At 63.8% G+C, this 57,202-nt stretch carries 53 protein-coding genes (2 of these 53 cut by a window edge); 28 read left to right on the forward strand and 25 right to left on the reverse strand.

The genetic code is table 11. The features are described 5' to 3' along the window. The 5 genes from AC5O5R_RS25050 to AC5O5R_RS25070 form a co-directional block, all read right to left on the reverse strand. Positions 1 to 1,885 carry the beginning of a hybrid sensor histidine kinase/response regulator gene (locus AC5O5R_RS25050; protein ID WP_372242436.1) on the reverse strand. Its footprint begins 3,107 nt before the window's first position, so only the first 1,885 of its 4,992 coding nucleotides appear in the window; its start codon is at positions 1,883 to 1,885; the stop codon falls past the left edge of the window. Next, entirely contained in the window at positions 1,882 to 3,885 is a 2,004-nt protein-coding gene (locus AC5O5R_RS25055; RefSeq protein ID WP_372242921.1) for a methyl-accepting chemotaxis protein, read from the reverse strand. The genes AC5O5R_RS25050 and AC5O5R_RS25055 overlap by 4 nt, the downstream gene beginning before the upstream one ends. 68 nt (positions 3,886 to 3,953) lie before the next feature. Then, the gene (locus tag AC5O5R_RS25060) at positions 3,954 to 4,508 is read right to left on the reverse strand and encodes a chemotaxis protein CheW (protein ID WP_172232112.1); all 555 of its coding nucleotides are present in this window, start codon (positions 4,506 to 4,508) and stop codon (positions 3,954 to 3,956) included. Continuing rightward, positions 4,505 to 4,870 carry a twitching motility response regulator PilH gene (pilH, locus tag AC5O5R_RS25065; protein ID WP_172232115.1) on the reverse strand — a complete coding sequence of 122 codons (366 nt, stop codon included), beginning with the start codon at positions 4,868 to 4,870 and terminating at the stop codon, positions 4,505 to 4,507. Before pilH ends, AC5O5R_RS25060 begins: the two co-directional genes overlap by 4 nt. 48 nt (positions 4,871 to 4,918) lie before the next feature. Beyond that, complete coding sequence (locus AC5O5R_RS25070) at positions 4,919 to 5,320, reverse strand: response regulator (RefSeq protein ID WP_172232118.1); 402 nt, start codon at positions 5,318 to 5,320, stop codon at positions 4,919 to 4,921. 242 nt (positions 5,321 to 5,562) lie between these two features. Between AC5O5R_RS25070 and gshB the strand changes: the two genes are divergently transcribed. The 14 genes from gshB (at position 5,563) to AC5O5R_RS25140 (ending at position 19,500) form a co-directional block, all read left to right on the forward strand. Further along, the gene (gene gshB, locus AC5O5R_RS25075; RefSeq protein WP_172232121.1) at positions 5,563 to 6,516 is read left to right on the forward strand and encodes a glutathione synthase; all 954 of its coding nucleotides are present in this window, start codon (positions 5,563 to 5,565) and stop codon (positions 6,514 to 6,516) included. Between the two features lie 91 nt (positions 6,517 to 6,607). After that, positions 6,608 to 7,513 (forward strand): energy transducer TonB, encoded by a 906-nt coding sequence (locus AC5O5R_RS25080; RefSeq protein ID WP_172287915.1) that lies wholly within the window; start codon positions 6,608 to 6,610, stop codon positions 7,511 to 7,513. A gap of 171 nt (positions 7,514 to 7,684) precedes the next feature. After that, positions 7,685 to 8,254: a YqgE/AlgH family protein gene (locus AC5O5R_RS25085; RefSeq protein ID WP_172229793.1), complete on the forward strand. Its 570-nt coding sequence runs from the start codon at positions 7,685 to 7,687 to the stop codon at positions 8,252 to 8,254. Beyond that, a complete protein-coding gene (gene ruvX, locus AC5O5R_RS25090; protein ID WP_172229796.1) occupies positions 8,254 to 8,691 on the forward strand; it encodes a Holliday junction resolvase RuvX in 438 nt (145 codons plus the stop codon). The genes AC5O5R_RS25085 and ruvX overlap by 1 nt, the downstream gene beginning before the upstream one ends. Positions 8,692 to 8,741: 50 nt before the next feature. Further along, positions 8,742 to 9,260: a bifunctional pyr operon transcriptional regulator/uracil phosphoribosyltransferase PyrR gene (gene pyrR / locus AC5O5R_RS25095; protein WP_172229799.1), complete on the forward strand. Its 519-nt coding sequence runs from the start codon at positions 8,742 to 8,744 to the stop codon at positions 9,258 to 9,260. A gap of 12 nt (positions 9,261 to 9,272) precedes the next feature. Then, positions 9,273 to 10,277, forward strand: coding sequence for an aspartate carbamoyltransferase catalytic subunit (locus tag AC5O5R_RS25100; protein WP_008099987.1), 1,005 nt, complete (start codon positions 9,273 to 9,275; stop codon positions 10,275 to 10,277). Further along, positions 10,274 to 11,545, forward strand: coding sequence for a dihydroorotase (locus AC5O5R_RS25105; RefSeq protein ID WP_172229802.1), 1,272 nt, complete (start codon positions 10,274 to 10,276; stop codon positions 11,543 to 11,545). The genes AC5O5R_RS25100 and AC5O5R_RS25105 overlap by 4 nt, the downstream gene beginning before the upstream one ends. 212 nt (positions 11,546 to 11,757) lie before the next feature. After that, a complete protein-coding gene (gene hslV / locus AC5O5R_RS25110; protein ID WP_003249309.1) occupies positions 11,758 to 12,288 on the forward strand; it encodes an ATP-dependent protease subunit HslV in 531 nt (176 codons plus the stop codon). Positions 12,289 to 12,361: 73 nt separating this feature from the next. Further along, on the forward strand, positions 12,362 to 13,705 hold the full coding sequence (gene hslU, locus AC5O5R_RS25115; protein ID WP_172229805.1) for an ATP-dependent protease ATPase subunit HslU: 1,344 nt from the start codon (positions 12,362 to 12,364) through the stop codon (positions 13,703 to 13,705). 186 nt (positions 13,706 to 13,891) lie between these two features. Beyond that, positions 13,892 to 14,269 (forward strand): gamma-butyrobetaine hydroxylase family protein, encoded by a 378-nt coding sequence (locus AC5O5R_RS25120; protein ID WP_172229808.1) that lies wholly within the window; start codon positions 13,892 to 13,894, stop codon positions 14,267 to 14,269. A gap of 269 nt (positions 14,270 to 14,538) precedes the next feature. Beyond that, positions 14,539 to 16,218, forward strand: coding sequence for a class II poly(R)-hydroxyalkanoic acid synthase (phaC, locus tag AC5O5R_RS25125; protein WP_172220110.1), 1,680 nt, complete (start codon positions 14,539 to 14,541; stop codon positions 16,216 to 16,218). Positions 16,219 to 16,280: 62 nt separating this feature from the next. Then, positions 16,281 to 17,132: a poly(3-hydroxyalkanoate) depolymerase gene (phaZ, locus tag AC5O5R_RS25130; protein ID WP_172220113.1), complete on the forward strand. Its 852-nt coding sequence runs from the start codon at positions 16,281 to 16,283 to the stop codon at positions 17,130 to 17,132. A 57-nt stretch (positions 17,133 to 17,189) separates the two neighbouring features. Then, entirely contained in the window at positions 17,190 to 18,872 is a 1,683-nt protein-coding gene (gene phaC / locus AC5O5R_RS25135) for a class II poly(R)-hydroxyalkanoic acid synthase (protein WP_172220115.1), read from the forward strand. Between the two features lie 13 nt (positions 18,873 to 18,885). Continuing rightward, entirely contained in the window at positions 18,886 to 19,500 is a 615-nt protein-coding gene (locus tag AC5O5R_RS25140) for a TetR/AcrR family transcriptional regulator (protein WP_172220118.1), read from the forward strand. A 142-nt stretch (positions 19,501 to 19,642) separates the two neighbouring features. Here AC5O5R_RS25140 and AC5O5R_RS25145 read toward each other — a convergent pair whose 3' ends face one another. Both AC5O5R_RS25145 and AC5O5R_RS25150 read right to left on the reverse strand, forming a co-directional pair. Further along, complete coding sequence (locus AC5O5R_RS25145) at positions 19,643 to 20,419, reverse strand: phasin family protein (RefSeq protein ID WP_172220123.1); 777 nt, start codon at positions 20,417 to 20,419, stop codon at positions 19,643 to 19,645. Positions 20,420 to 20,429: 10 nt separating this feature from the next. Beyond that, positions 20,430 to 20,849 carry a phasin family protein gene (locus AC5O5R_RS25150; protein WP_172220126.1) on the reverse strand — a complete coding sequence of 140 codons (420 nt, stop codon included), beginning with the start codon at positions 20,847 to 20,849 and terminating at the stop codon, positions 20,430 to 20,432. Between the two features lie 40 nt (positions 20,850 to 20,889). On the opposite strand from AC5O5R_RS25150, the gene AC5O5R_RS25155 reads away from it, so the two are divergent. Continuing rightward, complete coding sequence (locus tag AC5O5R_RS25155; protein ID WP_494514814.1) at positions 20,890 to 25,818, forward strand: hypothetical protein; 4,929 nt, start codon at positions 20,890 to 20,892, stop codon at positions 25,816 to 25,818. A 48-nt stretch (positions 25,819 to 25,866) separates the two neighbouring features. Here AC5O5R_RS25155 and AC5O5R_RS25160 read toward each other — a convergent pair whose 3' ends face one another. Next, the gene (locus AC5O5R_RS25160; protein WP_033701930.1) at positions 25,867 to 26,142 is read right to left on the reverse strand and encodes a polyhydroxyalkanoic acid system family protein; all 276 of its coding nucleotides are present in this window, start codon (positions 26,140 to 26,142) and stop codon (positions 25,867 to 25,869) included. A 124-nt stretch (positions 26,143 to 26,266) separates the two neighbouring features. Here AC5O5R_RS25160 and ubiE point away from each other — a divergent pair, with 124 nt between their 5' ends. The 12 genes from ubiE (at position 26,267) to AC5O5R_RS25220 (ending at position 36,302) form a co-directional block, all read left to right on the forward strand. Beyond that, on the forward strand, positions 26,267 to 27,037 hold the full coding sequence (ubiE, locus tag AC5O5R_RS25165; RefSeq protein WP_172220132.1) for a bifunctional demethylmenaquinone methyltransferase/2-methoxy-6-polyprenyl-1,4-benzoquinol methylase UbiE: 771 nt from the start codon (positions 26,267 to 26,269) through the stop codon (positions 27,035 to 27,037). Then, positions 27,037 to 27,660 carry a ubiquinone biosynthesis accessory factor UbiJ gene (locus AC5O5R_RS25170; RefSeq protein ID WP_172220135.1) on the forward strand — a complete coding sequence of 208 codons (624 nt, stop codon included), beginning with the start codon at positions 27,037 to 27,039 and terminating at the stop codon, positions 27,658 to 27,660. The genes ubiE and AC5O5R_RS25170 overlap by 1 nt, the downstream gene beginning before the upstream one ends. Then, positions 27,657 to 29,276, forward strand: a complete 1,620-nt coding sequence (ubiB, locus tag AC5O5R_RS25175) for a ubiquinone biosynthesis regulatory protein kinase UbiB (protein ID WP_172220138.1) — start codon at positions 27,657 to 27,659, stop codon at positions 29,274 to 29,276. The genes AC5O5R_RS25170 and ubiB overlap by 4 nt, the downstream gene beginning before the upstream one ends. A 72-nt stretch (positions 29,277 to 29,348) precedes the next feature. Then, on the forward strand, positions 29,349 to 29,741 hold the full coding sequence (gene hisI / locus AC5O5R_RS25180) for a phosphoribosyl-AMP cyclohydrolase (protein WP_172220141.1): 393 nt from the start codon (positions 29,349 to 29,351) through the stop codon (positions 29,739 to 29,741). A 1-nt stretch (position 29,742) separates the two neighbouring features. Beyond that, positions 29,743 to 30,078 (forward strand): phosphoribosyl-ATP diphosphatase, encoded by a 336-nt coding sequence (locus AC5O5R_RS25185; protein ID WP_172220144.1) that lies wholly within the window; start codon positions 29,743 to 29,745, stop codon positions 30,076 to 30,078. A gap of 166 nt (positions 30,079 to 30,244) precedes the next feature. Further along, positions 30,245 to 30,517 carry a twin-arginine translocase TatA/TatE family subunit gene (locus tag AC5O5R_RS25190; protein WP_172220147.1) on the forward strand — a complete coding sequence of 91 codons (273 nt, stop codon included), beginning with the start codon at positions 30,245 to 30,247 and terminating at the stop codon, positions 30,515 to 30,517. Between the two features lie 2 nt (positions 30,518 to 30,519). Beyond that, positions 30,520 to 30,897: a Sec-independent protein translocase protein TatB gene (gene tatB, locus AC5O5R_RS25195; protein WP_172220150.1), complete on the forward strand. Its 378-nt coding sequence runs from the start codon at positions 30,520 to 30,522 to the stop codon at positions 30,895 to 30,897. Next, a complete protein-coding gene (gene tatC, locus AC5O5R_RS25200) occupies positions 30,894 to 31,682 on the forward strand; it encodes a twin-arginine translocase subunit TatC (RefSeq protein ID WP_172220153.1) in 789 nt (262 codons plus the stop codon). The genes tatB and tatC overlap by 4 nt, the downstream gene beginning before the upstream one ends. Continuing rightward, positions 31,679 to 32,386, forward strand: a complete 708-nt coding sequence (locus AC5O5R_RS25205) for a 16S rRNA (uracil(1498)-N(3))-methyltransferase (protein ID WP_172220156.1) — start codon at positions 31,679 to 31,681, stop codon at positions 32,384 to 32,386. Before tatC ends, AC5O5R_RS25205 begins: the two co-directional genes overlap by 4 nt. 101 nt (positions 32,387 to 32,487) lie before the next feature. Then, positions 32,488 to 34,068, forward strand: coding sequence for a methyl-accepting chemotaxis protein (locus AC5O5R_RS25210; RefSeq protein ID WP_172220177.1), 1,581 nt, complete (start codon positions 32,488 to 32,490; stop codon positions 34,066 to 34,068). A gap of 290 nt (positions 34,069 to 34,358) precedes the next feature. Then, positions 34,359 to 35,480, forward strand: a complete 1,122-nt coding sequence (locus AC5O5R_RS25215) for a methyl-accepting chemotaxis protein (protein ID WP_494514815.1) — start codon at positions 34,359 to 34,361, stop codon at positions 35,478 to 35,480. A 117-nt stretch (positions 35,481 to 35,597) separates the two neighbouring features. After that, positions 35,598 to 36,302, forward strand: a complete 705-nt coding sequence (locus AC5O5R_RS25220; protein ID WP_494515481.1) for a methyl-accepting chemotaxis protein — start codon at positions 35,598 to 35,600, stop codon at positions 36,300 to 36,302. 177 nt (positions 36,303 to 36,479) lie between these two features. On the opposite strand, the gene AC5O5R_RS25225 is transcribed toward AC5O5R_RS25220, so the two are convergent. The 14 genes from AC5O5R_RS25225 to hutC form a co-directional block, all read right to left on the reverse strand. Beyond that, positions 36,480 to 37,214, reverse strand: coding sequence for an amino acid ABC transporter ATP-binding protein (locus AC5O5R_RS25225; protein ID WP_172220217.1), 735 nt, complete (start codon positions 37,212 to 37,214; stop codon positions 36,480 to 36,482). Further along, positions 37,207 to 38,169 (reverse strand): amino acid ABC transporter permease, encoded by a 963-nt coding sequence (locus tag AC5O5R_RS25230; RefSeq protein ID WP_172220199.1) that lies wholly within the window; start codon positions 38,167 to 38,169, stop codon positions 37,207 to 37,209. Before AC5O5R_RS25230 ends, AC5O5R_RS25225 begins: the two co-directional genes overlap by 8 nt. A gap of 78 nt (positions 38,170 to 38,247) precedes the next feature. Beyond that, complete coding sequence (locus AC5O5R_RS25235; RefSeq protein WP_172220220.1) at positions 38,248 to 39,045, reverse strand: transporter substrate-binding domain-containing protein; 798 nt, start codon at positions 39,043 to 39,045, stop codon at positions 38,248 to 38,250. Positions 39,046 to 39,279: 234 nt separating this feature from the next. Beyond that, positions 39,280 to 41,853, reverse strand: a complete 2,574-nt coding sequence (mdoH, locus tag AC5O5R_RS25240; protein WP_172220202.1) for a glucans biosynthesis glucosyltransferase MdoH — start codon at positions 41,851 to 41,853, stop codon at positions 39,280 to 39,282. Next, positions 41,846 to 43,585 carry a glucan biosynthesis protein G gene (locus tag AC5O5R_RS25245; protein WP_372242409.1) on the reverse strand — a complete coding sequence of 580 codons (1,740 nt, stop codon included), beginning with the start codon at positions 43,583 to 43,585 and terminating at the stop codon, positions 41,846 to 41,848. Before AC5O5R_RS25245 ends, mdoH begins: the two co-directional genes overlap by 8 nt. A gap of 262 nt (positions 43,586 to 43,847) precedes the next feature. After that, positions 43,848 to 44,285, reverse strand: coding sequence for a D-aminoacyl-tRNA deacylase (dtd, locus tag AC5O5R_RS25250; protein ID WP_172220205.1), 438 nt, complete (start codon positions 44,283 to 44,285; stop codon positions 43,848 to 43,850). After that, the gene (gene pip, locus AC5O5R_RS25255; RefSeq protein WP_016489576.1) at positions 44,282 to 45,253 is read right to left on the reverse strand and encodes a prolyl aminopeptidase; all 972 of its coding nucleotides are present in this window, start codon (positions 45,251 to 45,253) and stop codon (positions 44,282 to 44,284) included. The genes dtd and pip overlap by 4 nt, the downstream gene beginning before the upstream one ends. Before the next feature lie 175 nt (positions 45,254 to 45,428). Continuing rightward, complete coding sequence (gene hutG, locus AC5O5R_RS25260; RefSeq protein ID WP_172220211.1) at positions 45,429 to 46,232, reverse strand: N-formylglutamate deformylase; 804 nt, start codon at positions 46,230 to 46,232, stop codon at positions 45,429 to 45,431. A gap of 10 nt (positions 46,233 to 46,242) precedes the next feature. After that, the gene (hutI, locus tag AC5O5R_RS25265; protein WP_172220214.1) at positions 46,243 to 47,448 is read right to left on the reverse strand and encodes an imidazolonepropionase; all 1,206 of its coding nucleotides are present in this window, start codon (positions 47,446 to 47,448) and stop codon (positions 46,243 to 46,245) included. Between the two features lie 15 nt (positions 47,449 to 47,463). Next, positions 47,464 to 48,867 (reverse strand): amino acid permease, encoded by a 1,404-nt coding sequence (locus tag AC5O5R_RS25270; protein ID WP_172232385.1) that lies wholly within the window; start codon positions 48,865 to 48,867, stop codon positions 47,464 to 47,466. A 154-nt stretch (positions 48,868 to 49,021) separates the two neighbouring features. Further along, positions 49,022 to 50,554 carry a histidine ammonia-lyase gene (gene hutH, locus AC5O5R_RS25275; RefSeq protein WP_172232388.1) on the reverse strand — a complete coding sequence of 511 codons (1,533 nt, stop codon included), beginning with the start codon at positions 50,552 to 50,554 and terminating at the stop codon, positions 49,022 to 49,024. A 107-nt stretch (positions 50,555 to 50,661) separates the two neighbouring features. Beyond that, a complete protein-coding gene (gene hutU / locus AC5O5R_RS25280; RefSeq protein WP_172285445.1) occupies positions 50,662 to 52,335 on the reverse strand; it encodes a urocanate hydratase in 1,674 nt (557 codons plus the stop codon). A 267-nt stretch (positions 52,336 to 52,602) separates the two neighbouring features. Further along, on the reverse strand, positions 52,603 to 53,175 hold the full coding sequence (locus tag AC5O5R_RS25285; RefSeq protein ID WP_172231299.1) for a HutD/Ves family protein: 573 nt from the start codon (positions 53,173 to 53,175) through the stop codon (positions 52,603 to 52,605). Then, complete coding sequence (hutC, locus tag AC5O5R_RS25290; RefSeq protein WP_172231302.1) at positions 53,172 to 53,882, reverse strand: histidine utilization transcriptional repressor HutC; 711 nt, start codon at positions 53,880 to 53,882, stop codon at positions 53,172 to 53,174. The genes AC5O5R_RS25285 and hutC overlap by 4 nt, the downstream gene beginning before the upstream one ends. A 144-nt stretch (positions 53,883 to 54,026) precedes the next feature. Here hutC and AC5O5R_RS25295 point away from each other — a divergent pair, with 144 nt between their 5' ends. Beyond that, positions 54,027 to 55,391, forward strand: a complete 1,365-nt coding sequence (locus AC5O5R_RS25295) for a formimidoylglutamate deiminase (protein ID WP_172231296.1) — start codon at positions 54,027 to 54,029, stop codon at positions 55,389 to 55,391. 32 nt (positions 55,392 to 55,423) lie between these two features. Here AC5O5R_RS25295 and AC5O5R_RS25300 read toward each other — a convergent pair whose 3' ends face one another. The 3 genes from AC5O5R_RS25300 to AC5O5R_RS25310 form a co-directional block, all read right to left on the reverse strand. Beyond that, positions 55,424 to 55,996, reverse strand: a complete 573-nt coding sequence (locus tag AC5O5R_RS25300) for a lipocalin family protein (protein WP_172231293.1) — start codon at positions 55,994 to 55,996, stop codon at positions 55,424 to 55,426. Beyond that, the gene (gene bamE / locus AC5O5R_RS25305; protein WP_043200628.1) at positions 55,993 to 56,247 is read right to left on the reverse strand and encodes an outer membrane protein assembly factor BamE domain-containing protein; all 255 of its coding nucleotides are present in this window, start codon (positions 56,245 to 56,247) and stop codon (positions 55,993 to 55,995) included. The genes AC5O5R_RS25300 and bamE overlap by 4 nt, the downstream gene beginning before the upstream one ends. 417 nt (positions 56,248 to 56,664) lie before the next feature. Then, positions 56,665 to 57,202: the 3' portion of an IS110 family RNA-guided transposase gene (locus AC5O5R_RS25310; protein WP_494514816.1), read on the reverse strand. 488 nt of this gene lie beyond the right edge of the window; only the last 538 of its 1,026 coding nucleotides appear in the window; its start codon lies off the right edge, out of view — the gene reads right to left on this strand; the stop codon is at positions 56,665 to 56,667.

The raw sequence follows: 57,202 nt of genomic DNA on the forward strand, positions 1-57,202 counted from the left end.
GCAAGGCGCGCTGCAGGCCGTCGCTGACCAGTGTGTCGTGGCCATCGGCACCTTCCAGGAAAGCGTCAAGGCTGGCCAGGTGGCCTTGTGCCTCAGTGCGGAAGATATCCAGCAGTTGCGGGTCGAGGCCGTCGACATCGGCAGGCGCCGGCGCGTCGTTTTCGGCCAGCGCATGCAGGTGCCCGGCCAGCTGTTCGATCTCGGTCAGTTGCGGCAACTGGCCGACGGCAAAGTCGGCCAGCAGGTCGGGCAGGTGGACGAACACCTGCTGCAAGGCCACCACGCCTTCCGGGCTGAGCAGGCTACGCCCTTCCAGGACCCGGCTCAGCAGGTGTTCGGCGCCCCAGGCCAGTTCGGCCACCGCTTCGGCGTGGACCATGCGCCCACTGCCTTTGAGGGTATGCAGTGCGCGACGCACTTCAGCCAGCGCCTCGCGCTGCTGGTTGTCGGCACGCCAACGCAGCCAGTGCCGCTCGATCTCCGGCAGCAGTTCACCGGCCTCGTCGAGGAACACTTCGCGCAGCTCGTCATCAATGCCATCGCCGCTGCCGTCAGTGTCGCAGTCGGCATCTGGGACGGCACAATGCACGCCCAGCGCCGCCAGGCTGGCACGCGCCATGTCGACAAACGGCTGGCCATCCGCCAGCGGGTCGGCCAGGCGCCATTGCAAGTAGCATTCGGCAGCGCTCAGCGCCTCGGCCAGGTGGGTCAGCTCAGCGGCAGGCGGCTCCTCCTCCAGGTGCTGCAACCAGCGCTGCACATAGTTGGCGCAACCGGCGAACAGCTCGGCCACCGTCGGCAGGGTCAACATCGCCAAGGCCCCACGGATCTGCTGCAGCAGGCCCGGCAAGGGCTGCAGGCGTTGCCGCGGCCAGCCAGACTCCAGGCAATCGCCGATCAGGTCCTTGGCCTGCTGCAGCACGTTCAACGACTCATTGAGTACCAGTTGGCGAATCTCGACCAGGTCCGAGCCCGGCAGGCCGCCCTGGCCGTTTTCTTCCAGCGGGCCAACCATGCCATTGAGCGAGGCTTCGACATACAACAGGGCACCTGCCACGTCCATCAACACCGGGTCGTCCACTGCCCGCTCGCCCAGGACAAGGGCCTGAAGCGCCAGCACCTGGTCGATGATCACCCGCCGTGGTTGCTGGAAACCCAGCACGGCCAAGGTGTCCGCCACATGACGCAGTGGCGCCAGCAAAGCATCGAGCTGTTCGCTGTGCTGGCGGTCACTGCGCACGAACTGGTCGAGGCGCTCCTTGATGCGCATCAGGTCGTCGCACAGCGCGGTCACCACCGAGCGCAGGGCATCGCGACCAGGCCCGGCCTGTAATTGCTCGCGCCAGTTGCCCAGCGACAGGTCGAGGTTGGCCAGATCGTCGGCACCGGCAAAGCGCTGCGCTGCGCCGCTGATCAGGCTGGCCTGGGCGAGCGGTTCGATGCCGCGGCAGGTGCGCAGCTGGTTGAGCAGCGGCAGCATGACCAGAGGCAGGTCATGGCGCGCACCGCGCAGGCGCTCAAGGTACGAAGGCAGTTGCTCCAGGCCGCGGAACAACGCGCCCAGGCAGTCACCACGCGGGCTGACCTGGCCGTCGGCCAGGGCCTTGGCGAACAGTTCAAGTTCCTCGGCCAGCCGCGTTGCGCCGCGCAATTCGAGCATGCGCAGGCAGCCGTGTACCTGATGCAGGTTGTCGACCACGAAGGCGAGCATCGACAGGTCGCCCGGCTCGCCGGCAAAGCGCTCCAGCGCCTGACGCGCCTGGCCCAGGCAATCGAGGATGGCGGCCTTGGTCCAGGCCAGCGCCACGGTGTCGTGGCGCTCGGGGCTTACACTGGCCAACGCAATGGGCATTGCCGGGCGCGGCGTTTCGGTCGAGCTCTTCATTTGGGCTCTGCAGGTGGCGGCAGGGTGAAACCGGACACCGAACGGCGCATCTCGCTGGCCATGCGGGCCAGGTGGCGGATGCTGTCGGCAGTGGCGCCGGAGCCGGCGGAGGTTTGTGCGGTAATCTGCTGGATCACCGCCATGGTGTGGGAAATCTGCCCAGCCGAGGAGGTCTGCAACTGGGCGGCGTCGGAAATGCTGTGGATAAGGTCGGCGAGGTTCTGCGATACCCCCTCGATCTCGGCCAGCGCCACCCCGGCATCCTGGGCCAGGCGAGCGCCACGGACCACTTCGGCGGTGGTCTGCTCCATGGATATCACCGCCTCGTTGGTATCAGCCTGGATGGTGCGCACCAGCGCCTCGATCTGCCGGGTGGCCGACGACGAGCGTTCGGCCAGGCGCTGCACCTCGTCGGCGACCACGGCAAAGCCACGGCCGGCCTCACCGGCCAGCGAGGCCTGGATCGCAGCGTTAAGGGCAAGGATGTTGGTCTGGTCGGCAATGTCGTCGATCAGGCTGACGATATCGCCGATTTCCTGTGAAGACTCGCCCAGGCGCTTGATCCGCTTGGCGGTGTCCTGGATCTGTTCGCGAATGTTGTCCATGCCGTTGATGGTGTTGTGCACCACCTCGTTGCCCTTGTTGGCGATGGCCACCGAGCGCTCGGCTACCTTGGCCGATTCATAGGCATGCGCCGAAACCCGGTCGATCGATTCGACCATGTCGCCGACCGCCTCGGACGCCTCGCTGATCTGCGCGGCCTGGTGCTCGGAGGCCTTGGCCAGCTGGCGTGCGGTGTTCTGCGTGTCCTGCACGGCGGCGGCGACCTGCACGGCGCTGTGGTTGATGGTTGCAACCAGGTCGCGCAGCTGGTCCACGGAGTAGTTGATCGAGTCGGCGATGGCCCCGGTAAAGTCCTCGGTCACCGATACGGTCACGGTCAGGTCGCCATCGGCCAGTTCTTCGATTTCGTCGAGCAGGCGCATGATCGCCTGCTGGTTGCGTTCGTTCTTTTCCGCCGTCTCGCGCAGCTGGCGGTTGGTGGTGCGCACCATCACCAGGCCGATCAGGATGATCGATGCCAACGCCAGCAGGCCCAGCGCGTAGCCGCCAACGGTGTCGAGGGTGCGGCCGCCGGCCAGGTTCTCGAAACCGTTGGCCAGGTGCGAAGCCTCGTCGAGCAGGGTCTGCGACAAGCTGAATATATTCCCCGCCGCCTCGCGCACGCGGAACAGTTCTGGCGAGGTTTCAAGGATTTCGTCCACGGAGCCTGCGACGAACTGGAACAGCTCGGCAATTTCGGCCAGCCGCGCACGCGCGTCTGCGTCCTCCACGCGGGTCACCTGGATTGCCGCGTTGCCGCTGAGCATCCCTTCCAGTACCTGGCCAAAGCGCCCGGCATCGCGGCCAAAGGCGTCGGCCGCCTGGGCCGCGCTGTCGTCGCCCGCCAGCACGGTGTTGACCGAGCCCAGGATGCGCTCGGCCAACAACAGCTGGCGCTGGGCGACGGCTACCTGGTTGGCCGGGGCGCCGCTTTGCAGCAGGATCTCAACCACTTTTTCGTATTCCACCTGCAACTGCGGCACGGTCTCGGCCAGGGTTGCCGCCACCTGGTGCAGCGACAGCACGGTCTGTTCGCTGGCCAGGATGGTGTCGGTGTTCTTGCGCAGGTTTTCCCAGTCGCGGCGCACCGCTTCCATTTCGTCACGCACCGTAGGCGGCGCGGGCGGCAGGCCGGTGGACTTGTCACCTTGGCGCAGGTAGCCCCAACGCCGCTCGAAATCGTTACGCGCATCCGACAGCAGCTTGAAGGCCAGGGCCTTGCCAGTGGCGGCCTCGGTGGCGTTCTTGGCGATGCGCTGCGACAGCACGCGCAATTCGCCGGCATGGCCGATGTACTGCTTGTCGTAGTTGGACTGGGTGTTCAGGTAGGCGAAGTTGGCGAACAGCAGCATGATCGACAGGATCAGGATCAGGAACAGCACGGTGATCTGCGCGATGCTGCGGGTACGTGGGCTGACGGTGGTCGCAGTGACGGGGGTTGCAGGCTTGTTCACGTTCGCAGGTCCTATAACGCCACATCGAGAAAACCCGGCGCCTGGGCCAGGGCGAAGGGGCTGAAGATCGCCCAGTTGCGTTCCCGGGGGAAATGCCCCTGCACGAAGCGTGCAGCAGCACGGATCAACGGCTGGGGTGGCGACAGTTGCAGGCTGTCCAGGGCGAAGTGCTGAAGGCCCAGCACCTCGTCTACCAGCAAGCCGACGAACAGGTCTTCGTGGTCCAGCACCAGCACCCGTCGCTGCTTGCCGGGAGCGACGTGGCCCAGGCCGAAAAAGCTGCTCAGGTCCATCACCGGCAACAGCCGGCCGCGCAGGTTGGCGACCCCGCACACCCACGGCTGCACGCCGGGGACGCGGCTGCTGCGTGGCTCGCGCAGCACCTCGGCCACTTCGCCCATGGGCGCGACGAACCACTGCCCGGCAATGCGAAAGCCGATACCACTCCACTGCTGCAGGCGGTTGTCCTGCGGCGGCTGGTCGGCAACCAGCAGGCGACAGCGGCGGTCGATGTCCAGCAGCAACTCGAACGCGGTCAGCGACGCGCCATGCGGGCGGGTGGTCAAGCCCCCAGCACTTCTTGGAGCTTGGCTATCAGGTCGTCTTCTTCCACCGGCTTGGTCACGAAACCGCGGGCGCCCTGACGCTTGGCCCAGATGCGATCGGTTTCCTGGTCCTTGGTGGTAACGACCAATACGGGAATGTTGCTGGTCTCCGGGTCCTTGCTTAGTTGCCGGGTCGCCTGGAAGCCGTTGAGCACGGGCATGACGATATCCATCAGCACCGCGTCCGGCTTCTCCTGGCGCGCCAGGGCCACACCATCGGCGCCGTTGCTGGCCTTGAGCACCTGATGACCGTGCTTTTCAAGCCATTCGGCCAGTTTGTACATCTCTGTCGGCGAGTCGTCGACAATCAGAACTCGGGCCATGCTGTTTCCCCATCAGGAAAGAAAAGACCGTGCCATGGCGGGGCGCGGTCAGGGTGCGGGTTGTTGAGGTGCGGCAAAACCGGGCACGTGAGCGCGAATCGCCTCGAGCAGCTCTTCCTTGCTGAACGGCTTGGTCAAAAACTGATCAGAGCCGACCACCCGGCCACGGGCCTTGTCGAACAGGCCGTCGCGGGACGACAGCAGGATCACCGGAGTGTCCTTGAAAACGCTGTTGTGCTTGATGACCGCGCAGGTCTGGTAACCGTCCAGGCGCGGCATCAACACATCGACGAAAATGATGCTTGGCCGGTGGTCGACGATCTTGGCCAGGGCATCGAAGCCATCGCTGGCGGTGATCACCTCGCAGCCCGCTTCACCGAGCAACATCTGCGCGGTGCGGCGGATCGTGCGTGAATCGTCGATCACCATCACCTTCAGGGGTTGTTCCATAGACGCCTACCAGTGGGAATTTAGCTGCAAGTGGCAAGCGGCAAGTTTCAGGAGAAGGCCAATCGGCGGGTGACTGCTGTTCTCTTGAGGCTTGTAGCCAAAGGCTTGCAGCTGCATTTTTAGCACACTCCGGGTGCCCGTTCCATCTGCGGCGCCCCTTGACCAGCGGCGTTCGCGGCGCCACCCTGAGCCACTTTTCTTTCGAACCATCGCGGCCACCCGCCGCCAAGAGGAACCACCCCATGAGCGTTCGCCTCGGCATTGTCATGGACCCCATCGCGTCCATCTCCTACAAGAAGGACAGTTCGCTGGCCATGCTGCTGGCCGCCCAGGCGCGCGGCTGGAGCCTGTTCTACATGGAGCAGCGCGACCTGTACCAGGGCGAAGGCAAGGCCCGCGCGCGCATGCGCCCATTGAAAGTGTTCGCCGACCCGGCACGCTGGTTCGAGCTGGGCGAGGAGCAGGACAGCACCCTGGCCGAGCTGGATGTGATCCTGATGCGCAAGGACCCGCCCTTCGACATGGAGTTCGTCTACAGCACCTACCTGCTGGAGCAGGCCGAGAAAGACGGCGTACTGGTGGTCAACCGACCGCAAAGCCTGCGTGACTGCAACGAAAAGCTGTTTGCCACGCTGTTCCCGCAGTGCACCCCGCCTACCCTGGTCAGCCGTCGCCCGGACATCATCCGCGCGTTCGCCGAGCAGCATGGCGATGTGATCCTCAAACCACTGGACGGCATGGGCGGCACCTCGATCTTCCGCCACCGGGCGGGCGACCCCAACCTGTCGGTCATCCTCGAAACCCTGACCGCACTGGGTGCGCAGCAGATCATGGCCCAGGCCTACCTGCCGGCGATCAAGGACGGCGACAAACGTATCCTGATGATCGACGGCGAGCCGGTCGACTACTGCCTGGCGCGCATCCCGGCCAGTGGCGAAACCCGTGGCAACCTGGCTGCCGGTGGCCGTGGCGAAGCGCGCCCGCTCAGCGAGCGTGACCGCTGGATCGCCGCCCAGGTGGGCCCCACCCTGCGTGAAAAGGGCCTGCTGTTCGTGGGCCTGGATGTGATCGGCGACTACCTCACCGAGATCAACGTCACCAGCCCGACCTGCATTCGCGAAATCGACAACGCGTTCAACACCGACATTGGCGGCAAGTTGATGGACGCCATTGATCGACAGCTGCAGGCGCGCTGACCGGCAACGCGCGGCGCACTCCCAGAGTGGGGTATGATGCGGGTCCTGATGACCTGACCCGCAGCCCCGCCCTGCGGTTGCTGGATACCCGATGACGCTGCCCGCTGACATCCCTGCCGACCTGCTGCCGCCCCGAGTTCGCCCGGTGGACAGGCTTGGCTTTACCCTGTTCCTGGCTGCACTGGTGCACCTGGCGCTGATCCTTGGTGTCGGTTTCACCGTGGTCAAGCCGGCAGAAATCCGCCACACCATGGACATCACCCTGGCCACCTTCAAGAGCGAAAAACCGCCCGAGAAGGCCGATTTCCAGGCGCAGGACAACCAGCAGGGCAGCGGTACCCTGGACAAGAAGGCAGTGCCCAAGACCACCGAGCTGGCGCCGTTCCAGGACAGCAAGATCAACAAGATCACCCCGCCGCCTGCGGCCAGGCCCGAGGTAGTACCGCCGCCTGCGCCGCAAAAATCGGCGGTGGTGACCACGGCACCCAAGCCGCACAAGGTCGAGCCCAAGCCCAAGGAAAGCAAGGCACAGCCCAAGCCGGCCGCGCCAGCGCCAGACTTCGACAGTTCGCAGCTGTCCAGCCAGATCGCCAGCCTGGAAGCAGAGCTGTCGAACGAGCAGCAGCTTTACGCCAAACGCCCCCGCATCCACCGCCTGAATGCGGCGTCGACCATGCGCGACAAGGGTGCCTGGTACAAGGAAGAGTGGCGCAAGAAGGTTGAGCGGGTGGGCAACCTGAACTACCCCGACGAAGCTCGCCGGCAGCAGATCTACGGCAACTTGCGCATGATGGTGTCGATCAACCGCGATGGCTCGCTGTACGAGGTGCTGGTGCTGGAGTCGTCCGGCCAGGCGGTACTGGACCAGGCGGCGCAGCGCATCGTTAGGCTGGCGGCGCCGTTTGCACCGTTTACCGGCGACCTGGCCGAATTCGACCGGCTGGAAATCATCCGCACCTGGCGGTTCGCCCGTGGCGACCGTTTGTCCAGTAACTGATCCAAGGCCTGCACATCCCCCTGTGGGAGCGGCTTTAGCCGCGAATGCGCCAGATCAGGCAATGATGTCGCCTGGTCGGACGCCTTCGCGGCTAAAGCCGCTCCCACAGTGATCGCGCAAGCCTCGTTGCGCACCTTGTCAGCCTCGTAACTGGGCGCCACACTATCCCCCATGAAAACCCTCACGCCGAGCTACCTCAAGCATCAGTTCCTGATCGCCATGCCGCACATGGCCGACCCGAACTTCGCCCAGACCCTCACGTACATCGTCGAGCACAACGCCAATGGCGCCATGGGCCTGGTGGTCAATCGGCCGCAGGAACTGAGCCTGGCGGACATCCTCGAGCAGCTGCGCCCGGACGAAGCGCCCCCGGCCAGCACCTTGCAGGTGCCGATCTACCAGGGCGGCCCGGTACAGACCGACCGTGGCTTCGTGCTGCACAGCGACGAGTGCAGTTTCCAGGCCACCGTGGCACTGGAAGGGCTGTCGCTGAGCACATCGCAAGACATATTGCTGGCCATCGCCGCCGGGGTAGGCCCGAAACAGAGCCTGATCACCCTCGGCTATGCGGGTTGGGAAGCGGGCCAACTGGAGGCCGAGCTGGCCGACAACGCCTGGCTGAACTGCCCGTTCGACCCTGAAATCATCTTCGGCGTAGCCAGCGACCTGCGCCTGGAGGCCGCGGCCGCCAGCCTGGGCATCAACCTGCACCTGCTGACCAGCCAGGCGGGCCACGCCTGATGGCCCAGCTACCTCAAGAGCTGCGCCTGCTGCTGGGTTTTGACTACGGCAGCAAGCAGATCGGCGTGGCCGTGGGCCAGGTAATCACCGGCCAGGCGCGCGAGCTGTGCACCCTGAAGGCACAGAACGGGGTACCGGACTGGGCCCAGGTGGAAAAGCTGATTACCGAATGGAAGCCCGACGCCATTGTCGTTGGCCTGCCGCTGAACATGGACGGCACGCCCAGCGAAATGAGCGCCCGCGCCGAAAAGTTCGCCCGCCGCCTGAATGGCCGTTTCAACCTCCCCGTGCACACCCACGATGAACGCCTGACCACCTTCGAGGCCAAGGGCGAGCGCATGGCCCGTGGCGGCCAGCGCGGCAGCTACCGCGACAACCCGGTCGATGCCATCGCCGCCGCCTTGTTGCTGCAAGGCTGGCTGGAGGCCAATACCTGATCATCTTTGCCGCCGGGCCCCACCCGGCGCACCCCTCCGAGGAGCCCGCAATGAGCCTACCCAATCCCGCCGACCTGGTTCGGCAGATGGCTGTCGACCTTCGTGCCCACCTGGCCCGCCGCAATATCAGCGAGCCGCGCTACATCGGCATCCGCACCGGCGGCGTCTGGGTCGCCCAGGCCCTGCAGGAAGCCATGGGCGACACCAGTGCCATGGGTACCCTGGACGTTTCGTTCTACCGCGACGACTTCAGCCAGAACGGCCTGCACCCACAGGTGCGCCCTTCCGAGCTGCCGTTCGAGGTCGAAGGCCAGCACCTGGTGCTGGTGGATGACGTGCTGATGAGCGGCCGCACCGTTCGCGCCGCGCTCAACGAACTGTTCGATTATGGCCGCCCGGCCAGCGTCACCCTGGTCTGCCTGCTGGACCTGGATGCCGGCGAACTGCCAATTCGCCCGAATGTGCTCGGTGCCACCCTGTCGCTGGCTGCCCATGAACGGGTAAAATTGACCGGACCCGCACCGCTCGCCCTCGAGCGCCAGGACCTCGCCTCCGCTTCCGCCCTTTAAGAGTCCCCCGCGATGACGCCAATCGACGCCAAGCGCCCGCTGCAGCTCAATGATCAGGGCCAGCTGCGCCACTTCCTCTCGCTTGACGGTTTGCCCCGCGAACTGCTCACCGAGATCCTCGACACTGCCGATTCCTTCCTGGAAGTTGGCGCCCGGGCTGTGAAGAAAGTCCCGCTGCTGCGCGGCAAGACCGTGTGCAACGTGTTCTTCGAGAACTCCACCCGTACCCGTACCACCTTCGAACTGGCGGCCCAGCGCCTGTCGGCCGACGTGATCAGCCTGAACGTGTCGACTTCCTCGACCAGCAAGGGCGAAACGCTGTTCGACACCCTGCGCAACCTCGAAGCCATGGCCGCCGACATGTTCGTCGTGCGCCACTCGGATTCCGGCGCTGCGCACTTCATCGCCGAGCACGTATGCCCGGACGTGGCCGTGATCAACGGCGGGGACGGCCGTCATGCGCATCCGACCCAGGGCATGCTCGACATGCTCACCATCCGCCGCCACAAGGGCAGCTTCGAGAACCTCTCGGTAGCCATCGTCGGCGACATCCTGCACTCGCGCGTGGCCCGTTCCGACATGCTGGCGCTGAAAGCGCTGGGCTGCCCGGACATCCGCGTGATCGGCCCGAAAACCCTGATCCCGATCGGGATCGAGCAGTACGGCGTGAAGGTTTACACCGACCTTGCCGAAGGCCTGAAGGACGTCGACGTGGTGATCATGCTGCGCCTGCAGCGTGAACGCATGGCCGGTGGCCTGCTGCCCAGCGAAGGCGAGTTCTACCGCCTGTTCGGCCTGACCACCGCACGCCTGGCCGGGGCCAAGCCCGATGCCATCGTCATGCACCCGGGGCCGATCAACCGCGGCGTGGAAATCGAGTCGGCGGTGGCCGACGGCAAGCACTCGGTGATCCTCAACCAGGTCACCTACGGCATCGCCGTGCGCATGGCCGTGTTGTCCATGGCCATGAGCGGGCAGAACGCGCAACGTCAATTCGACCAGGAGAACGCCCAGTGACAATCAGTATTCTTGGCGCCCGGGTCATCGACCCCAACAGCGGCCTGGACCAGGTTACCGACCTGCACCTGGACGGCGGCCGCATTGCCGCCATCGGCGCCGCCCCGGCCGGGTTCAGCGCCAACCGTACGATTCAGGCCGATGGCCTGGTCGCCGCGCCCGGGCTGGTCGACCTTGGTGTATCCCTGCGCGAGCCGGGCTACAGCCGCAAAGGCACTATCGCCAGTGAAACCCGCGCAGCGGTGGCCGGCGGCGTTACCAGCCTGTGCTGCCCACCGCAGACCAAGCCGGTGCTGGACACCTCGGCTGTGGCCGAGCTGATTCTCGACCGCGCCCGCGAGGCAGCCAACAGCAAGGTCTACCCGATCGGCGCGCTGACCAAAGGCCTGGAAGGCGAGCAGCTGGCCGAGCTGGTAGCCCTGCGCGACACCGGCTGCGTTGCGTTTGGCAACGGCCTGAAACAAATCCCCAACAACCGTACCCTGGCCCGCGCCCTGGAATACGCCGCCACCTTCGACCTGACCGTGGTGTTCCACTCCCAGGACCGCGACCTGGCCCAGGGCGGCCTGGCCCATGAAGGCGCCATGGCCAGCTTCCTCGGCCTGCCGGGCATCCCGGAAACCGCCGAAACCGTGGCCCTGGCCCGCAACCTGTTGCTGGTGGAGCAGTCCGGTGTGCGCGCGCACTTCAGCCAGATCACCAGCGCCCGTGGCGCACGGCTGATCGCGCAGGCCCAGCAACTCGGCCTGCCGGTGACCGCCGACGTGGCGTTGTACCAGCTGATCCTCACCGATGAATCGCTGCGCGAGTTCTCCAGCCTGTACCACGTGCAGCCGCCGCTGCGCACCGCCGCCGACCGCGATGGCCTGCGCGAGGCAGTGAAGGCGGGGGTGATCCAGGCAATCTCCAGCCATCACCAGCCGCACGAGCGCGATGCCAAGCTGGCCCCGTTCGGCGCCACCGAGCCTGGCATCAGCAGCGTCGAGTTGCTGCTGCCGCTGGCCATGACCCTTGTTCAGGATGGCCTGCTCGACCTGCCAACCCTGCTGGCACGCCTGAGCAGCGGCCCGGCGGCGGCCCTGCGCCTGCCGGCCGGCGAGCTGAAAGTGGGTGGCACAGCCGACCTGGTGCTGTTCGACCCGCAAGCCTCGACCGTTGCCGGCGAGCAGTGGTTCTCGCGTGGCGAGAATTGCCCGTTCATCGGCCACTGCCTGCCGGGGGCCGTGCGTTATACCTTGGTCGACGGGCACGTCTGCCACGAGGCCTGAGTAACCCTCACTGGCCTCATCGCTGGCAAGCCAGCTCCCACAGGAAATCACTGCCCTCAAGGTCTGTGGTATTCCTGTGGGAGCTGGCTTGCCGGCGATGAGGCCGGCGCAGCAGAACACTGACCATTCATCCCTCACGGTTGAAATCCTTCCCCCCACCCCCATATGAGTCTGCATCAGGCACTTTCGCCCCGCTGCGTGGAGACTCTCCCTTGACCACCATCGTTTCTGTCCGCCGTAACGGCAAAGTCGTCATGGGCGGCGACGGCCAGGTATCCCTCGGCAACACCGTGATGAAAGGCAACGCCAAGAAAGTGCGCCGCCTGTACCACGGTCAGGTCATTGCAGGCTTCGCCGGCGCTACCGCCGATGCCTTCACCCTGTTCGAGCGCTTTGAAGGGCAGCTCGAGAAACATCAAGGCCATCTGGTTCGCGCTGCCGTCGAACTGGCCAAGGAATGGCGTACCGACCGTTCCCTGAGCCGTCTGGAAGCCATGCTGGCCGTGGCCAACAAGGACGCTTCGCTGATCATCACCGGCAACGGCGACGTGGTCGAACCCGAAGACGGCCTGATCGCCATGGGTTCCGGCGGCGCATACGCCCAGGCCGCAGCCCGCGCGCTGCTGAACAAGACCGACCTCTCGGCCCGAGAAATCGCCGAGACCGCTCTGAACATCGCGGGTGATATCTGCGTGTTCACCAACCACAACCTGACCATCGAGGAGCAGGACCTGGCCGACTGATTCAGCTGTTCTGGCGTCCCGCTGCAAGCGGGACTTTTCCACGCTGATCATCCGCCCAAGGACCATTTTCATCATGTCCATGACCCCCCGCGAAATCGTCCACGAACTCAACCGCCACATCATCGGCCAGGACGACGCCAAGCGCGCCGTGGCCATTGCCCTGCGCAACCGCTGGCGGCGCATGCAGCTGCCTGCCGAGCTGCGTGCCGAAGTGACCCCGAAGAACATCCTGATGATCGGCCCGACCGGCGTCGGCAAGACCGAAATCGCCCGTCGTCTGGCCAAACTGGCCAATGCGCCGTTCCTCAAGGTCGAAGCCACCAAGTTCACCGAAGTGGGCTATGTGGGCCGCGACGTCGAATCGATCATCCGCGACCTGGCTGACGCCGCGCTGAAGATGCTGCGTGAGCAAGAGATCATCCGCGTGCGCCACCGCGCCGAGGACGCTGCCGAAGACCGTATCCTCGACGCCCTGCTGCCACAGGCGCGGGTCACCAGCTTCAGCGAGGAAGCCGCGCAGACCAGCAGCGATTCCAACACCCGCCAGCTGTTCCGCAAGCGCCTGCGCGAAGGCCAGCTGGACGACAAGGAAATCGAAATCGAAGTGGCCGATGCCGTGGGTGTGGAAATCGCCGCACCGCCCGGCATGGAAGAAATGACCAACCAGCTGCAAAGCCTGTTCGCCAACATGGGCAAGGGCAAGCGCAAGGCGCGCAAGCTGAAGGTGAAAGAAGCGCTGAAGCTGGTTCGCGAGGAAGAAGCGAGCCGCCTGGTCAACGAGGAAGAACTCAAGGCCAAGGCCCTGGAAGCGGTCGAGCAGCACGGTATCGTGTTCATCGACGAAATCGACAAGGTTGCCAAGCGTGGCAACGTTGGCGGCGCCGACGTGTCCCGCGAAGGTGTGCAGCGCGACCTGCTGCCGCTGATCGAAGGCTGCACCGTCAACACCAAGCTGGGCATGGTCAAGACCGACCATATCCTGTTCATTGCCTCGGGCGCGTTCCACCTGAGCAAGCCGAGCGACCTGGTGCCCGAGCTGCAAGGCCGGCTGCCAATCCGGGTCGAGCTGAAGGCACTGACCCCGGAAGACTTCGAGCGCATCCTGCAAGAGCCGCACGCGTCGCTGACCGAGCAGTATCAGGCACTGCTGAAAACCGAAGGCCTGAACATCGAGTTCATTGCCGACGGTATCAAGCGCCTGGCCGAGATTGCCTATCAGGTCAACGAAAAAACCGAAAACATTGGCGCCCGCCGCCTGCACACCCTGCTCGAGCGCCTGCTCGAAGAGGTGTCGTTCAGCGCAGGTGACCTGGCCAGCACCCATGACGAAGCACCGATCCAGATCGACGCGGCGTACGTGAACAGCCACCTCGGTGAGCTGGCGCAGAACGAAGACCTGTCGCGTTACATCCTGTAAGACCGCAGGGGGCCGCTGTGCGGCCCTTTCGCCGGCAAGCCAGCTCCCACAGGATCACCGCAACCCTGAAGACTGTGGAGTACCTGTGGGAGCTGGCTTGCCGCCGATGGGCTGCAAAGCAGCCCCTTGCACAATCCCCCGAATCTCCCGAAGCTGTGCACCATCAGCTCCCGAGAGATTCCCGTCATGGCCCGCCTGCCCACCGCCATCAACCTGCACAAAGCCTCGAAAACCCTTAGCCTCACCTACGCCCCCGGCGAGGTCTACACCCTGCCCGCCGAATTCCTGCGCGTGCACTCCCCCTCCGCCGAAGTCCAGGGCCACGGCAACCCCATCCTGCAATTCGGCAAGATCAACGTCGGCCTTGTCGGCCTGGAACCTGCCGGCCAATATGCACTGAAACTGACCTTCGACGACGGCCACGACAGCGGCCTGTTCACCTGGGAATACCTCGAACAGCTGTGCCTGCGCCAGGCACAGCTGTGGGCCGAGTACCTCGACGAACTGCACAAGGCCGGAAAGTCCCGCGACCCGGCCGAAGCCGTGGTCAAACTCATGCTCTAGCGCAAGGCCTGCAAGGTTTAGAGCGCATTTTCTAAATTCATCTGTTTGAATGCCCTACAGACAGCCCAGTGACGGGCTGTCTTGCGCATTACATGAAAGTCGGGTAACCAATGGGTGTGGCAAGTTCCCTGCATCACCTTGCAGGCAGTCAGAACCCCCGCAGCACCGCTGTTCCTTATCACTGGTCACCCGAGTAGCAGTACCGGGCTCAGGACTGTGCTTCCGGCACAGGCATCCGGTACTCGTCTCAGGACAACGGAGCGTCGTAGATGAGTAACAAGAACAACGATGAGCTGCAGCGGCAGGCCTCGGAAAACACCCTGGGGCTGAACCCGGTCATCGGCATTCGCCGCAAGGACCTGTTGAGCTCGGCACGTACCGTGCTGCGCCAGGCCGTGCGCCAACCGCTGCACAGCGCCAAGCATGTGGCCCACTTCGGCCTGGAGCTGAAAAACGTACTGCTGGGCAAGTCCAGCCTGGCCCCGGAAAGCGACGACCGTCGCTTCAACGACCCGGCCTGGAGCAACAACCCGCTGTACCGCCGCTACCTGCAAACCTACCTGGCCTGGCGCAACGAACTGCAGGACTGGGTCGCCAGCAGCGACCTGTCACCCCAGGACATCAGCCGCGGCCAGTTCGTCATCAACCTGATGACCGAAGCCATGGCCCCGACCAATACCCTGTCCAACCCGGCAGCGGTCAAACGCTTCTTCGAAACGGGTGGCAAAAGCCTGCTCGATGGCCTGTCGAATCTGGCCAAGGACATGGTCAACAACGGCGGCATGCCCAGCCAGGTAAACATGGACGCCTTCGAGGTGGGCAAGAACCTGGGCACCAGCGAAGGTGCCGTGGTGTACCGCAACGACGTGCTGGAGCTGATCCAGTACAGCCCCATCACCGAGCAGGTGCATGCCCGTCCGCTGCTGGTGGTGCCACCGCAGATCAACAAGTTCTACGTGTTCGATCTCAGCCCGGAAAAAAGCCTGGCCCGCTACTGCCTGCGCTCGCAGCAGCAGACGTTCATCATCAGCTGGCGCAACCCGACCAAGGCCCAGCGCGAATGGGGCCTGTCCACCTACATCGACGCGCTCAAGGAGGCTGTCGACGCGGTGCTGGCCATTACCGGCAGCAAGGACCTGAACATGCTCGGTGCATGCTCTGGCGGCATCACCTGCACCGCGCTGGTAGGCCACTACGCCGCAATCGGTGAAAACAAGGTCAACGCCCTGACCTTGCTGGTAAGCGTGCTGGATACCACCATGGATAACCAGGTGGCGCTGTTCGTCGACGAGCAGACCCTGGAAGCCGCCAAGCGCCATTCATACCAGGCCGGCGTGCTCGAAGGCAGCGAGATGGCCAAGGTGTTCGCCTGGATGCGCCCCAACGACCTGATCTGGAACTACTGGGTCAACAACTACCTGCTCGGCAACGAGCCGCCAGTGTTCGACATCCTGTTCTGGAACAACGACACCACGCGCCTGCCGGCCGCCTTCCACGGCGACCTCATCGAAATGTTCAAAAGCAACCCGCTGACGCGCCCGGATGCACTGGAAGTGTGCGGCACCCCGATCGACCTGAAGAACGTGCACTGCGACATTTTCAGCGTTGCCGGCACCTCCGACCACATCACCCCGTGGCAGTCGTGCTACCGCTCGGCGCACCTGTTTGGCGGCAAGATCGAGTTCGTGCTGTCCAACAGCGGCCATATCCAGAGCATCCTCAACCCGCCGGGCAACCCCAAGGCACGCTTCATGACGGGTGCCGACCGCCCGGGCGACCCGGTAGCCTGGCAGGAAAACGCCACCAAGCACGCCGACTCATGGTGGCTGCACTGGCAAAGCTGGCTGGGCGAACGTGCAGGCGAGCTGAAAAAGGCACCTACCCGCCTGGGCAACCGCGCCTATGCCGCTGGCGAAGCCGCACCGGGCACCTACGTTCACGAGCGTTGAGTTGCAGCGCCGTGGCGCCCTGCTGGGCGCCACGGTGTTAACTTCACCCAAGAGTCACGCGCATGCCGCAACCCTATATCTTCAGGACCGTCGAGCTGGACAACCAGTCCATTCGCACCGCCGTCCGGCCAGGCAAGCCACACCTGACACCGTTGCTGATCTTCAACGGCATCGGAGCCAACCTGGAGCTGGTGTTTCCGTTCATCGAAGCACTGGACCCGGACCTGGAAGTCATCGCCTTCGACGTACCCGGGGTCGGCGGGTCGTCCACGCCACGCCACCCGTATCGCTTCCCCGGGCTGGCCAAGCTGACGGCACGCATGCTCGACTACCTCGACTACGGGCAGGTAAATGCCATCGGCGTGTCCTGGGGCGGCGCCCTGGCCCAGCAGTTCGCCCACGACTACCCCGAGCGCTGCAAGAAGCTGGTGCTGGCCGCCACCGCCGCCGGTGCGGTGATGGTGCCGGGCAAGCCGAAAGTGTTGTGGATGATGGCCAGCCCACGGCGCTACGTGCAGCCGTCGCACGTCATCCGCATCGCACCGATGATCTATGGCGGCGGCTTTCGGCGTGACCCCGAGCTGGCCATGCACCATGCGGCCAAGGTGCGCTCCGGCGGCAAGCTGGGCTATTACTGGCAACTGTTCGCCGGGCTTGGCTGGACCAGCATCCACTGGCTGCACAAGATCCAGCAGCCGACCCTGGTGCTGGCCGGCGACGACGACCCGCTGATCCCGCTGGTCAACATGCGCCTGCTGGCCTGGCGGATTCCCAATGCCCAGCTACACATTATCGACGACGGCCATCTGTTTCTGATCACCCGGGCCGAAGCCGTCGCCCCGATCATCATGAAGTTCCTGCAGCAAGAACGACAGCGCGCGGTCATGCACCCACGCCCGGCCTCGGGTTTGTGAGGGCGACGCAAAACCTGTGGGAGCGGCTGAAAATGGCTTAGACGAGGGAATGTTGCCATGAAAGAAAAACCGGCCAAAGGATCGACAACGCTCCCCGCCACCCACATGAACGTGCAGAACGCCATCCTCGGCCTGCGCGGCCGCGACCTGCTGTCCACCCTGCGCAATGTCGGCCGCCATGGCCTGCGCCACCCGCTGCATACCGCGCAGCATCTGCTAGCCCTCGGCGGGCAACTGGGGCGGGTAGTGCTGGGCGACACGCCGTACCAGCCAACCCCCCGTGACGCGCGCTTCAGCGACCCCACATGGAGCAGCAACCCGTTCTACCGCCGCAGTCTGCAGGCGTACCTGGCGTGGCAGAAGCAAACCCGCCAGTGGATCGAGGAAAGCCACCTGAGCGACGACGACCGGGCCCGCACGCACTTTCTGTTCAACCTGCTCAACGATGCCCTGGCCCCCAGCAACTCGCTGCTCAACCCGCTGGCCGTCAAGGAGCTATTCAATACCGGCGGCCAGAGCCTGGTGCGTGGCGTGGCGCACCTGCTTGAAGACCTGCGCCATAACGACGGCCTGCCGCGCCAGGTAGACGAGCGCGCCTTCGAGGTAGGCGGCAACCTGGCGGCAACCCCCGGCGCGGTGGTGTTTCGCAATGAGCTGCTGGAGTTGATCCAGTACAAGCCGATGAGCGAAAAGCAGCACGCACGCCCACTGCTGGTGGTGCCGCCGCAAATCAACAAGTTCTACATCTTCGACCTCAGCGCGAGCAACAGCTTCGTCCAGTACATGCTCAAGAGTGGCCTGCAGGTGTTCATGGTCAGCTGGCGCAACCCTGACCCCCGCCATCGCGAATGGGGGCTGTCGAGCTACGTACAGGCCCTGGAGGAAGCACTCAACGCCTGCCGCAGCATCAGTGGCAACCGCGACCCCAACCTGATGGGTGCCTGTGCTGGCGGCCTGACCATGGCCGCGCTGCAAGGTCACCTGCAGGCCAAGCAGCAGCTGCGTCGGGTACGCAGCGCCACCTACCTTGTCAGCCTGCTGGACAGCAAGTTCGAGAGCCCCGCCAGCCTGTTCGCCGACGAACAGACGATCGAGGCAGCCAAGCGCCGCTCGTACCAGCGTGGCGTGCTGGACGGTGGCGAGGTGGCGCGGATTTTCGCCTGGATGCGGCCCAACGACCTGATCTGGAACTATTGGGTCAACAACTACCTGCTCGGCAAGACACCACCGGCCTTCGACATCCTTTACTGGAACGCCGACAGCACGCGCCTGCCCGCCGCGCTGCATGGCGACCTGCTGGACTTCTTCAAGCTCAACCCCCTCACCTACCCGGCCGGCCTCGAAGTGTGCGGCACGCCCATCGACTTGTCGCAGGTCGACCTCGACAGCTTCACCGTTGCCGGCAGCAATGACCACATCACCCCATGGGACGCGGTGTACCGCTCGTCCCTGCTGCTGGGTGGCGAGCGCCGCTTCATCCTGGCCAACAGCGGGCATATCCAGAGCATCATCAACCCGCCCGGCAATCCCAAAGCCTACTACCTGGCCAACCCCAGGCTTTCCAGCGACCCGCGTGCGTGGTTCCACGACGCCAAGCGTAGCGAAGGCAGCTGGTGGCCATTGTGGCTGGAATGGATCACCCCACGCTCGGGCCCGCTGAAGGCACCCCGCACCGAACTGGGCAACAGCACCTACCCACCGCTGGGCCCCGCGCCAGGCACCTATGTCCTGACCCGATGAGCATGTTCACTGGATGAAGACCCGCGACCGTATCCTCGAATGCGCCCTGCAGCTGTTCAACCAGCAGGGCGAGCCGAACGTATCCACCCTGGAAATTGCCAACGAACTGGGCATCAGCCCAGGCAACCTGTATTACCACTTCCACGGCAAGGAACCCCTGGTGCTAGGGCTTTTCGAGCGCTTTGAAGAGGCGTTGATGCCCTTGCTCGATCCACCGTTGGAGGTTCACCTGGAGGCTGAGGACTACTGGCTGTTCCTGCACTTGATCGTGGAGCGCATGGCCCAGTACCGGTTTCTGTTCCAGGACCTGTCCAACCTGACTGGCCGCCTGCCGAAACTGGCCCGCGGCATGCGCAGCCTGATCAACGCACTCAAGCGCACGCTTGCGGCATTGCTGGCCAGCCTCAAGGGCCAGGGCCAGGTGGTCAGCGAGACGCAGGCGTTGGGGCAGTTGGTGGAGCAGACCACCATGACCCTGATGTTTTCGCTGGATTACCAGCGGGTGCTGGGGCGCGAAGGGGATGTGGGAATTGTGGTGTATCAGGTGATGATGCTGGTGGCGCCGCATCTGCAACCGCAGGCACGGGCGGCGGCGGAGCAGTTGGCAGTGAAGTATCTGGAGGAGTAGACCTGTCCGGGATGTATTGCCCTTGCCGACGCATTCGCGGGTGAATCGGATCGCCGCACCGCCGCTCCCACAGGCATAGCGTGGTCCTGTGGGAGCGGCGGTGCGGCGATCCGATTCACCCGCGAATAAGGCGAACGCGGTATCAGATCAGGGTACCGGTGCCGGTAGGTGCCGACGGCGTGCTGCTGGCGGGGGCCGCGGCAGGTGCCGGGGCGGCGGTCGCAGCTGGCGCAGCGCTGGCTGCTGGGGCTGCTGGCTTGGCGGCTGCCGGTTTGGCCGGCGCTTTCTTCACAGCTGGTTTCTTCGCTGCCGCTGGCTTGGCCGCTGCAGGCTTGGCTGCCGGCTTCGCAGCAGCGGTTTTGGCTGCTGGTTTTGCCGCTGCAGTTTTAGCTGCAGGTTTTGCCGCGGCAGTTTTTGCCGCTGGCTTGTCAGCTGCCGCCTTGGCCAATGGCTTGGCCGCTGCCTTGCGTGCCGCCGGCTTGGCCGCAGCCGCGCGCGACGAAACGGGCGTAACCGAAGCGCCGGTCAGTTTCTCGATCTGTTTGGTCAGGCTATCCACCTGCTGGTGCAGGGCCTTGATCTCGTTGCGGCTTGGCACACCGAGGCGCGAGATGGCGCTGTTCAGGCGCTTGTCAAAGGCCTCTTCGAGCTCACTCCACTTGCCCAGCGCACGATCTTTCACGCCCGACACACGCGAAGTGGTCGATGATTTGGCGCTGTCGGCTACCTCTTCAGCGGTTTTCTTCGCTTGCTTCTCGGCCTTCTCGCCATCCTTCACCAGCGAGTCGAACAGCTTGGGGCCGTCCTGGTCGACTTTCGAGTAGATACCCAGCCCCGCCAGCCAGATCTTGCGGGAATACTTCTCGATCCCGCCGACCCAGGAGCTGCCTTCTTTGTCGGAATTCTTCTTGCCAGCCATCCTGCTCTCCTTATGGTTTTTGCGCGACACGCTCAAGCAGCTCGTGCAGCTGTTCAAGCTTGATCGACAACGCTTCAACGTCATGTTTAGACGGAATGCCAAGGCGATTCAAGGCGCGACCGACCCGCGCGTCGAAAGCTTTTTCGATTTTATCCAGTTGAACTTCGACCTTGCCGCGTACGCGGCTGACCTCATGGGTGGCTTCGTCGATCTGGTGGTTGGCCGCATCGAGCTCTTTGTCGATGCGTTTCTTGCCACGTTTTTCTACGCCTTCACCGGCTTTCACCAGCTCCTGGAAGTAGTCCGAACCTTCCTGGCCCACCCGCGCGTAAGCGCCGATGCCAGCCAGCCAGATCTTGCGCGCGTAGCCGCGCACCTCGCCCAAGGTGCTCTGGGCGTCGTCCTTTTTCTTCACATTCACTTTGGCCATGCTCTGTACCTCATGCTCATGAGTGGAGGAGAAACCGCCCATGGAGGTTGGGCTTGAGCATAAGGTAGGGCGGGAAATTAGAATCTTCACCCTAAGCATTGCAGCCACTGATCTATCTACCGCCGCGCTGACAAGCATGCGCTCTACCGTCGCCAGCCAAACGACCGGAGCACACTGCATGTCCCACAACCCAGCGGAACCCAGGCCATCGTTCAAACGCCTGGTTGCTTCCCATTTCGCCAAACGACCAGGCCTGCGCGCTGTGGCCGCCAAAGAAGGCTTCGCCGCCCTGACCGGGCGCTATCCCTGGATACGCCAGGGTTACCCACAGCTCGATTCTCTGCAGCCCTTTTACATTCTTCGCGCAGCGTCTGCCCCATGCCCCCTGGTCGACGCACTACTGGCGTGTTTTCTAGGCGCCAGCCCCACAGTGCTGGTGCCTTCCGACCAGGTAAGCCTGGCGCCACCCACAGTTTTTCGCGCTCAGGAACAGGGGGCCGACCCGGCGACCCGGCCTGAAATCAGCTTGAGCATGACCCATCTCGACGGGGACTTCACCGACCTGCTCGGCAGGCTGATCGAGCGTTACCAACAAGCGCTGATCAGTTTCTGGACTGGGCCCAGCGATGCATCAGGGATAACGCCCCTGGAATGGTTGCAGCAGATGCTCAAGGCCGCGTTGCTCGACAATGTTCATCGTCAGGGCCTGAGTGGGGCAGACAGGTCCACCTTGTATTCGCTGATTGTCAGCAGCGGTGAAAGGCCTGCTGTGCAGGCACTGCAGGTAACATTGCAGCGCGATGGCATCACCCGTCACCAGTCACTTCCCGACCTGCTCATCATCACCGCCCCCGGGCAGCGCGTGCTCTGGTGCAGACCATCGGGCATTGTCCACAGCTACGTCAGCCTGTCGGCATTCGCCACCGCGTTACGCGATGCGCTCGCTGGCCAACAGGTGTTCCAAAGCATGTCCTGGGCATATCAGCCTGTAGAAGGTGACCCTTTCAGCTTTCAGGCCACGCAATTGCTCAACGACACGCTCCTGCGCATAGGCCAGGTGCAGGTGGCCAGCCATGACAGCGTCAGTACGCTGGAGAGCACCTTCGACAGGGTCAGCGACCCTTCGAGCTATTTCCTTGACCACGCCTACCTGGCGCCCGACCTTCCAGTGGTCGAACTGCCTGGCTGGCTGGCCCAGGCCAGTAGCACCGAGCGCCTGGACTATTACGCGGCGCTGTTGGAGCTCTCGGCCTGCCAGGCGTTGTCCCAGGGCAAATCGGCGCTGGATGATGTGCAGGACATCCATCGCTATGCAGTCGACAGGCTGCTGCAGAAAATGCCACAGAGGGCCGACGGCAAGCCCCGTTATCACCCAGATCGGGTGATGGTCACATTGTCCGTGCCGATGCAGTACTCCAGTACTGGCCTGGCCCGGCTCGAAATCAGCCGGCATGTGTCGCTCACCGAGCTGATGGTCTCGCGCCTGGACAGCGGCATAGGGGAGTCGGCCACGGGCCTCAGCGACCTGGCTGGCAACGCCCTGGCCGACAAAGACCTGGATCTGGACACTATCGCCCGGTGGATCGGTGAGCTCGACATCGGCGGCAACTACCCCGCGTACCTGGACCACGTTCTGGCCGAGGAACAGGCGACCCTGCAGCGGATACACAATTATGCCCGCGAATGGCGCAGCGGTCTGATGTTCAGTGCTCTCAAAGCCAGGATTGGCGGCAAACTGGACAGCCGCACCCACCAGACCATCAACGATTTCTGCCACGGCGACAGTGACGATCAGCGCCAACTGACCCTGGCCCCGCTCGCCTTTGCCTTCGCTCCCGGGGCCGCAAAGGACGAGGTGGCCTGCATGTTCCTGATCAAGCTGCACGCAACCGGAAACTGGATGCTATATCGCCCGCTCTACCCCGAAGACCCTGTACGGGTGTTCCCGAGCATTGCGCAGCTGATGGATTGCATTCGTACCGAGCCAGCGCTGGGCCAGAGCATGCTCGACTGGATGAGCGCAGCCGCCAGGGCCAGGTATGCCAACGGTGGCTTCAGCAAACCCCACATTCATCCTGAACTTGAATCACTGGCCTATACCTTCAGCCCCTCCACTGCCGTGGTAACCACCATCCTGAAGAAACTCGAGCAGCCCGCCAGCGCCGCGTTCAGGCCATGGCCAACCAGGCTCGATATCCACATGTTCGAAGCGCGGCTCAATGCCATGCGGCAGCTGGCCTCGCGCCAAAGCGTGTCCAATAGCCAGGAACGCTGGGCAATGCTTGTGCATTTTGCCGCCGTGCTGTTCAACACCGCTTTGACCCTATTGCGTGGACCCGCCGCCACCCTTGCGTGGCTCGTCACCAGCCTGATGGCACTGAAAAACGATATTGACGCGCTATCAAATGGCACCGTTGAACAACGAGCGATGGCCACCGCAGATCTGATCAGTAACGTGGCTATGCTGCTGATCCACACCATAGCGACACCCCGCACGCCTGAACCCCAACTGCCAGAACTCCGGCTGAACGACCCATCGCCTGAGCACAGCGGCGTGGTGCAGGTCCCAGCAGAAAAGCCTCGACCACGAGAGTGGCAGCCCGTGACCGAGCAGGTGCCCACAGCCCTGACGGTGAGGCGCTGGCACGCCAACCAGCGCCTGGGAAACCTGCCACCTGCCTTGTTGCGCACCTTGGGCAGCCTGCGTGCGCGGCACTCACTGGCAAGCGCCATCCTGGAAACCCAGGGACGGCTGCGCGGGCTGTTCAAGCTGCAGGGGCGCCATTACGTGAAGCTGCAGGACGATGCCTATGAAGTACAGGAAGAATGGAACGGCATGCGCATCATCGGCCCAGACCAGAGCCAAGGCCCCTGGAGCAGTGAATGGGGAGGCGAGCGGGACGGTTACTACATCGTCGGGCGCGAGCGCCGCAAAGGCCCATGGCTGACCCGCTGGAACGAAGAGTGGGTCATTGACCTGCACCTGCCCGGTGGCATGCCCAAAAGCGCGCGGCAGCTGGCGGCTGAAAATGATGCAGCGTTCCAGGCCGCGATCGTCGAACAGGTCGCCGACAGCAACAGCCTGGCCCGGCTTGCGGAACAGGCAGTGCGCAAACGCCTGGCGCTCGATCCGTTTGACCGCCAACTGCTGTTGTTCGAAAGCACTTACCAGTCACAACTCGGCCTGTTACGTACCGACCCCGGCAACCTGCCCGAAGACATGCAACAAAGCTATGACGCTCTTGGCACCTTGCGCTCGGAGATTCTCCTGGACCTGCAGCTGAGCGCGCGCTGTCATGAAGAGTCGGCACGGCTGATGACCCGCATGCTCCAACGCTGCGAAGCGCTCGCTGAGCCTCGGTTTGCCAAGCTTGCGCTGGTGAAGGAACAGTTCGATGCGCAGACTGGCCGTGTAGTGAAACAATCTGCACCCTGGCAGGCAGACAACCAGCGTACCCGGGGTGACCTGGCCTACAAGCTCATCAAGAACGACACTATTTTGTTCCTGAGGCTGCGCCAGCTGGCAGACCATCGCGAAATCGAGCGACAGAATGCCCTGCTTCCTTCAGGTCCACTGGACGCGCAACAGCTGCAGCAATACACCGCAGTGCGCGGCCGCTATCGCGATGTTCTCGCTATCGACCGACGTATCCTCGAGGCCAGCCTGCGCCTTGACCGCAATACCCTGGCCACCCTCAACGATGCGAAAATCCAGTTTGCGGACAAGGAAAACCAGATTCGAAAGTTGATCGAGATGCGCCCCTGTTCCTCGGTCCTGTTGCGCAGGCAGGTCATCGGCGACCTGTACCAGTTGACGTTCGACCGTGCATTGTCGACCGACGTCGATGGCGACGCGTTGCGCTTGATGCACGCCGAGCTGTTCAACGACGACTTTCGGACAGCAGCGATCAGCCATGAACTGTTGGCAGGTAGCGACCTTTCGCTTGCCGACCAGGCTGAAATCCTCAACTACGCCCTGCGCCAGTACGAGCGCGCGACAGGCATTGCCAGGTATCTGCAACTGTGGGAAGACCCGGCGCTGGACATGCCGATGCTGGACGCCTATATCGCTGAAGTCGGCGCCCTCAAGCAGGTCGCAGAAAGCAATCTGAGTACAGTATTGAGCGACAGCCAGCTACCTGACCCGCCTGCGCCGCGGCAGGTGGCTCACCGCATACGCCCGGGGCGCCGCAAGTTGATAAGGACGTCAAGAGGCAGGGCAGTACTGGGCGATGAGGTCGAGGGGTCCAGCCAAATGGCTCAGCATGATCCAGACAGCGGCCAGGTGTTGCAGGTGTACGAGCAACGGGAAGGGCTTTATGACGACACCCCTGCCCCCCAGGCCGGGCCTCGCAACTACCGGGCAATGCGTGAGCGTGCTACATCCTTGATGGGGGGAACGATACGTCTTGAGATTACCGCTCGCCAGTATGTAAGCAGCGATGAACCGAACGGTCTGGCAGACCTCATGGACGGTTTCATCGACAATCTGGACGAGCTGGCGTCCGGGCTCGGCACCAGCCACCAGGACCAAGCGATGACTGCTCGTCTAGGCGAGACCAGCGCCGCGCTGCGCACACTCAAAAACGAACTGCTGACAGTAACCTACCTGAATACTCGCCACCCCGGGAGCGATGCACTGAACTACCTGCACCGGGCAGGCAAGATCATCATCCAGCCAGGCCGGGTGAGAAAACGCCTGCGGGCCGGTGACTTCCTGGATGTCTACACGATCCGCAGGGCAGATCTGCCAGAGGAAACCCTGTGGGAGGCACATTTCCACTATGCCCGTGCAGACGCGGGCTCGCACGATTTCAGCAAAGGCCACCTGAAATTCCCCGAGCCCCTCGGGCTGAGCCGCAGCGCCCGCCTGGAAGCGGCAAGCAGTGCCACCGAGCGAGCCAACGTGTACCGGGGTGACCTCAAACTGGCACAGGTCGAGGGCGTGATACCGTTTCCTGCCTCCTGAAGCCCGATTGGCAGCGCTGCCTGCTCGGCCATCGGCAGGCAGCCCGACTCAGGCCAGGGCCTTGTCCAGCGCGCGCTCGATCTCGCCCTTGATGGTGCCGCTCATCATCGACAGCATCATGCCAAGCTTCAGTTCCACGCGAATGCTGTCATCGCCAATGTGCACGCTGCCGTTGGCGCCGCTGCGCGCCACATCGACGCGATCACCGTTCCAGGTGGCCTTCAGGTCGTATTCGCGGCTGAGTTTGTCGACCAGCGCTTCGGCCTTGGCACGGGCGGCCTCGCGGCCGAGTGAGTGTTTGCGTTCGACGCTGATCTGGGTCATGCGGGCATTCCTGAAGATGTAGACATAATTGGCATTATGCCCGCCCCTGCCCACTGGCACACCCCGCCAAGACAAATCTGCCTGTTCGCCCTAGAATGGCGGTAATTTTTTCCGGTGAAGCGATATGAACGACCAGCGCAAAGGCGAACACGCCGAACCCACCACCCATTTCGGCTACCAGGACGTCCCTGAAAGCCAGAAGGCGAAAAAAGTCGCCGAAGTATTCCACTCGGTGGCCGCCAAGTACGACCTTATGAACGATGTGCTGTCCGGCGGCATGCACCGCCTGTGGAAGCGCTTTACCATCGAGCTGTCGGGTGTGCGCAGCGGCAACCGCGTGCTCGACATCGCCGGTGGGACCGGCGACCTGGCCGCCAAGTTCTCGCGCCTTGTCGGCCCTACCGGGCAAGTGGTGCTGGCCGACATCAACGAGTCGATGCTAAAGGTTGGCCGTGACCGCCTGCTCGACCGTGGCGTGGCCGGCAACATCGAGTTCGTCCAGGCCGACGCCGAGAAGCTGCCGTTCCCGGACAACCACTTCGACTGCGTGACCATCGCCTTCGGCCTGCGCAACGTCACCCACAAGGACCAGGCCATCCGCTCGATGCTGCGCGTGCTCAAGCCCGGTGGCCGGCTGTTGATCCTGGAATTCTCCAAGCCGACCAGCAAGCTGATGTCCAAGGCCTACGATGCCTACTCGTTCGCCTTCATGCCGCTGGCCGGCAAGCTGATCACCAACGACTCCGAAAGCTACCGTTACCTGGCCGAATCGATCCGCATGCACCCTGACCAGGAAACGCTGAAGAGCATGATGGTCGAGGCCGGCTTCGACCGCGTCACCTACCACAACATGACCAGCGGCATCGTAGCCGTGCACCGGGGGATCAAACCCTGATGCTGCTGGCCGGGCTGCTCGCCAGCGTCGAACATGGCCTGAACCGGGTCTTGCGCATGGACAGCACGGCCCTGCCGCGGCTGGCTGCGCTGGAAGGCAAGGTCATAGAGATCGACTGCCGCCAACCGGCCCTGCAGGTGTTCATCCTGCCCGATGAAGAGGGCCTGATGCTCGCCGCCCACTGGCAAGGCGAGGTTGATTGCAGCCTGCGCGCCCCGGCCGGCAGCCTGGCGCAACTGGCCCTGGCCAGCGACAAGACCGCTGTGCTGCACAGCCCGCAGGTCGAACTGCACGGCGACAGCGCCGTATTGCTCGACCTGTTCGGCGTGCTGCAAGACCTGGAACTGGACTGGGAGCACGAACTGCAGCGCTGGCTCGGCCCGGTGGCCACGGCGCTGCTGGCCGGCCATGTCCGCCTGCGCGCACGCTGGACCCGTCAGGGCCTGGCGCGCTTCAGCCGCAACCTGTCCGACTACCTGGCCGAAGAGTCCCGCACCCTGGTCGGCAAGCGCGAAGCCGAAGCCGCCTTCAGCGAACTCGACACCCTGAAGCTTGATACCGAACGCCTCGAGGCGCGCCTGCAGCGCCTTTCCCGATCCCTTGATACCAGCGATAACGCATGAAGCTGCTCGCCGTCCGCCGTCTTTTTCGCATCCAGCGTGTGGTGATCCGCTACCGTCTCGATGACCTGCTGTTCGACCTGCCGCTGCCTTGGTGGCTGATGAGTCTGCGCCTGCTGATGCCATGGCGCTGGCTGCCTCGCAAACCGTCCGAGCTCAATCGCGGCGCACGCCTGCGCCTGGCGCTGCAGGACCTGGGGCCGATCTTCATCAAGTTCGGCCAGTTGCTGTCTACCCGGCGCGACCTGCTGCCCAACGACATCGCCGACGAGTTGATGCTGCTGCAGGACCGCGTACCGCCGTTCGACCCCAAGCAGGCCGTGGCGCTGATCGAGGCACAACTGGGCGCCCCGGTGGCGCAGCTGTTCAGCCGCTTCGACGTGGAGCCGCTGGCCTCGGCCTCGGTGGCCCAGGTGCATGCCGCACGCCTGAAAACCGGCGAAGAGGTGGTGGTAAAGGTGGTGCGCCCAGGCCTGAAGCCGGTAATCGCCCAGGACCTCGCCTGGCTGTTCCTGATCGCCAAGGCCGCCGAACGCGCCTCGGCCGACGCCCGCCGTCTGCACCCGGTGGAAATCGTCGGCGACTACGAAAAGACCATCTACGACGAGCTCGACCTGCTGCGCGAGGCGGCCAACGCCAGCCAGCTGCGGCGCAACTTCGAAGGCTCCGAGCTGATGTACGTGCCCCAAGTGTACTGGGACCTGTGCCGGCCCAAGGTGCTGGTCATGGAGCGCATCTACGGCGTACCGGTGACCGACATGGCGACCCTGGCCGACCAGCGCACCGACATGAAGCTGCTGGCCGAACGCGGCGTGGAGGTGTTCTTCACCCAGGTGTTCCGCGACAGTTTCTTCCATGCCGACATGCACCCCGGCAACATCTTCGTCAGCACGGTCAAACCCTGGAGCCCGCAGTACATCGCCATCGACTGCGGCATCGTCGGCAGCCTCACCTCGGAAGACCAGGACTACCTGGCGCGCAACCTGATTGCCTTCTTCAAGCGTGACTATCGCCGCGTTGCCCAGCTGCACATCGACTCGGGCTGGGTACCGGCGCACACCAAGGTCAACGAGTTCGAGGCAGCGATCCGCACTGTCTGCGAGCCGATCTTCGAAAAACCGTTAAAGGATATTTCCTTCGGCCAGGTGCTGATGCGCCTGTTCCAGACCGCGCGGCGCTTCAATATGGAAGTGCAGCCGCAGCTGGTGCTGCTGCAGAAGACCCTGCTCAACATCGAAGGCCTGGGCCGCCAGCTGTACCCCGACCTGGACCTGTGGAGTACCGCCAAGCCATTTCTCGAGCGCTGGATGCGCGAGCGCATGAGCCCCAAGGCCGTGCTGGGCAATGTCTATAGCCAGGCCGAACAGCTGCCGCATCTGGCGGGCATGGCCCGCGACCTGCTTGAGCGCCTGTCGCAACCGCACCTGCAAGACCCGCAGATGCCGGAACGGCGCCGCCAGGGCGACCGCCGGGCGCTGCGCCTGCTCGGCGCCGGCCTGCTGGGCGGGGGTGCGGTACTGGCTGCCGGCGCCGCCGAAGCCGCCAGCCTGGCCGCCCCGGCTGCCTGGCCGGCCTGGCTGATGCTGGCTGCGGGCCTTTACCTGATTGTGCGCCAATAGCCAGCCGCGCCTGCGGCTGGCACACTAGCGCAAAGGGCCCGGCACAGGAGCGGGCCCGTTTTGGAGTCGACGATGAAAGACTGGCTGGACGAGATCAAGTGGAACAGCGACGGCCTGGTACCGGCTATCGCCCAGGACCACAAGACCGGACGCGTGCTGATGATGGCCTGGATGAACCGCGAATCGCTGGCCCTGACCGCCGCCGAGCAACGCGCCATCTACTGGTCACGGTCGCGTGGCAAGCTGTGGCGCAAAGGCGAAGAATCGGGCCATGTGCAGAAACTGCACGAAATGCGCCTGGACTGCGACGCCGACGTGATCATCCTGATGGTCGAGCAACTGGGCCATATCGCCTGCCATACCGGCCGTGAAAGCTGCTTCTACCGGGTTTTCGAAAACGGCCAGTGGAACACCGTCGACCCGGTCCTGAAGGACCCGGATGCCATCTACAGCGCAGGACACTGACATGAGCGACACCCTCGACCGCCTGGCCGAAGTGCTTGAAGAACGCAAGCAAGCGGCCCCTGACAGCTCCTACGTGGCCAGCCTGTACCACAAGGGCCTGAACAAGATTCTGGAAAAACTCGGCGAAGAGTCGATCGAGACGATCATTGCCGCCAAGGATGCCGCCGTCAGCAAGGATTACAGCGATGTCATCTATGAAACCGCCGACCTGTGGTTTCATAGCCTGGTGATGCTCAGCGCACTGGGCCAGCATCCGCAAGCCGTGCTCGATGAACTGGACCGCCGCTTTGGCTTGTCCGGTCATGATGAGAAGGCCGCACGAACGCCTTCTGCCTGATGTATTTTCGGGGCGTGCTGCGCGCCCCTGTGGGAGCGGGTTCACCCGCGAAGCTTGCAACGCGATATATGGCACCGGCTGCGCCGGTGTTCGCGGGTGAACCCGCTCCCACAAGGTTTGCAATGCAGCCCGGATAGGGCCAACACACAATATTCAGGAGTACGAAATGGGTATTTTTGACTGGAAACACTGGATCGTCCTGCTGGTCGTCGTGGTCCTGGTGTTCGGCACCAAGAAGCTGAAGAACTTCGGCAGTGACCTGGGCGAATCGATCAAGGGCTTCCGCAAGGCCATGAACGAAGAAGAGAACAAGCCGGCCGAGCAAACCCCGCCGCCCGCCCAGCCTGTGCCTCCGGTGCAGAACACTGCGCAACAGGCCCAAGGGCACACCATCGATGGCCAGGCCCAACCGGTCCAAGAGCCGCAGCGGAAAGACTGACCATGTTCGGCATCAGTTTCACCGAGCTGCTGCTCGTCGGCCTGGTCGCCCTGCTGGTGCTCGGCCCCGAGCGCCTGCCGGGTGCCGCGCGCACGGCAGGGCTGTGGATCGGCCGACTCAAGCGCAGCTTCAACAGCATCAAGATGGAAGTCGAGCGCGAAATCGGCGCCGACGACATACGCCGCCAGCTGCACAACGAGCATATCCTGCAGATGGAAGAGGAAGCCAAGCGCATTCTCAACCCGATGGCCACACCTGCGCAGCCGCCCGTGACCACCGCCACCGTGCAACCCCCTGCCGGGCTCGAAGCCAGGTCGGTCGAAGCACCTGCGGCACCGGTAGCCCCTTCTGAACCGCCTGAAACGCCGCGAGCCCCATGAGCGAGAATCCGGAACACGACCAGCCAATGCCGCTGGTTTCGCACCTGACCGAACTGCGCACCCGCCTGCTGCGCTGCGTCGCGGTCATTTTCCTGATCTTTGCCGGGCTGTTCTCATTCGCCCAGCAGATCTACACCCTGGTCTCCGCGCCACTGCGTGATCACCTGCCGGCCAATGCAACGATGATCGCCACCGACGTGGCCTCGCCGTTCCTGACGCCGTTCAAGCTGACCATGATCGTGTCGCTGTTCCTGGCCATCCCGTTCATCCTCCAGCAAATCTGGGGGTTTATCGCACCTGGGCTGTACCGCCACGAAAAACGCATCGCCATACCGTTGCTGGTGTCGAGCATCCTGCTGTTCTACGCCGGCATGGCGTTCGCTTATTTCTTCGTATTCCCGCTGATGTTCAAGTTCTTCGCCGCCGCCACTCCGGCCGGTGTGTCGATGATGACCGACATCGCCAACTACCTCGACTTCGTGATGACGCTGTTCTTCGCCTTTGGCGTAGCCTTCGAAATCCCGGTGGCGGTGGTACTGCTGGTGTGGATCGGCGTGGTCGACGTGAAGTACCTGAAGAAAATCCGCCCGTACGTGATCATCGGCTGCTTCGTAGTCGGCATGGTTCTTACCCCGCCGGACATCTTCTCCCAGACCCTGCTGGCCGTGCCCATGTGGCTGCTGTTCGAGGTAGGCCTGCTGTGCGGCAGCCTGATTCGCAAGCGCAGTACCCACGACGAAACCGCCGATGACCATAACGATCAGCCGCCTGCGACCCAATCGTGAACCTGTTGCTCCTTGAAGAGGCCGACTTCGTTTCGGCCGACCGTGTCGTTCTCGCTGATCGGCGCTTCACCCACATGCAGGAAATCCATCGCGTGGCGGTGGGCGACAACCTGCGCGTGGGCCGTATCAACGGCCTGATGGGCAAGGCTACCGTGCTGCGCCTGGACAAGCACGAAGCCGAACTTGAAGTCGCCTTCGACCAGCAGCCGCCAACCAAACTGCCGCTGACCCTGGTGCTGGCTGTGCCACGGCCGAAAATGCTGCGGCGGCTGTTCCAGACCGTGGCGACCCTGGGCGTGCCGCGGCTGATCCTGCTGAACAGCTACAAGGTCGAGAAAAGCTTCTGGCAAACGCCCTTCCTGCAGCCGGAAAGCATCCGCGACAACCTTATCCTCGGCCTCGAGCAGGCGCGCGATACCGTGCTGCCTGAGGTGATCATCGAAAAGCGCTTCAAGCCCTTCGTCGAAGACCGTCTGCCGGCCATCGCCGCCGGTACTCTCGGCCTGGTAGGCCACCCCGGCCCCTACCCCGCCTGCCCGCGCGCCGTGGAACAAGCCGTGACCCTGGCCATCGGCCCCGAGGGTGGCTGGATCCCCTACGAAGTCGACCTGCTGGGCAAGGCCGGCTTGGCGCCAGTGCAGTTGGGTGATCGCATCTTGCGCGTCGAGACTGCAGTAACTGCGCTGCTTTCGCGTATTTTCTGACGTAAACGCCACTTTTTCGCCCATCAAGTTTCCCTCCCCCAGGCCGATGGCCTTGGCAACACAACAACTATTTGTGCTGCCAAGGCGCCGGGGAGTCGTACATGTATCAAGGGTTAGCCCAATCGTTGGGCAATGTGAGCGTCAATCGCAAACTGGGGCTGGGCTTCGGCTTGGTGCTGCTGCTGACCCTGGCCATCACCGTGACCGGCTGGCTGGGCATGGACAGCATCATCGATCGTGGCGACAAGCTGGGCAATATCTCGGTGATTCACCAGTACACCCAGGACTTGCGCATTGCCCGGCAACACTACGAACGCAACCGCGACAACGTGGCCGTGGCAGAGCTGGAGAAGGCCCTGAACGACCTGGAGCGGCAGATCCAGCTGATGCTAGGGCAGATCGACCAACCTGAGGATCAGCAACGCCTTCAGCAGCAGCTGGCAGCCGTACGCGAATATCGGCAAGCGTACGCCGACCTCAGCCGGTCCGCTGCCGACCCGGACGCCACGGAGCAGGCATTGCGGCGCATGGCCGACCAGGGCACGGTCTTGCTGAAAGCCAGCCAGGCGATGACTGCCTCGCAAACCGTCGTGCGCGATGAAGGTGCCGCGCGGGCCAAGAGCCTGCTCGCCATGGCTACGGTGCTGGCGCTGGCGTTGGGCCTGCTGGCAGCCTGGGCCATCACCCGGCAGATCATCATCCCGCTGCGCCAGACCTTGCGCGCCGCCGAACGCGTGGCCAATGGCGACCTGACCGAGAACCAGCTGCAGGTGCAGCGACGCGATGAACTGGGCCAGTTGCAAGCCAGCATGCAGCGCATGACCCAGGGCCTGCGCGAACTGATCGGCGGCATCGGCGATGGCGTCACCCAGATTGCCAGTGCGGCCGAACAGCTGTCGGCTGTCACCGAGCAGACCAGCGCGGGGGTCAACAACCAGAAGGTCGAGACCGATCAGGTAGCGACCGCCATGAACCAGATGACTGCCACCGTGCATGAAGTGGCACGCAATGCGGAACAGGCCTCGGAGGCCGCCCTGATGGCCGACCAGCAGGCCCGTGAAGGCGACCGGGTAGTCGGCGAGGCGGTCGCGCAGATCGAGCGCCTGGCCGGCGAAGTGGTCAACTCAAGCGAGGCGATGAACCAGCTCAAGGCCGAAAGCGACAAGATCGGCAGTGTGCTCGACGTGATCAAGTCGGTAGCGCAGCAGACCAACCTGCTTGCCCTCAACGCGGCCATCGAAGCCGCCCGCGCCGGCGAGGCTGGCCGTGGCTTTGCCGTGGTAGCCGACGAAGTGCGCAGCCTGGCCCAGCGTACCCAGCAGTCGACCGAAGAGATTGAAGAGCTGATCGCCGGCCTGCAAAGCGGCACCCAACGGGTGGCCAGCGTAATGGACAACAGCCGCCAGCTGACCGACAGCAGCGTCGAGCTGACCCGCCGTGCCGGCAGCTCGCTGGAGACGATCACCCGTACCGTATCGTCGATCCAGGCGATGAACCAGCAGATTGCCACGGCGGCGGAGGAACAGACGGCGGTAGCCGAGGAGATCAACCGCAGCGTCATGAATGTGCGGGATATCTCCGACCAGACCTCGGCGGCCAGTGAAGAGACGGCCAGTTCGAGTGTGGAGCTGGCGCGGCTAGGCACCCATTTACAGGGGTTGGTGGGGCGGTTCAGGCTCTGATCCAGCGGGACCACACGTTCCTGTAGGAGCGGCCTTGTGTCGCGATGGGGCGCATAGCGGCCCCAAGATTTCAGCTTCGCAGCCTTTATTGCCGGGGCCGCTTTGCGGCCCGTTCGCGACGCAAGGCCGCTCCTACAGCGGTCACGCCGCAAGGTAATTCTTCCTACAGTTGCAAGTGCCATTTCCTACCTGATTATCAGGTCAAGTCCTACAACTCCGCTGCCGATTGGCAAAGGTGTGATGCCAGCAATGCGCCTGCATCCCCTCTCTCAATCGCTCGGAGACTTCCCATGCTCGGCTACCTCAACCGCAAGCTCGGCAACATCAGCGTCGCTGCCAAGCTGGCCCTAGGCTTTGCCGTGGTCCTGCTGCTTACCCTGGCCACCACGATCAGCGGCTGGCGCGCGCTGGATGACGCCATTGTTCGCTCGCAGCAACTCAGCGAAATCGGCCTGATCAACGACCTGACCAAGGACCTGCGCGCGGAACGCATCACCTACCGCGTGCTCGACGACGACGCCAGCAAATCGCGGATGGGCAGTATCCTCGACCAGCTCGACAACATGCTGACCACGCTGCAACAACGCAGCAGCGTCGATGAATCGCGGCAAATGCTGACTGAAAAGCTGGCCCTGCTGCAGCGCCTGCGCGACGACTTCAGCGAACTGCAACGCAGTGTCGCCAACCGAATTGCCTTGCGCGAGGCCATGCAGGTGCAGGAGCAAAAGCTCAATGCCGTCATCGACGAACTGCAGACCCAGGCCTTGCTCAAGATGCCTGCCGACAGCCAGCAAAGTGGCGTGCTAGGCCTGATGGACACGCTCACCCGGCATGTCGACGGCGCCAATCAGCAGAGCCTGGTACCGGCCTATACCTTCACCCCCGTCGAAGACTTTGCCAAGGTCGGCGACAACGCCTTGAACGCCGCCGACAGTAGCCTTGGGCAACTGCTCAGGGGCTTGGCGCCGCTGGGCTTGCCACGCGCACTCAGTGAACAGCCGGGGGTCGAACTGGCCAAGTATCGCGCCATCCTGGACCAGTATCGTCGCGCTGCCGTGCGCGTCGAGCAGCTGCAAAACAACATGGAAAATATGGGCAACGAACTGCGCGCGGTCAGCCTGGAGCTGGGCAAACGCAAGGTCGCACAACGCGACAGCGAAGCCGTGGCTGCCCGCTCACTGCTGACCACCGTGGCGCTGCTGGCGCTGGCGGTTGGGGTGCTGGCCGCCTGGCTGATCACCTTGCAGATAACCCAGCCCTTGCGCCAGACGCTGGCCGTAGCCGCACGCATTGCCAAGGGCGACCTGACCCAGGTCGACACGGTGCAACGCCGCGACGAGATGGGCCAGTTGCAGAGCAGCATGCGCGAGATGACCTTGAGCCTGCGCGCGCTTATCGGTGGTATCGACTAGGGTGTCGGCCAGCTGTCCCAGGCCGCCACGCAGCTGGCGGCCAGCAGCGAAGACACCAAGCTGCGCATCAACCAGCAGCGCGAGGAAACCGACCAAGTGGCCACCGCCATGAACCAGATGAGCGCCACCGTGCAGGAAGTGGCGCAGAACGCCGAGCAAGCCTCGCTGGCCGCCACCAACGCTGACCAGCAGGCGCAGGTGGGTGACCAGGTGGTCGCCGAAGCCATCGGCCGCATCGAGCAACTGGCCGGGCAGATGGACCATTGCCTGGCCGCCATGCAGCACCTGGCGGGCGAGAGCCAGCGCATTGGCAGCATCCTCGATGTGATCAAGTCGGTGTCCGAGCAGACCAACCTGCTGGCCCTGAACGCGGCGATCGAAGCAGCGCGGGCGGGGGAAGCCGGGCGCGGGTTTGCCGTGGTGGCCGATGAGGTGCGCGGGTTGGCCCAGCGAACTTCGACCGCGACAGAGGAAATCGGCCAATTGATCGACAGCCTGCACAACGGTACCGACGAAGTGACCCGGCTACTGGACAGCAGCAAGAGCCTGACCGAGCAGAGCGTGGAGCTGAGCCGCAGGGCAGGCGATGCGCTGAGCCAGATCACCGACACGGTGTCGAACATCCAGGGCATGAACCAGCAGATCGCCACGGCCAGCGAAGAGCAGAGCGTGGTGGCCGAGCAGATCAACCGCAGTGTGCTGAACGTGCGGGATGTGTCTGATCAGACCAGTGCGGCCAGTGAGCAGACGGCGGCGTCGAGTGGCGAGCTGGAGCAGTTGGGGCGGGAGTTGCGGGGGATGGTAGGGCGTTTCAACATCTGAGATTGCCGGAGCTGCTCGCAGCCCAATCGCTGGCAAGCCAGCTCCCACAGGGAATGCACAATTCTCAATACTGCGGTGTGCCTGCAACAGCAACCATGTAGCTCAGTTCCCAGAGGCCGGCGCGATCCCTCTGGGGGCTGGCTTGCCGGCGAAAGGGGCGCAAAGCGCCCCCGGCCATTACAGCACCTGGCGCAGGAACGCCTGCGCACGCGGGTCTTTCGGTGCGGCAAAGAACTCCGCCGGCGGCGAATCTTCCAGCAGCTTGCCGTGGTCGAAGAACAGCACCCGGTCGGCCACTTCGCGGGCAAAGCCCATTTCGTGGGTGACGCAGACCATGGTCATGCCTTCCTGGGCCAGGGTCTTCATCACGTCCAGCACTTCGCCGACCATTTCCGGGTCCAGCGCCGAGGTCGGCTCGTCGAACAGCATCACCTTCGGGTCCATGGCCAGGGCACGGGCAATGGCTACGCGCTGCTGCTGGCCGCCGGACAGGCGCGAAGGGTATTCATTGGCCTTCTGGGCAATACCTACCTTCTCCAGCAACGCTCGGGCCTTGGCTTCGCGCTCGGCCTTGTTGCGCTTGCGCACCACCTTCTGTGCCAGGCACAGGTTTTCCAGCACGGTCATGTGCGGGAACAGGTTGAAGTGCTGGAACACCATGCCGACTTCGCGGCGGTAGGCGTTGATGTCGGTTTTCGGGTCGGCCAGCTGCAAGCCGTCGATGGCCACGTGGCCTTCGTCGAAGTGCTCCAGGCCGTTGAGGCAGCGCAGGAAGGTCGACTTGCCTGAACCCGACGGGCCCAGCACCACCACCACTTCGGCCTTGGCCACGCGGGTGGTGACGTTGTCTACCGCACGCACCACCTGGCCGCGGGTATCGAAGATCTTTACCAGGTCACGAACTTCAATCACTTTGCGCAAGCCTCCGCTCAAGCCGGCTGGCAATGTGCGACAGCGGCAGGTTGATCAGCAGGTACAGGCCTGCCACGCAGAACCAGATCTCGAAGGTCGAGAACGAGGTGGTGATGGCCTCGCGGCCGCTCTTGGTCAGCTCGGTGATGGCGATCACCGACACCAGCGACGTGTCCTTGACCAGGCTGATGAACTGCCCAGCCAGCGGTGGCAGCACGCGCTTGAACGCCTGCGGCAGGATCACGTGGCGCATCGACTGGCTGGTGTTCAGCCCCAGCGAGCGGGCTGCTTCGTTCTGGCCCTTGGCGATCGACTGCACGCCGGCACGGACGATTTCCGCCACGTAGGCGCCGGTGAACAGCGCCAGCGCCGCTACCCCGGCGAACTCGCGGGACAGATTGAGCACGGTGCCGATAAAGAAGTAGAAGATGAAGATCTGCACCAGCAGCGGCGTGCCGCGCACCAGCTCGACATAGACGGTGGACAGGTCACGCAGGGTCGGGTTGTTCGACAACCGGCACAACCCGGCGAACAGGCCGATCAGCAGGCCCAGCGCGCCGGACACTACCGAAATCCACAGCGTGGTCCACAGGCCCCAGGCCAGCGGGCCCGCGGCCCAATGCCGGGTTACGCCGATCGCGTCGCCTTCGGCAACATCGTCGCCGCGGCTCAGTTGCAGGCTGTCCTTGGCCACCTCAAGCACTTGCTCGGCGCCGCTGTCGTCCTTCAGCGTGACACGGGCGTTATCGCCGGAGATGACGATTTCCTGCACGGTACCGTAACCGGCGGCGCGCTGCGTATCCTCGGCCTTGTAGGCGAAATACTGGGGTACGCGGTTCCAGCGCCACTCGTAGGAAATCATCGAGGTAGCCATGTACAGGCTGATCGCCAGGCCCACCAGGACCAGGGCGGTCAGCCCATGCCAAGGCCACTGGGCTTTCTTGTGTTTGATCACGTGGGGTACTTCCGTAAATGCGAACGCGCAGGGTTTGCCTGCGCGTCGGGGTCATAAAGCCGGCTTGTGGCCTGGGCTTTATTCCATTTCCTTTAGCCAGTCCTTGTTCTTGAACCACTTGTCGTGGATACGATCGTAGGTCCCGTCATGCTTGATCTGGTGCAGGAAGTTGTTGATGAAGTTGATGCTGTCGTAGTCGCCTTTCTTCAGGCCGAAGGCCAGCGGCTCGTAGGTGAAGGGTTCTTCGAGGAACAGCAGCTTGCCGGCCCCGGCCTTCTCCACTGCCACAACGTTGTACGGGGCGTCATAGACAAAGGCGTCAGCCTTGCCGTTGACCACATCCATCACCGCCTCTTGCTCGTTGTCGTAGCCATGGTACTGGGCCTTGCCGATCAGCTTCTTGGAAACCATCTCGCCGGTGGTGCCGAGCTTGGAGGTGAGGCGGTACTTCTCGTTGTTCAGGTCCTTGTACGACTTGATCTCGCCGGCCAGTTCCTTGCGGATCAGCAGGGTCTGGCCAACCACGATGAAGGGCTCGCTGAAGTTCAGGCGCAGGTTGCGTTCCTGGGTCAGGGTCATGCCGCTGCCGATCATGTCGAACTTGTCAGTCAGCAGGGCCGGGATGATGCCGTCATAGGCGGTGGAAACGGCCTCGAACTTCACGCCCATGGACTTGGCCATGGCCTTGAGGATATCGACCTCGAAGCCGATGATCTCGCCACGCTTGTTGGTCATCTGGAACGGCATGTAGGTCGGGTCCATGCCCACCCGCAAGGTGCCGCGCTTGACCGCGTCATCGATGGCGCCCGCCTGGGCTGCCGTGACTGCGACCAGGGCGGTAACACCGACCAGCAGCCGCGAAAGGTATTTCTTGATCATCACCAAGTCCCCTAGCAAGAAAAGTAGCGAATCTTATTGTTGGCACGGCCGTACTGGCCGATGTGGCATATCGGGGAGGGATGCTAACGCATGGCGGCCCGGGGACCTAGAGTTGGGGGGGACTTTGTTGGCCAAAATAGGGGGGGGCCCTAAAAGCTTCGCGGGTGAACCCGCTCCCACAAGGTACTGAACAGCCCCTGCGGGAGCGGGTTCACCCGCGAATAGGCCCTGTCAGGCGCCGACGAGTGCCGGCTGGCCTTCATTCTCCGGGTGCAACGGCAACAGCGGCGAATGCGGGTCGTTCTTGATAGAAGCACGCCACACATCGATCCACGCCGCATTATGCTCGGCCCATACTTGCTCATGCAAGCGGGTCAGTGCCACCGGGTCGCTGAGCAGGGCCAGGCGGGTATTGAGGTCCAGCCCTTTCGGCCCGACCTCCATTGCCTTGGCCACGCGCTCGGCACGCAGTGCCTCGATCGGCGCCGCCTGGCCGTGCCGGGCAGTGGCCATGGCGCAGGCCAGGGCGTTCTGCCGTGGGTCGACCACCGCCCGCACGAAGCCGTCATGCAGGGCATGCCAGCGGTTCTCGTGGGTGTACTGGTCAGTGGCCAGCAGCTCTTGCGGGGTGGCGTATTCCTCGGGGATGAGGAACAGCTTCTCGTCCTTGGCCGCCAGGCCCAGGCGGGTGCGGCTGGAAATCACCGAAACCGGGATCGACAGCACCAGCGAACCGACGATCGGCGCCAGCCACCACAGGAAGCTCGGGTTCAGCCAGGCCACCAGCGATGCCCAGGCAATGCCCAGCAGGGTCTGCGGGCCATGGCGGCGCACGGCTTCGCTCCACGGCGTGGAGTCGTCGTCACGCTGGGGCGAGTTCCAGGTCGCAGCCCAGCCGAGGAACGCGGCCAGCACGAAGCGGGTGTGGAAGATCATGCGCACCGGTGCCAGCAGCATGGAGAACAGCATCTCCATCAGCATCGACAGGGTGACCTTGATCCGCCCACCAAACTCGGTGGCGCCCTTGGCCCAGATCAGGATGACGCTGAGCAGCTTGGGCAGGAAGAGCAGCACGATGGTGGTGGAGAACAGCGCCACGGCCTTTTCCGGGTGCCACTGCGGCCACAGCGGGTACAGCTGGTACGGTTCGATGAAATACTGCGGTTCCATCAGGGTGTTGGTCGCCAGCAGCGCCGTCGACAGCACCAGGAACAGGAACCACAGCGGCGCCGACAGGTACGACATCACCCCGGTCAGGAACACCGCGCGATGCACCGGGTGCATGCCCTTGACCAGGAACAGGCGGAAGTTCATCAGGTTGCCGTGGCACCAGCGGCGGTCACGCTTGAGCTCGTCCAGCAGGTTGGGCGGCAGCTCTTCGTAACTGCCTGGCAGGTCGTAGGCGATCCACACTCCCCAGCCGGCACGGCGCATCAGCGCAGCTTCGACGAAGTCGTGGGAAAGAATTGCCCCGGCAAACGCGCCCTTGCCCGGCAACGGCGCCAGCGCGCAGTGCTCGATGAAGGGTTTCATGCGGATGATCGCGTTGTGGCCCCAGTAGTGCGATTCGCCCAGCTGCCAGAAGTGCAGGCCGGCGGTGAACAGCGGGCCGTACACGCGGGTGGCAAACTGCTGCATGCGCGCATACAGGGTGTCCATGCCCGAGGCTCTCGGGCCGGTCTGGATGATGCCGGCGTCCGGGTTGGCCTCCATCAGGCGCACCAGGCTGCTCAGGCACTCGCCGCTCATGACGCTGTCGGCGTCGAGCACGACCATGTACTTGTAATCGCCACCCCAGCGACGGCAGAAGTCGTCGAGGTTGCCACTCTTGCGCTTCACCCGGCGCCGGCGGCGACGGTAGAAGATGCGGCCGAAGCCCTTGGTCTCGCGGCACACGTCCAGCCAGGCTTGTTGCTCGGCCACGGCGATGTCGGTGTCATTGGTGTCGCTGAGCACGAAGAAGTCAAAACGGTCGAGGTTGCCGCTGGCGGCTACCGATTCGAACGTTGCACGCAGGCCGGCGAACACGCGCGGCACGTCTTCGTTGCAGATCGGCATCACCAGCGCGGTACGCGCCTCGGGTGCAATCGGCTCATTGCCAGCACTGCTGCCCGAAATCTTGTACTTGTCGCGCCCGGTGAGCAGCTCGAGGAAGCCCATCAGCGCGGTCCAGAAGCCCGCCGACACCCAGCAGAAGAGGATGCCGAAGAGAATCAGGATGGATGTCTGCAGGGCATACGGCCACACCTGCACCACCGTGTCCCACAGCGACTGGCTGAGGATTTCGTCGAGGTCGACGAACGACCAGCCCTGGTACGGCAGGATGCCCTTCATGTACCAGCCAGCGATGATGGTCTGGCCGATCATCAGGGTCAGCAGGATGTAACGGCGGATCGAACCGACCGTACGCCAGCGTGCCGGCGGCAGCTCGCGCTTGGGCGGCTGCGGCGCATTCGGGCGACCGGTCATGCGCCGCCACATGCGGATCAGCACGTTGGTCCGCCAAGGCTCTGGCACGACCTTGGTGCGGTTGATCGGCGGGGCGATCTTCAGGCACAGGCGGCCGCTGCCATCGACGCCGAGCATTTCGGCGTCTTCCAGTTCGGCGGCACTGCCAACGGTCAGGCGTGAGCCGACCGAGGCCTGCACCGCCTCGGCGGAATCGGCGGCCGGGTTGGCCGCCAGGCGTTGGTGCAGCTCACTGAACGAGGTGCAGCTGGCAAGTTCCGCCCGTTGCTCGTCGCTCAATGGTAGGTGGGCCAGGTACTCGCCAAGCGGTACCGGCCTTGCGCTTGAGTTACTCATCGGCAGGCAACTGATAGCTCCAGGTCTCGGTCAGCACCTTCTCGGTGGTGGCCGGGGCCCCGTTGGTGGGCGCCGCATCGGCGGCAGGTTGGTCAGCCTTGGCAGGTTGCTCGGCCTTGACCGCTTTTTCGGCCTTGGCATGCTTGGCTGCGGCCTTGTCCTGCTTGGTGTCCTGGGAAGGCTTGGCGGGCTCGACCGGTACGTCGCGCACCAGCGAGGCACGCATTTCGGTCGACTTGTTGGCTTCCTTGACCTTCAAGCGCAGGGTCAGGCGCCAGCCCTTGGTCTCAGGGTTATAGCGCAGATTGTTCTCGACCACCTCGGCGTTGTCGCCCACGCTGATCAGGCTGCGCACTGCGGTGTCTTCCGGCAGGGCGGCCAGGGCCGGGCCTGCGAAATCGACCAGGAAGGCCACGCTGCCGTCTGGCTGACGGATCAGGTTGGACTGCTTGACGTCGCCGGTGGAGCGCAGGGTCTGCTTGACCGAGCCCAGTTCAGCCGCCTGGAACTTCGCTTCATCAATGGTGAAGTGCAGGCGGTAGGCGTACTCGAACGGCTTGCCTGGCTCAGGCAGTTTTTCCGGGCTCCAGAAGGCAACGATATTGTCGTTGGTTTCGTCCGCAGTCGGGATCTCTACCAGATCGACGGTGCCTTTGCCCCAGTCACCCTTTGGCTCGATCCAGGCGCTTGGACGCTTCTGGTAGTTGTCGTCGAGGTCTTCATAGTCGCTGAAGGCGCGCTGACGCTGCATCAGGCCGAAACCGCGCGGGTTTTCAACGCTGAAGTTGCTCACCGCCAGGTGTTTCGGGTTGTTCAGCGGACGCCACAGCCACTCGCCGTTGTCGGCATGAATCGACAGGCCTTCGGAATCGTGCAGGGCCGGACGATAGTTGAGGACCTTGGATGGCTGGTTGGGGCCGAACAGGTACATGCTGGTCAACGGCGCAATGCCCAGGCGGCTGACCTGGTCACGCAGGAACACGCGGGACTGCACGTCGACCACAGTGTCGTTGCCCGGGCGCAGGGTCAGCTTGTAGGCGCCGGTAGAACGCGGCGAGTCCAGCAGGGCGTAGATCACCAGGTGCTTGTCGGCCGGTTTGGGCTTCTCGACCCAGAACTCGGTAAAGCGCGGGAATTCTTCGCCCGACGGCAGTGCGGTGTCGATGGCCAGGCCACGCGCCGACAAACCGTAGACATGGCCCTTGCCGACCACGCGGAAATAGCTGGCGCCAAGCAGGGTCATGATCTCGTCCTGCTTGTCGGCCTTGTTGATCGGGTAAAGCACGCGGAAACCGGCGTAACCCAGGTTCTTGGTGGTTTCCGGGTCGTGCGGCACGTCACCGAACTCGAAACGGCTCGGGTCGTACTTGATTTCCTCGACCGTGGTGGCCGTGACCTCGTTGATTTTCACCGGGGTGTCGAAGTGCATGCCCTGGTGATAGAACGACAGCTTGAATGGGGTCTTGTCCTTGGCCCACTCGGCCTTTTCCTGCAGGAAATGAATTTTCTGGTAATCCGCGAACTTCATGTCGCGGAATACTGCCGGCAGGTTGCTTTTTGGTGCGTCGTACTTCTGGCCGGCCAGATCCTTTGCCTTGGCTGCAACATCGTCAAGATTGAATGCCCACAGCTGGCCCGCGCTCATCAGGCCGACCAGAGCCACGCTGGCCATCAGGGCCTTGCGCAGGCGGATGCCGGGGATTCTTGATGCTTTTTGGGGACTAACAATCACGAGCAACCCTCGCCGAAAACAGATCATGAAACCAACGGCCAGCGACAAATGCCGGGTTGGCGAGCACTGTTCGGACCCCGTGAGGGCGTAATGATTCCCCAAACGGATCCAGACAATGCTCGAGTCAGAGTGAAACGAACCTGCGAACGCAGGCCCATGCAGCGCGCGATTATCCAGCAGGTCGCGTGACAACGCATCAGGCTGGAACAACTATTTATCGTACAAAACCCCTTGTTTGCCCATAAACAAAGGGTTTTTGACCTCATATTTGTAACAAGAATGTCACTGGGCCATCATTGACCAGGTGCACCTGCATGTCCGCGCCGAATCGCCCGCTCGCCACATCGGCGTGCTTGCCTTTGGCCTGCTGCAAAAGATAGTCGAACAATTCGGCGCCCAGGGCCGGCGGCGCTGCCGTCGAGAAGCTCGGGCGCATGCCGTTGCGGGTATCCGCTGCCAAGGTGAATTGCGACACCAGCAGCAACCCACCCCCGACATCCTTGAGCGACAGGTTCATCTTGCCCTGCTCGTCGCTGAACACACGGTAGTTCAACAGCTTGTGCAGTAGCTTGTCGGCCAGCTCAGGGGAATCTTCAGGCTCGACCGCGACCAGCACCAGCAAACCCTGGTCGATGGCGCCGACCACCTCCCCCGCAACTTCGACACGCGCACCGCGCACACGCTGCAGCAGCGCCCTCATGCTTCTTCCAGGGGCAGGTCGAGCAGGCGCCGGGCCATCTGGTCGGCCGCACGCACCAGGGCATCGGTGATGCCAGGCTCGGAGGCGGCGTGGCCGGCGTCACGAATGACCTTCAACTCACTGTTGGGCCACGCCTGGTGCAGCGCCCAGGCATTGTCCAGCGGGCAGATCACGTCGTAACGGCCATGCACGATCACTGCAGGCAAATGGGCGATTTTCGGCAGGTCGCGGATCAGCTGGTCCGGCTCGAGGAACGCGTTGTTCATGAAATAGTGGCATTCGATGCGGGCAATCGACAGCGCGCGCTGCGGCTCGGAGAAGCGGTCGACCACCAGCGGGTTGGGGCGCAGGGTGGCAGTGCGGCCCTCCCAGGTGGACCAGGCCTTGGCGGCATGCATCTGGGCGATCTGGTCGTTGCCGGTGAGGCGCTTGTGGAATGCCTTGACCAGGTCGCCGCGCTCTTCCGGCGGGATCGGCGCAATGTAGTCTTGCCAGTAATCGGGGAACAGGCGACTGGCGCCCTCCTGATAGAACCACTCGATTTCCTGCGGGCGGCACAGGAAGATGCCGCGCAGGATCAGGCCGTGCACGCGCTCGGGGTGGGTCTGGGCATACGCCAGGGCCAGGGTCGAGCCCCACGAGCCGCCGAACAGTACCCATTTGTCGATGCCCAAGTGCTCACGGATACGCTCGAGGTCTTCGACCAGGTGCCAGGTGGTGTTGTTCTCCAGGCTCGCATGCGGCGTGGAGCGGCCACAGCCGCGCTGGTCGAAGGTGATGATGCGGTACAGGTTGGGATCGAAATAGCACCGGCTCTGGGCGTCGCAACCGGCCCCCGGGCCACCGTGGATGAACACCACCGGCAGACCTTCTGGCGAGCCGCTTTCGTCGACATACAGCACATGCGGCGCTTCCACGGCCAGATCGTGCCGGGCGTAGGGTTTGATCTGCGGGTACAGGGTCTGCATTGCGCACTCCGTGTGAGGTTTATTCAGCCGTGGGCCATCATAAACCTGAATTGCAGCAAGAGCATGCCCCCCGTGGTGAGTTCATGTGCCGAGCAGTCAACAGCGCTACCCCGGCGCTCGACCGGGCCTTCGCCGAAGCCGGGCTGAAGGCCTATGCCGAGGCGAATGCCAAGGGTCAGACGCCGTAGCGCTGCTTCCCCCAGGCCAAGGTTTCCTCAAGCAAGTGGCGCAACACCTGGCGGGTAGGTTGGGCCAGGTCGTCGCGGTAGGCGAAGGGCTCGACCTCATTCATGTAGGTACTCTGCGCCAGCTCCAGTTGCACCGCATGAATATGCTGAGCGGGGTCGCCGTAGTGGCGGGTGATGTGCCCGCCCTTGAAACGGCCATTGAGCACATGGCTGTAGTTCTGCGCCTGGGCACACACGTCCTCCAGTCGCTCGGCAAGCGCCGGATCGCAGCTGGCGCCGTTGAACGTGCCCAGGTTGAAGTCCGGCAGCGTGCCATCGAACAGATGCGGGATGTGCGAACGGATCGAGTGGGCGTCCCACAGCAGCGCATAGCCAAACTGCTCACGCAGTCGAATCAGCTCATTGCGAAGCGTGTCGTGGTACGGGCGCCAGATCTGCTCAAGGTATTGCTTGCGCTGCTCGGTCGTCGGCTCCAGGCCTGCCTTGAACAGCGGCTCGCCCTCGAACAGTGTGGCCGGGTACAGGCCGGTGGTAGCGCCGGCGTACAGCGGCGTGTCGTCATCCGGGCGGTTGAGGTCGATGACGAAGCGCGAATACTCCGCCGCCACCACGCTGGCCCCCATCTCTTGAGCAAAGTCATACAGCTGCGGGATGTGCCAGTCGGTATCCGGCAAGCTGCGCGCCTGCTCGACCAGCCCGTCGCGAACGGCGTCGGTCAGGTTCAGCCCGGCATGGGGCATGCTGATCAACAGCGGCAGGCTGCCTTGGTGAAAACTCAGTACCTTGTCCATCTCGCCTCGCTCAGTTGGAGATTTCGTGGCCCTTGCGCACCACGCGCTTGGGCAGGTCGCCGCCCAGCCAGTAGGCCAGGTCGGCAGGGCGTTCGATTTGCCAGGCGACGAAGTCGGCCACCTTGCCCGCTTCCAGCGAGCCGTGGCTCTCGCCCAGGCCTAGCGCCGTGGCGGCGTGTACCGTGACACCGGCCAGTGCTTCTTCTGGCGTCATGCGAAAACACGTGCAGCCCATGTTCAACATCAGCCGCAGCGACAACCCTGGCGAGGTGCCGGGGTTGAGGTCGCTGGCCAGGGCAATCTTCACCCCGTGGCGGCGCAGGGCGTCCATCGGCGGCAGCTGAGTTTCGCGCAAGAAGTAGAAGGCCCCCGGCAGCAGCACGGCGACAGTGCCGGCTGCAGCCATGGCGATGGCGTCTTCTTCGGTCATGAATTCCAGGTGGTCAGCCGACAGCGCCTGGTAGCGCGCCGCCAGGCTTGACCCGTGCAACGACGACAGCTGTTCGGCGTGCAGCTTGACCGGCAGGCCCAGCTCGCGCGCCTTGATGAACAGTCGCTCGACCTGGGCCGGGGAGAACGCCAGGTGTTCGCAGAACGCATCCACCGCATCCACCAGGCCTTCTGCGGCCAGGGCCGGCAGCATTTCGTCGCAGATGTGCGCGATGTAGTCGTCGGCGCGGCCAGCGTACTCCGGTGGCAAGGCATGCGCGGCCAGGCAGGTGGCACGCACCGCCAGCGGCAGCTCGTCGGCCAGGCGCCGGGCCACGCGCAGCATCTTGCGCTCGTTGGCCAGGTCCAGGCCGTAGCCGGACTTGATCTCGATGGTGGTCACGCCATCGCGCATCAATGCCTGAACCCGCTGCCGGGCACTGGCAAACAGCTCGTCCTCGCTGGCCGCACGGGTGGCCCGCACGGTGCTGGCGATGCCACCACCCTGGGCGGCAATTTCGGCGTAGCTCACGCCTTGCAGGCGCTGCTCGAACTCGCCGCTGCGGTTACCACCAAACACCGCATGGGTGTGGCAGTCGATCAGCCCCGGGGTGACCCAGGCGCCGCCCAGGTCAACGGTGCGCTCGGCATCGACCGGCGCCAGCTCGGCCCGTGGGCCGATCCACTCGATCAGCCCGGCATTGGTCACGATGGCCGCGTCCTCGATGCTCGAGTAGCGGCCCTCGGCCATGGTTGCCACATGGCAATGCTGCCAGAGGGTTCTCATGCACAATCTCCTTTGCTAGCGGTGCAACTCGACCGGCTCCGATACCGGCTGGCCCTGCCCTGCCCGCGGCTTGCACCACAGCAGGTAGGAGGCCACCAGGAACACCACCCAGACCACCCCGACCAGCAAGGCCGGCTGGCTGTCCGGGAAGTAGCCGAGCACGCCAAAGATGAACACCATGAACGCAATGGCCATGGCCGGGCCGTATGGCCAGAACGGAACCGGGAACTTGAGCTGGGCAACCTCTTCACGGCTCATGCTGCGGCGCATGGCCACCTGGGTGACCAGGATCATCAGCCACACCCAAACGGTGGCGAAGGTGGCGATGGAGGCAATCAGCAGGAACACGTTTTCCGGGATCAGGTAGTTCAGCAGCACACCGACCAGCAGTGCGGCGCCCATCACCACCACGGTCATCCACGGCACGCCATGCTTCGACAGCTTGCTGAAGCTGCGCGGGGCGTGACCTTGCTGGGCCAGGCCGTACATCATGCGGCCGGCGCCGAAGATGTCGCTGTTGATGGCGGAGATCGCGGCGGAAATCACCACCACGTTCAGCACTGCGGCGGCAGAGCCAATGCCCAGGTTGCTGAATATCTGCACGAACGGGCTGCCCTCGCTACCGATCTGCGGCCATGGGTACAGGCACATCAGTACAAACAGGGTAAGCACATAGAACAGCAGGATGCGCAGGGGCACGGCGTTGATCGCCTTGGGGATGACCCGCTGCGGGTCCTTGGCTTCACCGGCGGTGACGCCGATGATCTCGATACCGCCGAAGGCGAACATCACCACGGCAAAGGACGCGATCAGGCCGCCTACGCCATTGGGCATGAAGCCGCCATGCTCGAACAGATTGCTGGCGCCCACCGCCTGCCCGGTACCTACCTGGCGGAAGCCGAAGGCCATGATGCCGAGGCCGGCCAGGATCATCGCCACGATGGCGCCGACCTTGAGCAGCGACAGCCAGAACTCCATCTCGCCGAACACCTTGACGTTGCACAGGTTGAGGCCGCCGATCAGGAACACGATGCCCAGCACCCAGATCCAGCGGGCCACTTCCGGGAACCAGAAGCCCATGTAGATACCGAAGGCGGTGACGTCGGCAATGGCGACGATGACCATCTCGAAGGCGTAGGTCCAGCCGAGGATGAAGCCGGCCATGGGCCCCAGGTAGGTGCTGGCGTAGTGGCCGAAGGACCCGGCAACCGGGTTGTGCACGGCCATTTCACCGAGCGCGCGCATGACCATGAACACGGCGGCGCCGCCGATCAGGTAGGCCAGCAGAACAGCCGGGCCGGCCATCTGGATGGCCGAGGCGGAACCGTAGAAAAGCCCGGTACCGATAGCGGAACCGAGCGCCATGAAACGGATGTGCCGGGCACTTAGCCCGCGCTTGAGACCTTCAGCTTGTTGCATGTCACGTCCTTAAATTGTTTTTGTGGTCGTGAGATCGATAGGGGCTGCCTTGCAGCCCAATCGCCGGCAAGCCAGCTCCCACAGAGACAGGGTTTGCGCCGTCAATGTGGGAGCTGGCTTGCCGGCGATGGGCCGCACAGCGGCCCCGGGAGCATTACAGGCTTGGCAGTACACCCGCCGGCAGCAAGCCGGTCAGGCTACCCTTGGCCAACAGTTCCACAGCCTTTTCGATGTCTGGTGCGAAGAAGCGGTCACGGTCGTAGTGCGGCACTTCGCTGCGCAGCGCCTGGCGCGCCTGCTCCAGCTTGGCCGAGGTCTTCAGGCCTTTGCGCAGGTCAAGGCCCTGGCAGGCGCCCAGCCATTCGATGGCCAGCACGCCGCGGGTGTTCTCGGCCATTTCCCACAAGCGCTTGCCGGCAGCCGGGGCCATCGAGACGTGGTCTTCCTGGTTGGCCGAGGTCGGCAGGCTGTCGACGCTGTGCGGGTGCGACAGGGCCTTGTTTTCGCTGGCCAGGGCGGCTGCGGTGACCTGGGCGATCATGAAGCCGGAGTTGACCCCACCGTTTTCCACCAGGAACGGCGGCAGCTGGGACATGTGCTTGTCCATCATCAACGAGATGCGGCGCTCGCTGAGCGAGCCGATTTCGGCAATGGCCAGGGCGAGGTTGTCGGCGGCCATGGCCACGGGCTCGGCGTGGAAGTTACCGCCGGAAATCACGTCTCCTTCGGCCGCGAATACCAGCGGGTTGTCCGACACGGCGTTGGCTTCGATACCCAGCACCTCGGCAGCCTGGCGCAACTGGGTCAGGCAGGCGCCCATGACCTGTGGCTGGCAGCGCAGCGAGTACGGGTCCTGGACCTTGTCGCAGTTCTTGTGCGACAGCGACACTTCGCTGGAATCGCCCAGCAGGTCGCGGAAGCAGGCAGCCGTGTCGATCTGGCCGCGCTGGCCACGCACCGCATGCACCCGTGCATCGAACGGCGAACGCGAACCCAGCGCCGCTTCCACGGTCAGGCCGCCACAGGCGATGGCAGCGGCGTAAAGGTCTTCGGCATGGAACAGGCCACGCAAGGCATACGCGGTAGAAGCCTGGGTACCGTTGAGCAGGGCGAGGCCTTCTTTGGCGGCCAGGGTCAGCGGCTCCAGGCCGGCGACTGCCAGCGCTTCAGTGGCCGGCAGCCACTGGCCCTTGTAACGCGCCTTGCCTTCACCCAGCAGCACCAGCGACATATGCGCCAGCGGTGCCAGGTCACCGGATGCCCCCACCGACCCCTTGAGCGGGATGTGTGGGTAGACCTCGGCATTGATCAGGGCGATCAGCGCATCGATTACCTTGCGACGAATGCCGGAGAAGCCACGGCTTAGGCTGTTGACCTTGAGCACCATGATCAGCCGCACCAGGCTGTCGTCCAGCGGTGCTCCGATGCCGGCAGCGTGCGACAGCACCAGCGAGCGCTGCAGGTTTTCCAGGTCGTGACTGGCGATGCGGGTCGAGGCCAGCAGGCCGAAACCGGTGTTGATGCCGTAGGCCGTGCGGTCTTCGGCGAGAATCTGTTCAACGCAGGCGACGCTGTCGTTGATCGGCTGGTCGGCGCTGGCATCCAGTTGCAGGCGCACGGGCGCGGCATGGATTGCGCGCAGCTGGGCCAAGGTCATGGTGCCGGGCTTGAGGTTCAATTCGGTCACTTCGCTACTCCAATCGCGTGGAACCGCAGGCCCATCTGTGGGTGCCTGCGCGCTCCTTCTTGTTGTTCAGTATCACCCCTTGCGGGGTGCGATCCAAAGCGCGGCTATCAGCCGGTGATCATCGGCAGGTCCAGGCCCTGCTCCTTGGCGCAGTCGATGGCGATGTCGTAACCGGCATCGGCGTGGCGCATTACGCCAGTGCCCGGGTCGTTGGTCAGCACGCGGGCGATACGCTCGGCGGCCTCATCGGTACCGTCGCAGACGATGACCATGCCCGAGTGCTGGGAGAAGCCCATGCCCACGCCACCGCCGTGGTGCAACGAAACCCAGGTGGCGCCGCCAGCAGTGTTGAGCAGGGCGTTGAGCAGCGGCCAGTCGGAAACCGCATCGGAGCCGTCGCGCATGGCTTCGGTTTCGCGGTTGGGGCTGGACACCGAACCAGAGTCCAGGTGGTCGCGACCGATCACTACCGGCGCCGACAGTTCGCCGCTGCGCACCATTTCGTTGAACGCCAGGCCCAGCTTGGCGCGCAGGCCCAGGCCAACCCAGCAGATACGCGCCGGCAGGCCCTGGAAGCTGATGCGCTCGCGGGCCATGTCCAGCCAGCGGTGCAGGTGGGCGTCGTCGGGGATCAGCTCCTTGACCTTGGCGTCGGTCTTGTAGATGTCCTCGGCTTCACCCGACAGCGCCGCCCAGCGGAACGGGCCGATGCCACGGCAGAACAGCGGGCGGATATAGGCGGGCACGAAACCCGGGAAGTCGAAGGCATTGGCCACGCCTTCTTCCTTGGCCATCTGGCGGATGTTGTTGCCGTAGTCGAAGGTCGGGATGCCTTGCTTCTGGAAGTCCAGCATGGCCTGTACGTGCACCGCCATCGACTGCTTGGCGGCCTTCACCACTGCTGCAGGCTCGGTCTGTGCGCGGTCGCGGTACTGTTCCCAGGTCCAGCCGGCGGGCAGGTAGCCGTTCAGCGGATCGTGGGCGCTGGTCTGGTCGGTGACCATGTCCGGGCGCACGCCACGCTTGACCAGCTCTGGCAGGATTTCGGCGGCGTTACCGTGCAGGGCGATGGAGATGGCCTTGCCTTCGGCGGTGTATTTGCCGATGCGCGCCAGGGCGTCGTCAAGGTCGGTAGCCTGCTCGTCGACATAGCGGGTTTCCAGGCGGAAGTCGATGCGGCTCTGCTGGCACTCGATGTTCAGCGAGCAGGCGCCAGCCAGGGTGGCGGCCAGTGGCTGGGCGCCACCCATGCCGCCAAGGCCGGCGGTGAGCACCCACTTGCCTTTCAGGCTGCCACCGTAGTGCTGGCGGCCGGCTTCGACGAAGGTTTCATAGGTACCCTGGACGATGCCCTGGCTGCCGATGTAGATCCAGCTGCCGGCGGTCATCTGGCCGTACATGGCCAGGCCCTTGGCGTCCAGTTCGTTGAAGTGTTCCCAGTTGGCCCAGTGCGGCACCAGGTTGGAGTTGGCGATCAGTACGCGCGGGGCGTTGCTGTGGGTCTTGAACACGCCGACCGGCTTGCCGGATTGCACCAGCAGGGTTTCGTCGTCTTCCAGGCGGGTCAGGGTTTCGACGATCTTGTCGTAGCACGCCCAGTTGCGCGCGGCGCGGCCGATACCGCCGTATACCACCAGTTCCTTGGGGTTTTCCGCGACCTGCGGGTCGAGGTTGTTCATCAGCATGCGCAGTGGCGCTTCAGTCAGCCAGCTTTTGGCGGTCAGCTTGTTGCCACGTGGGGCACGGATTTCAACGTCACGGTATTTGTTGTTGTCGGTCACGGGAAAGGTCCTCTGCGGTCGTTCGCGGGCAGGTGTGTCGTGGTTGATATACAAACACACCTTTACTTGTATGTACAAGCATGGACAACCAAAATAATCGGACCGGCCCGCTGAATGGTTCGCAAAACAAGGGGCCGCTGCGCGAACCCAATCGCGGCACGCCAGCTCCCACCCGTACGCATTAGCCTTGAAAGCAGCGGCGTACCTGTGGGAGCTGGCTTGCCGGCGATTGGGCTGCGCAGCAGCCCCTTACTGGCTAACCAGATGTCAGCGCGGCATCAGTTCGATCAGGCAGCACCGTCCCTGCACATTCAGCCCCAACAACCCGTCGTTGCTCTCCAGCCGCAGGCAGTCATACAAACCCAACTGCTGCACATCTCCCCCCGCCATAGCCACCTCGACCAGGCCACTGGCTGCAAACAACAGCACCGTCGAAGCCGAGCTATACACCCGGCTGGTACCATCCAGCCACTGCAACCGCGCCGTGTAACGCTGCGGCGCATAGATCAGGTTGAAATCGCGAATCGCCCCACCCAGCAGCTTGCAACTCACCTGGCTTTCACCACCGAAGGCCAAAGCATCGAACGGCAGCAATGGCCGGCTGGCCTCGCCGTCGACCTGCAGGCGCATGCCATCCCCTTGCAACACGGTGATGATCCGCTGATAACCGGCAAACGTGGAGAAGCCGCCCGATTCCTCGATATCGGCAATCGACAGGCGCCAGCCAAAGCCGTCCAGGCCTTCGCCACTGTCGCGGGTGATTTCCTCGGTGAAACCACCACCGTTCTTCCACGGCATGCGCGGGTAATCCTGCGCACGCAACAACTGCAACTGGCTCATTTGCTGAAACGTCCTTCGAGGCGATGACGGGAACCGGGGTGGATCAGCCGGGCAGCCGTCACCGGCTGGCGGCCGGACCAGGTACGCCGGCGAATCAACAGGCAAGGCTCGCCCCGCTCGATCTGCAGCAGGCGGCACTCTTCCGGCTCGGCCAGGATCGCCTCCACCACGTGCTCGCCCTCGGTCAGCGGCGCTACCTGGGACAGATAGGCGTAAGGGGTCTGCCGGGTGAAGTCCTGCTTGAGGTACTCGGGGGCGATGGCCGCGTTGACGTAGCGGTCTTCGATCTGCACCGGCACACCGTTCTCGAAATGCACGATCAACGAGTGGAATACCCGCTGGCCTTCGCGCATGTCCAGCGCCAGGGCCCGCTCGGAGCCGGCCGCTTCCTCGGCAAGGGTGATCACCTGGCAGCTATGCTGATGGCCTCGCGCGGCAATTTCGTCGGCGATGTTGTTGACCTCGAACAGCGCCGAACGGCCCTTGGGCTCGGCCACGAAGGTGCCCACCCCCTGCATGCGCACCAGCAGGCCGTCGGCGGTGAGTTCGCGCAGGGCACGGTTGATGGTCATGCGGCTGAAGCCCAGCTGGTTGACCAGTTCGCTCTCCGAAGGTACCCGGTGATGCGGTGGCCAGCTGCCGTTGTCGATCTGCTGGATGATCATCTGTTTGACCCGGGCGTAGAGCGGCGCCGGGCCCTCGCCCATCTGGGCAACCAGCGCGGAGACAGGAGGTGTCGGCACGGCGTTGGATCCTTGTGCAAATGGAATGAGCGGTAGCTTGCCGCAGTTTACCCGGCAGGCAAACGCCTGTATATGTATATACAAGTTAACAATAACAGGATTTCACCGATGTCCGCCTACTTCGCCGAACGCGCCCTGCTGCCTACGGGCTGGGCCAGCCATGTCCGCATCGAGGTCGCCAGCGATGGCAATGTAGCCAGCATCCAGCCAGGGGCTTCGGCTGAAGGCGCCGAACGCCTGGGCGGCCCGTTGCTGCCGGGCATGCCCAATCTGCATTCGCATGCGTTCCAGCGCGCCATGGCGGGCCTGGCGGAAGTTGCCGGCAACCCCAACGACAGTTTCTGGACCTGGCGCGACCTGATGTACCGCCTGGTCGGGCAGATAAGCCCGCAGCAACTGCAGGTCATCGCTCGCCAGTTGTATATCGAGATGCTCAAGGCCGGTTACACCTCGGTGGCCGAATTCCACTACGTTCACCATGACCAGGCCGGCAAGCCTTACGCCGACCCTGCCGAACTCTCGCTCAGGATCAGCGCGGCTGCAGCCGACAGCGGCATCGGCCTGACCCTGCTGCCGGTGTTGTACAGCCATGCCGGTTTTGGCGGGCAGGCACCGAACGACGGGCAGCGGCGCTTCATCAACGCGACCGACCAGTACTTGCAACTGCAGGCACAACTCGGCCCGCTGCTGGCCGCGCAGCCGGCGCAACAGCTGGGCCTGTGCTTCCATTCGCTACGGGCGGTGACCCCTGCGCAGATCGCCGAGGTGCTGGCCGCCAGCGACAAGCAATGCCCGGTGCATATCCATATCGCCGAGCAGCAGAAAGAAGTCGACGACTGCCTGGCCTGGAGCGGACTGCGCCCGTTGCAGTGGCTGTACGAGCATGTGGACGTAGACCCCCGCTGGTGCCTGGTGCATGCCACCCATGCCCAGCCGGATGAGGTCACCGCGATGGCCCGCAGCGGTGCAGTGGCCGGCCTGTGCCTGACCACCGAAGCCAACCTGGGTGACGGGATATTCCCGGCAGTGGACTTCCTGGCCCAGGGTGGGCGTATGGGTATTGGCTCGGACAGCCATGTGTCGCTGAGCGTGGTCGAGGAGCTGCGCTGGCTGGAATATGGCCAGCGGCTGCGCGACCAGCGGCGCAACCGGCTGTATCGCGGCGACCAGCCGATGGTCGGGCGCACGCTGTATGACGCCGCACTGGCAGGCGGTGCGCAGGCACTGGGGCAGGCGATTGGCGAGCTGGCAGTGGGCAAGCGTGCCGACTGGCTGGTGCTTGATGGGCAGGACCCTTACATCGCCCTGGCAGATGGCGATGCCATTCTCAACCGCTGGCTGTTTGCCGGTGGCGATCGCCAGGTGCGCGATGTGATGGTGAACGGGAAGTGGGTGGTGCGCCAGGGGCGGCATGCGCAGGAAGAGCACAGCGCGCGGGCGTTTGCCGAGGTGTTGCGGCAGCTTTTGGGTTAGGTTTTCTGGGGCTGCTTTGCAGCCCCAGAAAATCAGTGCATTTTTACGATTTGCTGATCGGACGCGCGCCAGATCAGTCGACTGGTGTCATAGCCTTGCTGCCGCGCCTTGGACAACAGGCTCTCGCGCTCCCAAGCCGCCAGCGACGGCGTCCGCGACAAGATCCACAGGTACTTGCGGTCCGGGCTGCCAACGATGGCGGTACGGTAGCGGTCGTCTACATACAGGATCCAGTACTCGCCCCTGGCCACCCCTGGCACCAGCTTGGTGAACCAGTTGTCGAACTCTACCCACAGCTTGTCGGTATGCCCCGGCTCCTGAATGCTGGCATGGCCTTCGGCGCGCAGCCACTCATCACCCATGGTGCGGCAGCGGTTCAGCACACCATAGGAACCGTCGGGCTTGAGGTTGTAGTGCGCCTCGGACTGCTCGCAGTCGGCCTGGTAGCGCATGGGCAGGCGCGCCAGCTCGTACCATTTGCCCTGGTAGCGCTTGAGGTCGACATTGCCGGCGGTTTTCGGCGCCAGCGGGTCGTGCACCGAGCCTGCACAACCGCCCAGCAGCAACGCCAGGCATACCCCCATCAGCAGGTACAAAGGCCTCATTTGAGGCCCTGCCCTGAATACATCAGCACCTTGTCAGCCGCGTACTGCACGCTGATGAAGCTCTTCTCGTCCCCCCAGGTGCAGCTGCTCATACCCAACGCGCCCGAACACTCGGTCGGCGTGCCGAGCAGCTGCTCGACCTCGGCCTTGTTCATACCGGCCTTGATCCTGGAATAGTTTTCCTGGTTGATCTTGCTGCAGGCAGTCAGGACGACGCACAGCGACAACAGGGCGAGGGAACGCAACGACATGAAGGACACTCCTGAAGAAGGGTAACAGGCGAGTGGCCTGCAGTGACCTTCGACGGGAAAATCCCTCCCGGGTTCCCTGACCTACCCTCTTTGCCTCTGCACCATTTGTCGGATGGCCACTACGGCATGACTAATCACAAAGGATTAGCCATGCCAATAAAAATCTATGGTCACCCCATTTTTTTGCAATACTGATTAACGGATGAAATGGATGGCTTGCTTAAATCTATCCGGCGTCAAATTGGGGCAAGCCCCGCGCCACGATGAGAGCCGCGCCTGACGATCCTTAAAAGCCGCTCGGCTTCGAAAGCCGATTTTTATGTCAGGATCCTCGCCAGGCCGGTAGGCCGTTTATTTCATCTATTGCTCAGTCGCAAAACCTGAAAGGTGAATCGTGATACAGCAACAACCACAGGGTCAGGCGTTCAAGGCGCCTGGCCCTGTTTCGTATTGGGTGTGATGAGCAGAAATCGCCCAAGCTATGCGGGCGAATTTATTGGCCAGCGCACAGGCGACCACGTTTGAGTGTCGTCGCGTCATAAGCGCTCGCACCCAGTCCGCCAGAGCCCCCTTCTGCCGCGCCAGGTTCTGCATGTAGACCCTGGCGCATTGCACCAAAAGGCGTCGCAGATTCTTGTCGCCTCGCTTGCTGATCCCTAGCAAGTTAGCTTTGCCGCCAGTGCTGTACTGCCTGGGCACCAAGCCTAGAGAAGCGGCAAAATCGCGACTGCAGCCGTATTGCTGGCCATCGCCCATTTCCACAGCCAGCAGGCTGGCGGTGATCGGCCCGACACAGGGCATGCTCAACAAACGACGCCCTAGATCATCGTCGGCCAGCTGGCCAATCAACTCTTTATCCAGCGCCTTGATCTGCTCGTCCAGATAGACGAAATGGTCGTGCAGACGTTGCAGCAGCACTGTCAGCCGAACAGGCAGCTCGTGCTCCGCTAGAACA

Source organism: Pseudomonas sp. 8_5_2 (genome assembly GCF_059295255.1).

Coding starts and splice junctions, on each gene's coding strand:
- pilH (WP_172232115.1), bottom strand. CDS start 4,870: ATGGCCCGAGTTCTGATTGTCGACGACTCGCCGACAGAGATGTACAAA.
- AC5O5R_RS25070 (WP_172232118.1), bottom strand. CDS start 5,320: ATGGAACAACCCCTGAAGGTGATGGTGATCGACGATTCACGCACGATC.
- gshB (WP_172232121.1), top strand. CDS start 5,563: ATGAGCGTTCGCCTCGGCATTGTCATGGACCCCATCGCGTCCATCTCC.
- AC5O5R_RS25080 (WP_172287915.1), top strand. CDS start 6,608: ATGACGCTGCCCGCTGACATCCCTGCCGACCTGCTGCCGCCCCGAGTT.
- AC5O5R_RS25085 (WP_172229793.1), top strand. CDS start 7,685: ATGAAAACCCTCACGCCGAGCTACCTCAAGCATCAGTTCCTGATCGCC.
- ruvX (WP_172229796.1), top strand. CDS start 8,254: ATGGCCCAGCTACCTCAAGAGCTGCGCCTGCTGCTGGGTTTTGACTAC.
- pyrR (WP_172229799.1), top strand. CDS start 8,742: ATGAGCCTACCCAATCCCGCCGACCTGGTTCGGCAGATGGCTGTCGAC.
- AC5O5R_RS25100 (WP_008099987.1), top strand. CDS start 9,273: ATGACGCCAATCGACGCCAAGCGCCCGCTGCAGCTCAATGATCAGGGC.
- hslU (WP_172229805.1), top strand. CDS start 12,362: ATGTCCATGACCCCCCGCGAAATCGTCCACGAACTCAACCGCCACATC.
- AC5O5R_RS25120 (WP_172229808.1), top strand. CDS start 13,892: ATGGCCCGCCTGCCCACCGCCATCAACCTGCACAAAGCCTCGAAAACC.
- phaC (WP_172220110.1), top strand. CDS start 14,539: ATGAGTAACAAGAACAACGATGAGCTGCAGCGGCAGGCCTCGGAAAAC.
- phaZ (WP_172220113.1), top strand. CDS start 16,281: ATGCCGCAACCCTATATCTTCAGGACCGTCGAGCTGGACAACCAGTCC.
- phaC (WP_172220115.1), top strand. CDS start 17,190: ATGAAAGAAAAACCGGCCAAAGGATCGACAACGCTCCCCGCCACCCAC.
- AC5O5R_RS25140 (WP_172220118.1), top strand. CDS start 18,886: ATGAAGACCCGCGACCGTATCCTCGAATGCGCCCTGCAGCTGTTCAAC.
- AC5O5R_RS25145 (WP_172220123.1), bottom strand. CDS start 20,419: ATGGCTGGCAAGAAGAATTCCGACAAAGAAGGCAGCTCCTGGGTCGGC.
- AC5O5R_RS25150 (WP_172220126.1), bottom strand. CDS start 20,849: ATGGCCAAAGTGAATGTGAAGAAAAAGGACGACGCCCAGAGCACCTTG.
- AC5O5R_RS25155 (WP_494514814.1), top strand. CDS start 20,890: ATGGAGGTTGGGCTTGAGCATAAGGTAGGGCGGGAAATTAGAATCTTC.
- AC5O5R_RS25160 (WP_033701930.1), bottom strand. CDS start 26,142: ATGACCCAGATCAGCGTCGAACGCAAACACTCACTCGGCCGCGAGGCC.
- ubiE (WP_172220132.1), top strand. CDS start 26,267: ATGAACGACCAGCGCAAAGGCGAACACGCCGAACCCACCACCCATTTC.
- AC5O5R_RS25170 (WP_172220135.1), top strand. CDS start 27,037: ATGCTGCTGGCCGGGCTGCTCGCCAGCGTCGAACATGGCCTGAACCGG.
- ubiB (WP_172220138.1), top strand. CDS start 27,657: ATGAAGCTGCTCGCCGTCCGCCGTCTTTTTCGCATCCAGCGTGTGGTG.
- hisI (WP_172220141.1), top strand. CDS start 29,349: ATGAAAGACTGGCTGGACGAGATCAAGTGGAACAGCGACGGCCTGGTA.
- AC5O5R_RS25185 (WP_172220144.1), top strand. CDS start 29,743: ATGAGCGACACCCTCGACCGCCTGGCCGAAGTGCTTGAAGAACGCAAG.
- AC5O5R_RS25190 (WP_172220147.1), top strand. CDS start 30,245: ATGGGTATTTTTGACTGGAAACACTGGATCGTCCTGCTGGTCGTCGTG.
- tatB (WP_172220150.1), top strand. CDS start 30,520: ATGTTCGGCATCAGTTTCACCGAGCTGCTGCTCGTCGGCCTGGTCGCC.
- tatC (WP_172220153.1), top strand. CDS start 30,894: ATGAGCGAGAATCCGGAACACGACCAGCCAATGCCGCTGGTTTCGCAC.
- AC5O5R_RS25210 (WP_172220177.1), top strand. CDS start 32,488: ATGTATCAAGGGTTAGCCCAATCGTTGGGCAATGTGAGCGTCAATCGC.
- AC5O5R_RS25215 (WP_494514815.1), top strand. CDS start 34,359: ATGCTCGGCTACCTCAACCGCAAGCTCGGCAACATCAGCGTCGCTGCC.
- AC5O5R_RS25220 (WP_494515481.1), top strand. CDS start 35,598: ATGAGCGCCACCGTGCAGGAAGTGGCGCAGAACGCCGAGCAAGCCTCG.
- mdoH (WP_172220202.1), bottom strand. CDS start 41,853: ATGAGTAACTCAAGCGCAAGGCCGGTACCGCTTGGCGAGTACCTGGCC.
- dtd (WP_172220205.1), bottom strand. CDS start 44,285: ATGAGGGCGCTGCTGCAGCGTGTGCGCGGTGCGCGTGTCGAAGTTGCG.
- pip (WP_016489576.1), bottom strand. CDS start 45,253: ATGCAGACCCTGTACCCGCAGATCAAACCCTACGCCCGGCACGATCTG.
- hutG (WP_172220211.1), bottom strand. CDS start 46,232: ATGGACAAGGTACTGAGTTTTCACCAAGGCAGCCTGCCGCTGTTGATC.
- hutI (WP_172220214.1), bottom strand. CDS start 47,448: ATGAGAACCCTCTGGCAGCATTGCCATGTGGCAACCATGGCCGAGGGC.
- AC5O5R_RS25270 (WP_172232385.1), bottom strand. CDS start 48,867: ATGCAACAAGCTGAAGGTCTCAAGCGCGGGCTAAGTGCCCGGCACATC.
- AC5O5R_RS25285 (WP_172231299.1), bottom strand. CDS start 53,175: ATGAGCCAGTTGCAGTTGTTGCGTGCGCAGGATTACCCGCGCATGCCG.
- hutC (WP_172231302.1), bottom strand. CDS start 53,882: ATGGGCGAGGGCCCGGCGCCGCTCTACGCCCGGGTCAAACAGATGATC.
- AC5O5R_RS25295 (WP_172231296.1), top strand. CDS start 54,027: ATGTCCGCCTACTTCGCCGAACGCGCCCTGCTGCCTACGGGCTGGGCC.
- AC5O5R_RS25300 (WP_172231293.1), bottom strand. CDS start 55,996: ATGAGGCCTTTGTACCTGCTGATGGGGGTATGCCTGGCGTTGCTGCTG.
- bamE (WP_043200628.1), bottom strand. CDS start 56,247: ATGTCGTTGCGTTCCCTCGCCCTGTTGTCGCTGTGCGTCGTCCTGACT.